The 54,362-nt window shown below is 68.0% G+C and carries 62 protein-coding genes (2 of these 62 cut by a window edge); 37 read left to right on the top strand and 25 right to left on the bottom strand.

Translation table 11 applies throughout. From position 1 onward, the window contains the following. Positions 1-68: the 3' end of an RNA-guided endonuclease TnpB family protein gene (locus EI73_RS04500; RefSeq protein WP_034384644.1), read on the top strand. The gene continues 1,081 nt to the left of window position 1, outside the view; the window shows 68 of its 1,149 coding nt (coding positions 1,082-1,149); its start codon lies beyond the left edge, outside the window; its stop codon occupies positions 66-68. Positions 69-127: 59 nt separating this feature from the next. On the opposite strand, the gene yidD is transcribed toward EI73_RS04500, so the two are convergent. The 4 genes from yidD to EI73_RS04485 all read right to left on the bottom strand — a co-directional run bounded on the left by yidD (position 128) and on the right by EI73_RS04485 (position 4,122). Continuing rightward, a complete protein-coding gene (gene yidD, locus EI73_RS15840) occupies positions 128-439 on the bottom strand; it encodes a membrane protein insertion efficiency factor YidD (protein WP_081908958.1) in 312 nt (103 codons plus the stop codon). Positions 440-527: 88 nt separating this feature from the next. Next, positions 528-2,744 (bottom strand): AAA family ATPase, encoded by a 2,217-nt coding sequence (locus EI73_RS04495; RefSeq protein WP_034384642.1) that lies wholly within the window; start codon positions 2,742-2,744, stop codon positions 528-530. Continuing rightward, positions 2,741-3,058, bottom strand: coding sequence for an ATP-dependent Clp protease adapter ClpS (gene clpS, locus EI73_RS04490; protein WP_034384640.1), 318 nt, complete (start codon positions 3,056-3,058; stop codon positions 2,741-2,743). Before clpS ends, EI73_RS04495 begins: the two co-directional genes overlap by 4 nt. 68 nt (positions 3,059-3,126) lie before the next feature. After that, on the bottom strand, positions 3,127-4,122 hold the full coding sequence (locus EI73_RS04485; RefSeq protein ID WP_034384638.1) for a DUF1517 domain-containing protein: 996 nt from the start codon (positions 4,120-4,122) through the stop codon (positions 3,127-3,129). 101 nt (positions 4,123-4,223) lie between these two features. Here EI73_RS04485 and EI73_RS04480 point away from each other — a divergent pair, with 101 nt between their 5' ends. The 3 genes from EI73_RS04480 to EI73_RS04470 are packed head-to-tail and all read left to right on the top strand — an operon-like array spanning position 4,224 to position 5,677. Further along, positions 4,224-4,598 (top strand): hypothetical protein, encoded by a 375-nt coding sequence (locus tag EI73_RS04480; RefSeq protein ID WP_034384636.1) that lies wholly within the window; start codon positions 4,224-4,226, stop codon positions 4,596-4,598. Between the two features lie 57 nt (positions 4,599-4,655). Further along, a complete protein-coding gene (locus EI73_RS04475) occupies positions 4,656-5,291 on the top strand; it encodes a hypothetical protein (RefSeq protein WP_034384634.1) in 636 nt (211 codons plus the stop codon). Between the two features lie 59 nt (positions 5,292-5,350). Continuing rightward, positions 5,351-5,677 (top strand): HNH endonuclease, encoded by a 327-nt coding sequence (locus EI73_RS04470; RefSeq protein WP_034384632.1) that lies wholly within the window; start codon positions 5,351-5,353, stop codon positions 5,675-5,677. Positions 5,678-5,684: 7 nt separating this feature from the next. Here EI73_RS04470 and EI73_RS04465 read toward each other — a convergent pair whose 3' ends face one another. Beyond that, entirely contained in the window at positions 5,685-6,377 is a 693-nt protein-coding gene (locus EI73_RS04465) for a cytochrome c (protein ID WP_034384630.1), read from the bottom strand. Between the two features lie 128 nt (positions 6,378-6,505). Beyond that, complete coding sequence (locus EI73_RS04460; RefSeq protein WP_034384628.1) at positions 6,506-6,781, bottom strand: hypothetical protein; 276 nt, start codon at positions 6,779-6,781, stop codon at positions 6,506-6,508. Between the two features lie 268 nt (positions 6,782-7,049). On the opposite strand from EI73_RS04460, the gene EI73_RS04455 reads away from it, so the two are divergent. Genes EI73_RS04455 through EI73_RS04445 form a run of 3 tightly spaced genes read left to right on the top strand, consistent with a single transcriptional unit; the run spans position 7,050 to position 10,788 of the window. Next, entirely contained in the window at positions 7,050-7,952 is a 903-nt protein-coding gene (locus tag EI73_RS04455; RefSeq protein ID WP_034384626.1) for a hypothetical protein, read from the top strand. Further along, entirely contained in the window at positions 7,945-9,012 is a 1,068-nt protein-coding gene (locus EI73_RS04450; protein WP_034384624.1) for a [LysW]-lysine hydrolase, read from the top strand. Before EI73_RS04455 ends, EI73_RS04450 begins: the two co-directional genes overlap by 8 nt. A gap of 33 nt (positions 9,013-9,045) precedes the next feature. Continuing rightward, positions 9,046-10,788, top strand: a complete 1,743-nt coding sequence (locus EI73_RS04445) for an SLC13 family permease (protein WP_034384622.1) — start codon at positions 9,046-9,048, stop codon at positions 10,786-10,788. 28 nt (positions 10,789-10,816) lie between these two features. On the opposite strand, the gene EI73_RS16495 is transcribed toward EI73_RS04445, so the two are convergent. Continuing rightward, a complete protein-coding gene (locus EI73_RS16495) occupies positions 10,817-10,966 on the bottom strand; it encodes a hypothetical protein (RefSeq protein WP_197050740.1) in 150 nt (49 codons plus the stop codon). 67 nt (positions 10,967-11,033) lie between these two features. Then, positions 11,034-12,329, bottom strand: coding sequence for an MFS transporter (locus EI73_RS04440; RefSeq protein WP_034384620.1), 1,296 nt, complete (start codon positions 12,327-12,329; stop codon positions 11,034-11,036). Between the two features lie 541 nt (positions 12,330-12,870). Here EI73_RS04440 and EI73_RS04435 point away from each other — a divergent pair. Further along, complete coding sequence (locus EI73_RS04435; RefSeq protein WP_231557283.1) at positions 12,871-13,629, top strand: C40 family peptidase; 759 nt, start codon at positions 12,871-12,873, stop codon at positions 13,627-13,629. A 47-nt stretch (positions 13,630-13,676) separates the two neighbouring features. Here the strand turns inward: EI73_RS04435 and EI73_RS04430 are convergent, their stop codons facing one another. Continuing rightward, a complete protein-coding gene (locus tag EI73_RS04430) occupies positions 13,677-13,904 on the bottom strand; it encodes a hypothetical protein (protein ID WP_034384616.1) in 228 nt (75 codons plus the stop codon). A gap of 285 nt (positions 13,905-14,189) precedes the next feature. On the opposite strand from EI73_RS04430, the gene murA reads away from it, so the two are divergent. Next, on the top strand, positions 14,190-15,473 hold the full coding sequence (gene murA, locus EI73_RS04425; protein WP_034384614.1) for a UDP-N-acetylglucosamine 1-carboxyvinyltransferase: 1,284 nt from the start codon (positions 14,190-14,192) through the stop codon (positions 15,471-15,473). Between the two features lie 62 nt (positions 15,474-15,535). Here the strand turns inward: murA and EI73_RS04420 are convergent, their stop codons facing one another. Beyond that, positions 15,536-17,296, bottom strand: coding sequence for an ABC transporter ATP-binding protein (locus tag EI73_RS04420; RefSeq protein ID WP_034384612.1), 1,761 nt, complete (start codon positions 17,294-17,296; stop codon positions 15,536-15,538). A 212-nt stretch (positions 17,297-17,508) separates the two neighbouring features. On the opposite strand from EI73_RS04420, the gene EI73_RS04415 reads away from it, so the two are divergent. Beyond that, entirely contained in the window at positions 17,509-18,402 is an 894-nt protein-coding gene (locus EI73_RS04415; RefSeq protein ID WP_231557282.1) for an alpha/beta fold hydrolase, read from the top strand. A 55-nt stretch (positions 18,403-18,457) separates the two neighbouring features. Here the strand turns inward: EI73_RS04415 and ald are convergent, their stop codons facing one another. Further along, on the bottom strand, positions 18,458-19,564 hold the full coding sequence (gene ald, locus EI73_RS04410) for an alanine dehydrogenase (RefSeq protein WP_034384610.1): 1,107 nt from the start codon (positions 19,562-19,564) through the stop codon (positions 18,458-18,460). Between the two features lie 160 nt (positions 19,565-19,724). Here ald and EI73_RS04405 point away from each other — a divergent pair, with 160 nt between their 5' ends. Continuing rightward, the gene (locus EI73_RS04405) at positions 19,725-20,195 is read left to right on the top strand and encodes an Lrp/AsnC family transcriptional regulator (protein WP_034384608.1); all 471 of its coding nucleotides are present in this window, start codon (positions 19,725-19,727) and stop codon (positions 20,193-20,195) included. 43 nt (positions 20,196-20,238) lie between these two features. Here the strand turns inward: EI73_RS04405 and EI73_RS04400 are convergent, their stop codons facing one another. The 3 genes from EI73_RS04400 to EI73_RS04390 are packed head-to-tail and all read right to left on the bottom strand — an operon-like array spanning position 20,239 to position 22,034. After that, entirely contained in the window at positions 20,239-20,895 is a 657-nt protein-coding gene (locus EI73_RS04400; protein ID WP_034384606.1) for an LrgB family protein, read from the bottom strand. 12 nt (positions 20,896-20,907) lie between these two features. Beyond that, positions 20,908-21,336 carry a CidA/LrgA family protein gene (locus EI73_RS04395; RefSeq protein WP_034384604.1) on the bottom strand — a complete coding sequence of 143 codons (429 nt, stop codon included), beginning with the start codon at positions 21,334-21,336 and terminating at the stop codon, positions 20,908-20,910. Continuing rightward, entirely contained in the window at positions 21,333-22,034 is a 702-nt protein-coding gene (locus EI73_RS04390; protein WP_034384602.1) for a 5'-methylthioadenosine/adenosylhomocysteine nucleosidase, read from the bottom strand. Before EI73_RS04390 ends, EI73_RS04395 begins: the two co-directional genes overlap by 4 nt. Positions 22,035-22,119: 85 nt before the next feature. Here EI73_RS04390 and EI73_RS04385 point away from each other — a divergent pair, with 85 nt between their 5' ends. The 5 genes from EI73_RS04385 to EI73_RS04365 all read left to right on the top strand — a co-directional run bounded on the left by EI73_RS04385 (position 22,120) and on the right by EI73_RS04365 (position 25,285). Next, entirely contained in the window at positions 22,120-22,356 is a 237-nt protein-coding gene (locus EI73_RS04385) for a ferredoxin (protein ID WP_034384600.1), read from the top strand. Then, entirely contained in the window at positions 22,353-22,754 is a 402-nt protein-coding gene (locus tag EI73_RS04380; RefSeq protein ID WP_034384598.1) for a hypothetical protein, read from the top strand. The genes EI73_RS04385 and EI73_RS04380 overlap by 4 nt, the downstream gene beginning before the upstream one ends. Continuing rightward, entirely contained in the window at positions 22,751-23,161 is a 411-nt protein-coding gene (locus tag EI73_RS04375) for a group III truncated hemoglobin (protein WP_034384596.1), read from the top strand. The genes EI73_RS04380 and EI73_RS04375 overlap by 4 nt, the downstream gene beginning before the upstream one ends. A 186-nt stretch (positions 23,162-23,347) precedes the next feature. Continuing rightward, complete coding sequence (locus EI73_RS04370) at positions 23,348-24,031, top strand: Crp/Fnr family transcriptional regulator (RefSeq protein ID WP_034384594.1); 684 nt, start codon at positions 23,348-23,350, stop codon at positions 24,029-24,031. Positions 24,032-24,058: 27 nt separating this feature from the next. Beyond that, positions 24,059-25,285 (top strand): MalY/PatB family protein, encoded by a 1,227-nt coding sequence (locus EI73_RS04365; protein ID WP_034384592.1) that lies wholly within the window; start codon positions 24,059-24,061, stop codon positions 25,283-25,285. A gap of 21 nt (positions 25,286-25,306) precedes the next feature. On the opposite strand, the gene hisG is transcribed toward EI73_RS04365, so the two are convergent. Together hisG and EI73_RS04355 are read right to left on the bottom strand one after the other, a co-directional pair. Beyond that, entirely contained in the window at positions 25,307-25,945 is a 639-nt protein-coding gene (gene hisG, locus EI73_RS04360) for an ATP phosphoribosyltransferase (protein WP_034384590.1), read from the bottom strand. Continuing rightward, a complete protein-coding gene (locus EI73_RS04355) occupies positions 25,942-27,084 on the bottom strand; it encodes an ATP phosphoribosyltransferase regulatory subunit (RefSeq protein WP_051935411.1) in 1,143 nt (380 codons plus the stop codon). The genes hisG and EI73_RS04355 overlap by 4 nt, the downstream gene beginning before the upstream one ends. A gap of 86 nt (positions 27,085-27,170) precedes the next feature. Between EI73_RS04355 and EI73_RS04350 the strand changes: the two genes are divergently transcribed. Both EI73_RS04350 and nth read left to right on the top strand, forming a co-directional pair. Then, the gene (locus EI73_RS04350) at positions 27,171-27,743 is read left to right on the top strand and encodes a hypothetical protein (protein WP_034384588.1); all 573 of its coding nucleotides are present in this window, start codon (positions 27,171-27,173) and stop codon (positions 27,741-27,743) included. A 1-nt stretch (position 27,744) separates the two neighbouring features. Next, positions 27,745-28,488, top strand: a complete 744-nt coding sequence (gene nth, locus EI73_RS04345) for an endonuclease III (RefSeq protein ID WP_051935410.1) — start codon at positions 27,745-27,747, stop codon at positions 28,486-28,488. 110 nt (positions 28,489-28,598) lie between these two features. Here the strand turns inward: nth and EI73_RS04340 are convergent, their stop codons facing one another. After that, a complete protein-coding gene (locus EI73_RS04340; protein ID WP_034384586.1) occupies positions 28,599-29,372 on the bottom strand; it encodes a TerC family protein in 774 nt (257 codons plus the stop codon). Positions 29,373-29,549: 177 nt separating this feature from the next. After that, positions 29,550-30,158, bottom strand: coding sequence for a TetR/AcrR family transcriptional regulator (locus EI73_RS04335; RefSeq protein WP_034384584.1), 609 nt, complete (start codon positions 30,156-30,158; stop codon positions 29,550-29,552). Positions 30,159-30,230: 72 nt separating this feature from the next. Here EI73_RS04335 and EI73_RS04330 point away from each other — a divergent pair, with 72 nt between their 5' ends. After that, positions 30,231-30,740 (top strand): phosphate-starvation-inducible PsiE family protein, encoded by a 510-nt coding sequence (locus EI73_RS04330; protein WP_051935409.1) that lies wholly within the window; start codon positions 30,231-30,233, stop codon positions 30,738-30,740. A gap of 10 nt (positions 30,741-30,750) precedes the next feature. Here the strand turns inward: EI73_RS04330 and lysA are convergent, their stop codons facing one another. After that, a complete protein-coding gene (gene lysA, locus EI73_RS04325) occupies positions 30,751-31,908 on the bottom strand; it encodes a diaminopimelate decarboxylase (RefSeq protein WP_034384582.1) in 1,158 nt (385 codons plus the stop codon). 80 nt (positions 31,909-31,988) lie between these two features. Here lysA and EI73_RS04320 point away from each other — a divergent pair, with 80 nt between their 5' ends. Continuing rightward, the gene (locus EI73_RS04320) at positions 31,989-32,738 is read left to right on the top strand and encodes a hypothetical protein (RefSeq protein ID WP_034384579.1); all 750 of its coding nucleotides are present in this window, start codon (positions 31,989-31,991) and stop codon (positions 32,736-32,738) included. Positions 32,739-32,802: 64 nt separating this feature from the next. After that, positions 32,803-33,924 (top strand): tRNA 2-thiouridine(34) synthase MnmA, encoded by a 1,122-nt coding sequence (gene mnmA, locus EI73_RS04315; protein ID WP_034384578.1) that lies wholly within the window; start codon positions 32,803-32,805, stop codon positions 33,922-33,924. Positions 33,925-33,926: 2 nt separating this feature from the next. Here the strand turns inward: mnmA and EI73_RS04310 are convergent, their stop codons facing one another. The 4 genes from EI73_RS04310 to EI73_RS04295 all read right to left on the bottom strand — a co-directional run bounded on the left by EI73_RS04310 (position 33,927) and on the right by EI73_RS04295 (position 37,038). Next, positions 33,927-34,817 (bottom strand): D-isomer specific 2-hydroxyacid dehydrogenase family protein, encoded by an 891-nt coding sequence (locus EI73_RS04310; protein WP_034384576.1) that lies wholly within the window; start codon positions 34,815-34,817, stop codon positions 33,927-33,929. After that, a complete protein-coding gene (locus EI73_RS04305; RefSeq protein ID WP_034384574.1) occupies positions 34,798-35,364 on the bottom strand; it encodes a GNAT family N-acetyltransferase in 567 nt (188 codons plus the stop codon). Before EI73_RS04305 ends, EI73_RS04310 begins: the two co-directional genes overlap by 20 nt. A 5-nt stretch (positions 35,365-35,369) precedes the next feature. Continuing rightward, positions 35,370-36,407: an inositol monophosphatase family protein gene (locus EI73_RS04300; protein WP_034384572.1), complete on the bottom strand. Its 1,038-nt coding sequence runs from the start codon at positions 36,405-36,407 to the stop codon at positions 35,370-35,372. Between the two features lie 97 nt (positions 36,408-36,504). Next, complete coding sequence (locus tag EI73_RS04295) at positions 36,505-37,038, bottom strand: hypothetical protein (RefSeq protein WP_034384570.1); 534 nt, start codon at positions 37,036-37,038, stop codon at positions 36,505-36,507. Between the two features lie 142 nt (positions 37,039-37,180). On the opposite strand from EI73_RS04295, the gene EI73_RS04290 reads away from it, so the two are divergent. From EI73_RS04290 to EI73_RS04220, 15 genes are all read left to right on the top strand, one after another. After that, positions 37,181-37,660 carry a GreA/GreB family elongation factor gene (locus EI73_RS04290; RefSeq protein ID WP_034384568.1) on the top strand — a complete coding sequence of 160 codons (480 nt, stop codon included), beginning with the start codon at positions 37,181-37,183 and terminating at the stop codon, positions 37,658-37,660. 161 nt (positions 37,661-37,821) lie between these two features. Further along, positions 37,822-39,141 (top strand): aspartate--tRNA(Asn) ligase, encoded by a 1,320-nt coding sequence (aspS, locus tag EI73_RS04285; RefSeq protein WP_034384566.1) that lies wholly within the window; start codon positions 37,822-37,824, stop codon positions 39,139-39,141. A 169-nt stretch (positions 39,142-39,310) separates the two neighbouring features. Then, positions 39,311-40,102: a 30S ribosomal protein S2 gene (gene rpsB / locus EI73_RS04280; protein WP_034384565.1), complete on the top strand. Its 792-nt coding sequence runs from the start codon at positions 39,311-39,313 to the stop codon at positions 40,100-40,102. A gap of 83 nt (positions 40,103-40,185) precedes the next feature. After that, on the top strand, positions 40,186-40,992 hold the full coding sequence (tsf, locus tag EI73_RS04275; protein ID WP_034387717.1) for a translation elongation factor Ts: 807 nt from the start codon (positions 40,186-40,188) through the stop codon (positions 40,990-40,992). Positions 40,993-41,109: 117 nt separating this feature from the next. Continuing rightward, the gene (gene pyrH / locus EI73_RS04270) at positions 41,110-41,817 is read left to right on the top strand and encodes a UMP kinase (RefSeq protein ID WP_034384563.1); all 708 of its coding nucleotides are present in this window, start codon (positions 41,110-41,112) and stop codon (positions 41,815-41,817) included. Between the two features lie 34 nt (positions 41,818-41,851). Next, positions 41,852-42,403, top strand: coding sequence for a ribosome recycling factor (gene frr, locus EI73_RS04265; protein WP_034384561.1), 552 nt, complete (start codon positions 41,852-41,854; stop codon positions 42,401-42,403). Positions 42,404-42,512: 109 nt separating this feature from the next. Continuing rightward, complete coding sequence (locus EI73_RS04260) at positions 42,513-43,343, top strand: phosphatidate cytidylyltransferase (protein ID WP_034384560.1); 831 nt, start codon at positions 42,513-42,515, stop codon at positions 43,341-43,343. Between the two features lie 68 nt (positions 43,344-43,411). Beyond that, positions 43,412-44,578 carry a 1-deoxy-D-xylulose-5-phosphate reductoisomerase gene (dxr, locus tag EI73_RS04255; protein ID WP_034384558.1) on the top strand — a complete coding sequence of 389 codons (1,167 nt, stop codon included), beginning with the start codon at positions 43,412-43,414 and terminating at the stop codon, positions 44,576-44,578. Continuing rightward, positions 44,575-45,702, top strand: a complete 1,128-nt coding sequence (locus EI73_RS04250; RefSeq protein WP_034387715.1) for an RIP metalloprotease — start codon at positions 44,575-44,577, stop codon at positions 45,700-45,702. Before dxr ends, EI73_RS04250 begins: the two co-directional genes overlap by 4 nt. A 35-nt stretch (positions 45,703-45,737) precedes the next feature. After that, positions 45,738-46,388, top strand: coding sequence for a glycosyltransferase family 2 protein (locus EI73_RS04245; RefSeq protein WP_369699454.1), 651 nt, complete (start codon positions 45,738-45,740; stop codon positions 46,386-46,388). 54 nt (positions 46,389-46,442) lie between these two features. Continuing rightward, positions 46,443-47,552, top strand: a complete 1,110-nt coding sequence (locus EI73_RS04240; RefSeq protein WP_034384554.1) for a prephenate dehydrogenase — start codon at positions 46,443-46,445, stop codon at positions 47,550-47,552. Between the two features lie 45 nt (positions 47,553-47,597). Further along, positions 47,598-48,677, top strand: a complete 1,080-nt coding sequence (locus EI73_RS04235) for an acyltransferase (RefSeq protein WP_034384553.1) — start codon at positions 47,598-47,600, stop codon at positions 48,675-48,677. A gap of 43 nt (positions 48,678-48,720) precedes the next feature. After that, positions 48,721-49,560 carry a S9 family peptidase gene (locus EI73_RS04230; RefSeq protein ID WP_034384551.1) on the top strand — a complete coding sequence of 280 codons (840 nt, stop codon included), beginning with the start codon at positions 48,721-48,723 and terminating at the stop codon, positions 49,558-49,560. A gap of 74 nt (positions 49,561-49,634) precedes the next feature. After that, a complete protein-coding gene (locus tag EI73_RS04225) occupies positions 49,635-50,795 on the top strand; it encodes an ABC transporter permease (protein WP_034387712.1) in 1,161 nt (386 codons plus the stop codon). Continuing rightward, complete coding sequence (locus EI73_RS04220) at positions 50,795-51,484, top strand: ABC transporter ATP-binding protein (protein WP_081908955.1); 690 nt, start codon at positions 50,795-50,797, stop codon at positions 51,482-51,484. The genes EI73_RS04225 and EI73_RS04220 overlap by 1 nt, the downstream gene beginning before the upstream one ends. Positions 51,485-51,507: 23 nt before the next feature. On the opposite strand, the gene EI73_RS04215 is transcribed toward EI73_RS04220, so the two are convergent. Then, complete coding sequence (locus EI73_RS04215; RefSeq protein WP_034384549.1) at positions 51,508-51,945, bottom strand: hypothetical protein; 438 nt, start codon at positions 51,943-51,945, stop codon at positions 51,508-51,510. A gap of 86 nt (positions 51,946-52,031) precedes the next feature. Next, positions 52,032-53,990, bottom strand: a complete 1,959-nt coding sequence (locus EI73_RS04210) for a hypothetical protein (protein WP_034384547.1) — start codon at positions 53,988-53,990, stop codon at positions 52,032-52,034. Between the two features lie 58 nt (positions 53,991-54,048). Between EI73_RS04210 and alr the strand changes: the two genes are divergently transcribed. Next, on the top strand, positions 54,049-54,362 hold the 5' end (the start) of the coding sequence (alr, locus tag EI73_RS04205; protein ID WP_034387707.1) for an alanine racemase. It continues 745 nt past the right edge of the window; 314 of the gene's 1,059 nt are visible here — the first part of the coding sequence; it begins with the start codon at positions 54,049-54,051; its stop codon lies beyond the right edge, outside the window.

The following is a 54,362-nucleotide window of genomic DNA, read 5'->3' as shown; positions in this document are numbered from 1 at the left end:
AGAACGTCTTGGGACGGGCAGTCCCTTCGGGCCTTAACGGTAGAGGACAACCTCATGCCGTGGCCTGAGAAGCCCCTGCGTTTACGCATGGGGCCTGTCACGTGACAAGGGGCTGCCGTTTTCCCGCTCAGCCGCACCGGAAGGGAATGGGAATCGGTCCGCAGCAGCACACGCCCCGCACGCGCGGCCCGTTCGTCCCGAATGCCAGGGGCGACCCCACGCGCAGGAGCTCATGCGCTGCGCGGCACTCGCGGAAGCGGGCAGCGATTCGCCTCCGACCTGGTCGCAGACCCTCTTCACGGATGATGCGGGCTATCGCCGCCGAGCACGTCTCGCCCCCGTAGAGGGCCGCGTGCGCACAGCGAAAGCCCTTGCGCCCTGAGAGGAAGCGCTGGTAGAAGCGAATACCGGAAAGGGCGAGGGGATCGAGGGAGGGCATAACGCACCCTAGCGGACGGGCGTGGTGAGGGTAAAGGGCCTTGAGCCCCGTCGCCGTGCGGCACCGGTGAGGGGAAGCGGAGGAGGGTTCAAAGGGTCAGTCGGAACTCTTCGCCCGCCGCGTCCACCGTCACCTCTCCGCCCTTCTGCAACCGGCCGAACAGCAGTTCGTCGGCCAGCGGGCGCCCAACTCGCTCCTCGATCACGCGGGCGAGGGGGCGGGCGCCCATCAGCGGGTCGTAGCCCAGTTGGGCCAGCAGGGCGCGGGCGGCGGGCGTGACGGTGAGCTGCACGCCACGTTCGGCCAGTTGCGCCGAGAGCCGCGTGAGGAATTTGTCCACCACGTTTTCCATCACCTCGCGCGAGAGCGGCCGGAAGTGAATCACCCCGTCCAGGCGGTTGCGGAATTCGGGCGTAAAGGTGCGCCTGACCGCTTCGGCCTCTTCGCCCGTGCGGCCTTCGCGCGAGAAGCCGAGGGCGGGGCGGCTCGCGGCCTCGGCTCCGGCATTGGTGGTAAAGATCAGGATCAGGCCGCGCCCGTCCACCTTCTTGCCGGTGTGGTCGGTCAGCGTGCCGTGGTCCATCAGTTGCAGGAAGAGGTTGTAGACGTCCGGGTGTGCCTTCTCAATCTCGTCGAGCAGCAGGACGGCGTGGGGGTTTTTCGCCACCGCGTCGGTCAGCAGGCCGCCCTGGTCAAAGCCCACGTAGCCGGGAGGGGCGCCGATCAGGCGGGCGACGGTATGCGCCTCCTGGTACTCGCTCATATCAAAGCGCAGCAGCTCTACGCCCAGGCAGTCAGCGAGCGCGCGGCTCAACTCGGTCTTGCCCACGCCGGTCGGCCCGGCAAAGAGGAAGGCGCCCTGCGGCTTCTGGGGATCGCGCAGGCCCGCGCGCGCAAGCTTCACCGCGCTGGCGACCGCCTTTACTGCCGCGTCCTGGCCGAAGACACGGGCCCTCAGGTCAGCCTCCAGGGTGGCGAGGGACCGGACCTCCTCGGCCTTGACCGCCCCGACCGGTACGCGGGCCATACGGGCCACCGTCGCCTCGATGTCCGTTTCCTTGATCTCGCCGCCCTTTCCAGCACTGCTGCGAGCGGCTCCAGCCTCGTCGAGCACGTCAATCGCCTTGTCGGGCAGGAAGCGGTCACGCAGGTGGCGGGCAGAGAGGCGCACCGCGGCGCCGAGCGCCCCCTCGGTGTAGGTGACGCCGTGATGCCGCGCATAGCTCGGTGCGAGGCCGCGCAGGATGGCGAGCGCGTCCTCCTCGGACGGCTCGGGCACGTCCACCGTCTGAAAGCGGCGCCACAGCGCTCGGTCCTTTTCCAGATGGCGCAGCTCAGCGGGCGTGGTGGCCCCCAGCACCCGCAGCCGCCCGCGGGCCAGTGCCGGTTTGAGGAGGTTCGCGGCGTCCACGCTGCCGCCCTCGGTGGCCCCGGCCCCGACCAGGGTGTGCAGCTCGTCGATAAAGAGCACCGCGTTCTGTTCGTCCAGCGCGGCCAGCACGGCCTTGAGCCTTTGCTCGAAGTCGCCCCGGTAACGCGTGCCCGCGAGCAGCGCGCCCAGGTCGAGGGCATAGACCGAAGCGCCGCGCAGGAAGCCGGGAGCCTTCCCGTCTGCCACCCGCTGGGCCAGGCCCTCCGCCAGAGCGGTCTTGCCCACGCCGGGCTCCCCGACAAGCACCGGGTTGTTCTTGGTTCGGCGCGCGAGGATATGGACCACCCGTTCTAGCTCGGCGTCCCGTCCGATCAGGGGGTCAAACTCGCCCGCGCGGGCCCGTGCGGTGAGATCGGTCGCGTAGGCGTCCAGCGGGTTCTGCTCGGCGGTGCCCGCTTCCGGCTCGCCGTCGACGCCCGCCACCCGCCGTTCGCGTTCACGGCCCGCCACCTTTGCCTGGCCGTGCGAGATGTAGTTCAGCACGTCCAGGCGGGTCACGCCTTGGGCTTCCAGCGCCGCACGCGCCGGAGAGTCCTCCTCCTCGAGCAGTTCCGCCAGCACGCGGGCGCCGTCGGCCTTCTCCTGCCCCTTGCCGCTGGCGTGCAGTTGCAGCACGGCACCCTGCACGACGCGGTGAACGCCCAAGGTGAAGTCAGGCTGGACCCCTTCCACCACCTCAAAGCCGGTGAGCAGCGCCTCTAGGTCGCTCCGCAGCCTCTCCACATCCGTGCCGACGGCGAGGAGCGCCTCGCGCGCCTCGGGGTCGTGGGTGAGGGCGAGGAGGAGGTGTTCGAGTGTGACGAACTCGTGTCCAGCCTCGCGCGCGTAGTCGGCGGCGCGGCCGATCGTCACCTGCAGGTGGTCCCCGATCATGTCTCTTCCTCCGGTTCCGCCACCACCCGCAGCGGGTGACCGGCCTGCCGGGCGTGGGCCGTGACCTGCGCGACCTTGGTTTCGGCGACGTCGCGGGTGTACACGCCCGCCACGCCCTGCCCCTTGTGGTGCACGGCCAGCATGATGAGCTGCGCTTCTGTCGCGGACTTGCGGAAGTAACGTTCCAAGACCATCACCACGAAGTCCATCGGTGTGTAGTCGTCGTTCAGCAGCACGACCCGGTAGAGCCGGGGACGCTGCGTGGCCGTGCGGTCGAGCGTTTGCGTGCGGCTCTCGCCGTCCCTGCGCGTCATGGCCGAAGTCTAATGGGGAAGAGGCGGGGTGCGCCGGGCCCACGTCACGAATCCTGCGTGGGGACGCTTCACAGTTTGGTGAGCTTCGGGTACTTCTGAATCGCCTCCTCCTCGCTGAGGAATTCGCCCTCCACATCGGGGCTCCAGACGACCTCGGCGCGAATCAGGTCACCGGGGTTCACGCTGCTGATGGCCATCAGGGCGGCGCGAACTTCCGGCAGGGTGGTGACTCCTGCGGGGGGCAGGTTGCCCAGCGCGTGCGCAGCGACGGCAATGGTGACCGCGAGGTACAGGTCACCCACGTCCTTTTGAAACGTATAGTCCTGCCGCTGGCTGAACCCGCTGTAGGGGTCGCGGTTCTGGTAGTTGCTCGTGGTCTGCTCGGTAAAGGCGGCGCGGGCCTCGGTGGCCCAGGCCCCGACCTGGCTGTCGGCGCTGCTCGCTGGGCCCTGGGCGCGTTCCACATTGCCGTAGACCCAGCGTTCCGGGTGGCGCAGCAGCACCAGCGCGGCCTCCTGAAGCATTCGCGCCAGGCCCTCGTTGGTGTCGGGGTCGCCGCTGCGCGCGATCTGCTGTAGGGCGCGCTTGACCTCGTCTCCTTCGGCGAGCAGGAGCTGAACGCTCACGGCCTGCGCGGTGCCACTGAGGCTTCCCATTCCCGCCAGTCCCCGTCCTCCGCCCCCGCTGCCCAGGCTGCGGCGCATAAAGCCGACCACCGTCAAGATCACCAGTCCAAAGACCAGCAGGCCGATCAGTCCGAAGCCGCCTCCGCCGGAGTATCCGTATCCGGGACCAAACCCGCCCCCGCCGACGATGATTGGCCCGGAGTAGCCACCGCTGTAGCCGCCGCCCGGAAAGCTGCCCCCGCCGCTGTAGCCGCCTCCAAAACTTCCTCCTCCGCTTCCCGAGCCGCCCCCGGTACTTCCCCCGAAGCCGCCGCCAGACTGCGCTGCCGCGTGCCCAAGCAGGGTCAGCACCGCAAAGGCGAGCACGAGGAACACCACAAAGCTCAGAACAGCCCGGAAGCTTCGCCGGGCAGAGGTTCGCTGGGTCAACGTCGGCATGATGCTCCAGTGTAGGGGGCGGAACGGGGTGCCGGGTTCCCAGCAGATAAAGGGAGGGCCAAGGCCGGACGGCACCGCCCTGCTCGCCCTACACTCACGCCATGAGCGGCACGACCATCCAGCTGACCCGTGACCAGTGGAACGCGTTTTTGGCCAGTCTGTACGAGCGAAGTGACCGGCTAGGCGTGCGCGAGCCGGGGGCTCTTTACGCCGCAGAGGAGGCTGTGGACGCCTACGTGCTCAGCGGCCATGCAGAGGCGCTGCGCAGCGCAGAGGTCGACGGCGACGTGTGGGGAACTCTAGAAGACATTGAGGAGCAGGCCGGAGATGAGGAGGAGGCTTGGGCCAAGATCAAAGCCTTTTACCTCGACCGCGGCTGCGTGCTGCTCCAGGTCACAGATACCGCCGAGCCGGAGGAATGGCTGCTGGCCGAGGAGCTGGCGCAGCGACTGGGGCTGCTGAGGGCAGGGGTGTGAATCCCCCCTGAACAGGGGCTCATCCAGACCGAAGGGGGCGGGCCTACGCTAACGATTATGTCGTATCGCGAAGAACATCACTTTCCGTTGAAACGTCTGCTGCTGCTGGGGGCCCTGGTTGGTGCGGCGGCCTACTACCTCAGCCGTGAGCAAAACCGCCGAGCCCTCGACCAGAAACTTTCCGAACTGGGTCTTAAGGACGCCGCCCAGAACGTCGGCGAGAGCGTGACCAAGAGCTGGGAGAAGACCAAGGACGCTGCGGCCAATGCGGGGCAGGTGCTCGCGGACAAGGCGAGCGAGGTCAAGGAGGCCGTGCAGCAGGGCGGTGTGCAGGCGGGGGTAGACAAGGCCAAAGACGTCGCGGGTGAGGCGAAAGTGGCCCTTCAGGGGGCAGCCGCCGAAGCGAAAGACGCCGCAGGGGACGTGGCGGACACCGCCAAGGACCAGGCCCAAGACGTGGGGCACAGGGTGCAAGGCGCCGCACAGGACGCCAAGCAGAACGTGCAGCAAGCAGTGAGCCAGGCCAAGGAGAAGGCCCAAGACGTGAAGCAGGACGCGCAGCGTGCGACCAGCGACGCCAAAAGCGACGCGCAGCGTATCGTGCAGGACGCGCTGCGCGCTGGGCAGGGAGCAGCCAGCGACGCGAAGGATGAGGTCCGCAGCGCGGTCAAGGACGCTGAACGGCGCATGTAGGCGGGGACGCCCAGGAATACGCCTGGTTTCTCGCTCCCGCCCGTGACAGCATCGCCCCGATGGCTCGCCGCCGCCCCACCTCCAACTGGCCTCCGCCGCCGCCTGAGCCGCTGCACTGCGCGCTGTGCGGCCGCGAGACTCCCGTGCTAACTGAGCATCACCTGGTGCCCCGGTCACAAGGGCGGCGGCAGGGGGTCAAGGTGCATGAGTTGCCCACCGTGCTCCTCTGCCCGGCCTGTCACAAGTTTCTGCACCGGACCTTCACCAACGCCGAACTGGCAGGCGAGTACAGCAGCCTGGAGGCGCTGCTGGCCCATGGCGACGTGCAGCGTTTTGTGACCTGGCTGCGGACCCAACCCGCCACCAAAAGCGTTCGAGTACGCTGAAAGGTGGTTACTGCATGCTGCTGATGTAGGCGGCCAGCGCTCTGAGATCGGCGTCCTGCAGGGGTTGCAGGGCGATCCGCATGGCTTCCGGGTGGGGAATGCCGCCAAAAGAGGGTGTCTCCTTGAACTCGTGCAGAACCTTAAGGGCGTAACCCGGTGACATATTGGTGACGCTGGCGATGCCCCGGCTGTCCTCACCGCGTCCATGGGCACCGTGGCAGATGGCGCAGGCGATGACGTTACGGGCCGCGTCACCCCGCTGGAAGAGGGCTTCGCCACGGGCACGCAGGGCGGGGTCGGTGGTCCAGGCCGGGCCCGGTGGGCGGGCAGCGAAGTAGGCGGCTAGGTCCGCGATGTCCTGGTCTTTCAGGTTGGCGGCGACGCGCTGCATCACGGGGCTAGGGCGCAGTTTGGCACGGAAGGCTGCCAGTTGCAGGCGGACATAGCTGGGGACCTGCCCGGCGAGGCGCGGCACAGTGGGATCCGTGCTGACGCCGCTCGGCCCGTGACAGCCCTGACAACTGCTCGCCGCGATCTGTGCTCCCCGGGCCGCGCTGGGCGTGTGGTACTTCAGCTCCAGTGGATTGCCGGCGGGAGACGGACCGGACGGTGAACCGGCCTGCGTAACGGCCGCTATCACCGGAGCGGCGAGGGCAAGAGGAGCGGCGAGCCACAACAGACGTCGGGCGGTGCGCTTCATGGCAACCTCCAGCAAGAGGCGAGCTTTTCTGGAGTGTACACCCTTTCACAGCCGGTGAGGTCGGGAAAGCCTGTGGCGCTTGACGGCGCAAAAAAAGAGGGCCGTTGGCCCTGGGGCGGGCGTTTCGCCTAGATGGTGCCCTCGCTGCTGTCGCGGGTGGTGCGTGGGGTCTCGCTGGCCGTGTCCTCCTGGTTCTCGGTGACGAGCGTGCCGTCGTGAACGGCGGGAATCATGGCGGTACCGGCGGGGCCGCTCAGGACAGGGGGCACGATGAGCGGAACACCGTCATCTCGCACCTGTTCGCCCGGCACCGGAGGATTCACGCGGTTGCCGCTCTCCTGTTCTAGTTCCTCGACGCTCTTGCCGAGCGGCTCGTCGCCATAACGATGGTCGCCGTTTGTCATGCCTCAGTGTGGGGCCTGGCGTGACCGCCTTGAGTGAGGCCAGGCTGGAAGGACCTTTATCCCCGTCTGCTGAACGGGGTGGGCGAAGAGGAAAGCAGCTCGCCCCGCCCAGCCCCTCTTCCATGCTCTTTCTTCGGTGCCCTTGCCCAGGCGTGCATGAGTGCGGCTTGGGCGGCCCTTCATGCCCGGGCCGACGCGGAGGGGAGAGGTAGGGTCCGGCGGACGCACCCGTTATCCTGCCCTCTAAGGTGAGGAGAGACCGAGAACCATGACTGACCGCGTGCAAAAGGCCCTGCGGGACCTGGGTATCGAAGCGCCGCCCATCGCCACCCTGGAGCGCGACGGCGCCTTTTTTGCCCTGCTGCCCGAGCTGCTGCTGTACCAGGACGGACAGGGCACCCGGCGCGTGACCCTGCGCGATTTGACTCGTATTCACAGTGACCAGCAGGGTGCGCTGCGGGTGGAGACGCCCGCTGGGACGGCGCTGACCGCCAGCCTGCTGGGGTTTGACCCAGGCCAGGTTCAGGCGTTTTTTGCGCAGGTGCGGGACGCGACGGCTCAGGCCAAGCACCTGCCCGCCGCACCCCTCCCCACGCCGGGCGGCCTCAAGACATTCGGCAGCGTGCCCAAGCCTGCCCCGGCTGCAACCTCCGTTCCCAGCGCCTCCCCTACGCCCCACGTGAAGGAGGTCCGTTCGGGGCCGCCCGCACAGACGGCGCCGAGCTCGGCGTCCCCTCCACGCGAGACGGTGCGGGAGGTGCGGGCGGCGGGGACGGAGTCGCCTCCCCCGGCCACCCTCGTCGCCACGCCAGCAACGACGCCTCCCGCCGTGCCAGCCACGGTGGCAGAACCGGCGGAGCGTGTGGCCGCTGCCGAAGCCGGTAGCGTCCTGGCTGCACTTGCTGCACGGGCCAACGCGGTCCAGAGCCTGGTCAGCCGCCTGCAACTGCTGGGGGTGGTGCTGGGCCTGGCAGCGGTGGGGCTGGCCGTCTTCCAGTTTCTGGATGGTGCCCTGCTCAGCGGGATGTGGACCCTCATGGCGGGCGGGGTGAGCTGCATCGCGCTGCTCGCCTTTGCGGATGTGACGCGCCTGATCGTCTCGCTGGCGCGCGCGGTGGCCGAGCGGGAACCGCAGCCGGCGCGCCCGGATGCCGGGAAGAGCGATGGCTGAGCCTGTGCTTACCGCCCGCGAACTCGTGACGCGCGCGGTCGCCATTCCCTCTGTCTCCGGGGAGGAGGCGGAGGTTGCGGCCTACCTGACGGCCTGGATGAGCGCCCACGGCTTTCGTGCCCATGTGGACGGGGCGGGGAATGCGGTCGGTGAGCGCGGTCACGGCGCCCTGACGGTGGTGCTGCTGGGCCACATCGACACGGTGCCCGGTGAGATTCCCGTGCGGGTCGAGGGGGGCGTGCTGTACGGCCGCGGCAGCGTGGACGCCAAGGGGAGTTTCTGTGCCTTTGTGGCGGCGGTCGCGGCCCTGCCCGAGGCAGCCCTGAAGGGCGCGCGTTTTGTGTGCGTCGGCGCGACCGAGGAGGAGGCCCCCAGCAGCCGTGGTGCGCGCTACGCCATGCAGCAGTACCGGCCCGATCTGGTTCTGATCGGCGAGCCCAGCGGCTGGGCGGGCCTGACGCTGGGCTACAAGGGCCGCCTGGTGGCGAAGGTGCAGGTCGAAAAGGACAACTTCCACACCGCGGGCGAGGGCACAAGCGCCGCCGACGATCTCGCCGAAGCCTGGTTCCGGGTGCGGGCTTGGGCTGCGGCACAGGGGGCAAACGGGGCCTTTGAGACGGTGCAGGCTACCATTCAGAGCCTTTCAGGTCGTACGGACGGCTTGAGTCAGGTGGCGGAAGCAACCTTCGGCCTACGCCTTCCCCCCCGCGTGCCTCCGGCCGCTGCGGAAGCCGCCCTGCGTGAGCGGCTGCGTGACCTTCCTGCACGCCTGACCTTTACCGGACACGAGACGGCGGTGCGCCACCCCAAGGACAACGTCCTGACGCGCGCGCTGCGGGTGGCCATCCGTGAGCAGGGGGGAACGCCCGTCTTTAAGGTCAAAACCGGCACCAGTGACATGAACGTGGTCGCCGAGCGCTGGCCTGTCCCCACGGTTGCCTACGGGCCGGGTGACAGCGCCCTTGACCACACGCCAGATGAGCACCTGGACCTCGCCGAGTACGACCGGGCCGTGGCTGTCCTCACCGCCGCCCTGACCCGCCTCGCCCTGGGTTCCTGAGGGCCGCCCTTTGTTCTTCCTCCACGGAGCCTTATGGACCCCGTCACCATCCTGCTGCTTCTGTTTGCCTTTGCGCTGCTGCTCTTTGCCACCGAGTGGTTGCCGGTGGACGTGACCGCACTGCTGCTCCTCTCCGCGCTGCTCGCGCTGGGCCTGCTGACTCCCAAGGAAGCCTTTGCCGGCTTCGGCAACGATACGGTGCTGACGCTTGCCAGCCTGTTTGTCCTAACGCAGGTGCTGCTGCGTGCGGGCGTGATCGAGTGGATTGGCGTCACGCTGGCTCGTCGCGCACGCCATGCGAGCGGCATGATCCGCGGCATGCTCAGTGCCGTCGCAGGGGTGAGCGCCTTGACCAGCAACACGGCCACCACAGCCGTTTTCCTGCCGGTCGTCACGGGCCTCGCTCGCCGTGCCGGAATCGCGCCCAGCCGGGTGCTTATGCCGCTGGCCTACGCCAGCATTCTGGGTGGCACCATCACCGTCATCGGCACCACCACCAATCTGGTGGTGTCGGGGGCGCTGTCGGCGGCAGGCCTCAAACCGCTGGGTTTTTTCGAGTTGGCATGGGTGGGCTTGCCCGTCGCGGTCGTCGGCCTGCTATACCTCTTTTTTGTCGCGCCGCGCCTGCTGCCTGTGCGGGAGGCCGCCCTGGAAGAGTCCCTGCGCGCCTACCTGGCCGACCTGACCGTCGCGCCCGGGAGCCCCCTGGCCGGTCAGACCCTGCGCGAGACGGGCCTGGGCCGCGATCATGGCCTTACCGTCGTCGCCGTGCGCCGGGGCGGCGATACCCTGTACGCCCCCGGCCCCGACTTCCGAATTCAGGAGGGCGACACGCTGGCGGTGGAGGGCCCTCCCGACCGCATTCTGATCGGCAAAAGCACCCTGGGCATCTTCAGCAAGAGCGAGCAGAAACTTCAGGCGGAGGGAGAGACGCCGGTGCGCTTGGTCGAGGTGGTGGTGCTGCCCGGCAGCCCGCTCACCGGCCGCACCCTGCGCGAGTCGCGCTTTCGCGAGCGCTACGGCGTGTCCGTCCTGGCCCTGCACCGCCGCGCCCGCACGGTCGAGCGCCTGGCGGGCCTGCGAGTGCAGGTCGGAGACGTTCTCCTCGTTCAGGGCAGTCCCGAGCGCATCGCGGGTCTGGGGGACTTTCTGACGGTGTTGGGCGACCTGACCGAGGCCCAACGCGACCTGCGCAAGGCACCTCTGGCGCTGCTGCTCTTCGGCGGCGCGGTGATCGCAGGCGGCCTGGGCCTCCTCCCCCTGAGCGTGGCGACGGTCATCGCCGTGGCGCTCGCCCTCGCGCTGCGCCTGGTGACCCCGGAGGAAGCCTACCGCTCAATCGAGTGGCCGGTGATTGTGCTTGTCGCCTGCATGCTGGCCTTTGGCACCGCTTTCGAGGACACCGGGGCGGCCCGAGTGCTGACCGGTGCCATCTCAGAGGTGCTTGAGCCCCTGGGCCCTTCTGGCCTGCTGGCCGCGCTGTTTGCCGTGACGGTGGCCCTCACCCAGCCCATGAGCAACCAGGCGGCCGCCCTGGTGATGCTGCCCCTGGCCATCGGCACGGCCAAGGCGCTGGGGCATGACCCCCGCCCCTTCATCATCGGCATCACCATCGCCGCCAGCAACTCCTTTATCACGCCCCTGGAACCCTCCTGCATGCTGGTCTACGGCCCCGGCCGTTACCGCTTCCTCGACTTTGTCCGGGTCGGCACCGGCCTGACCCTGGTCACCTTTGCGGTGGCCATGCTGGTGATTCCACGGGTGTGGCCGTTCTAGCGCGGTCGGCTGCCAGATGCCGCGAGATCTAGATAAAGAGCGGCGCGTCCGGATCGTCGGGAAGAGGGCGGTCTTTGCGGGCCAGCAGGGCCGCGGTCGTGCCGATGCCGACAAGCGCGCCGAGGGCCAGGACGACAAGAGCCCACGTCATCAGAAGGTGGCTGCGGTCCGAACTCATGGGTGCAGCATAACAGCCGCGCTCCCACGCCGCCCTTACTGGAGGGGAAGAAAAGGACGACGCCAGCTTAATCTGCGGGCACCGTCTGCCCCGTTGGCGTAGGAAGCTGCCGGGGGAGACGGTGCCACAGCGCGAGCAGGCAGAGCGCAGCCAGCAGGACGAGGGCCAGCAGGCCCCAGCGTGGTCCTAGGGGCCCGCTCTTGCTGATCAGGGTGCTGGCCAGCGCGGCTCCGGGCGGCCCCATACCGACCAGCACAAAGGAATACAGGCTCATCACGCGCCCGCGCAGACCATCGGGAATGCTGAGCTGTACGGTGCTGTTGGCACTGACCAGCAGGGACAGCATGCCGAAGCCGCAGGCGGCAAGCACCGGAGTCGCGAGCGCGGGCCCCGGCGTCCAGGCCAGCAGGACCGTGCTCGCCAGCAGGAGCAGTGCCCCCACCCGCAGGTTCCGCAGCGGATTGGGCTTGCTCGCCTGCCACAACGCCCCCGCCATCGCCCCCACGCCAAAGGCCGCCGAGAGCACCCCAAAGGCCGCCTCCCGCGCGCCGAACACCACTCGGGCGTAGTACGGGATGATGATGTTGAAGTTGATCACCGTGAGGCTCAGCGCACCCACCAGCAGCATTACGTTTCGTACGGCGGGCGTCCGGCGCACGTAGGCGAGCCCCTCGCGAATATCCGCCAGCACGCTGCTGTGCCCCCCGGCCTCGCGCACGGGAAAGGGCAGCGTGGCAATCACGAACAGCACCACGAAGAACGAAGCGACATTCAGATAAAAGGGCAGCGCCAGCCGTGAGAGGCTCTCGGGATTGCCCCCTGCCAGCAGGCTCACGCCCAGCGCGGCGACTACGCCAAAAAGGGCCTGACCGACGGTGCGCGAAACGTTAAAGGACAGGCTGTTGAGCGCGACCGCATTGGACACTTCAGAGCGCGGCACAAAATCCACCACCATGCTTTGCCGCGCGGGCATGTCAAAGGCGTTCGCGGTGCCGCTGAGAAAGGCGAGCAGCATCACCAGTGGCAGGGTCACGAGGCCGAGGTGCGTGGTGACGGCCAGGACGGTCGCGGTCGCCATCAGCGTCGTCTGCGTGGCGAGCAGCACCCGGCGGCGCGGCACTCGGTCGATGACCGCGCCGGCGAAGAGAGACAGCAGCAGACTGGGCAGAAACTGCGCGACCGTCACCGAGCCCAGGGCGGCACTGCTGCCCCCGGAGAGCTCCAGCACGAGGTACTGCTGAGCGGTGGTCTGCATCCATGAACCAATCAGGGAAAGCAGTTGAGAGAACCAGTAGCGGCGGTAAGGGGGATGGCGCAGCGCACGAAAGGTCTGGGTACGCCACGCAGAGGCACGCGCAAGCACCTGCCCAGGATAGGCCGCCGGGGATGAGGGCAACCCTATTGTCCCGCAGAACGGAACACAAGCAGAGGAGGGTGAGCGCTCGCTTCTCCCCGCCCAGCCAGCGCGGTCGCAGAAACGCGAAGGACCAGCGTACCGAGGAAGGTCTCTTCAACAAAGAAAGCTGGTTGAAACCCTCTTTCTTAAAAAGGCCCTCCTCTTTGCGAGCGACAGGGCGTGTTGTGAAGTTTCTCATGTGTGGGGGTGTTTGGGGGCTTGGCAAAGATGCAGGGCACGTGTTACGGTGCACCCGTTTCAGTGTTTATTCGTGCAACTCTCATGATGAGAGTTTGCCTCGTGCTGGCCTCATCCTGGCCCTGTCCGTTCGAGTGTTCCCGCGCCCTGAGAGTCCTTCCGCATGTCTGTGTTCTCACGTTTTCCCCTGCTGTTGGCTCTGCTGACCTTGCCTGGAGGCGTGTCCTCCGCTCAGGCTGCCTCTCTTTCCTCTGGCCCAGGTGGTGACTCGCCGCCTGGGCTTTCGTCTGCTTCAGCAGGTGCGGGCACCGTGGTGGTGCAGCCGGGTGATACGGCATATAGCCTCGCGCGCGCGCACGGTCTGACCGTCGAGGCGCTCCTGACCCTGAACGGCCTAGCCTCACCCAACCTGCGGGCCGGGCAGGTCCTGCGGGTACAGGTGCAGCCGCCCTATACGGTGCAGCGTGGTGATACGGCCTACTCGCTGGCCCGCCGCTTCGGCGTCAGCGTGGACGCCCTGCTGGCCCTGAATGGTCTGCCGAGAGACGCTCTCCTTGAAGTCGGGCAGGTACTGCGCATTCCCCCTCCCGGCCCCGGCGCGCCCGCACCGCTGGCCCGCCCGGTTGCGCCGGCTCCAGCAGTCACGGCGCTTTCCTCTCAGCCCTCTGGGGGCCTGCCCGGCAACTGGCGTGACGCCGCGATGGCGCTGCTGGGCGTGCCCTACGTGTATGGCGGTACCAGTCCCAGCGGCCTGGATTGCAGCGGCTTTGTGCTGCAGGTGTTTGCACCCCTGGGTATATCCTTGCCGCGCCGCAGCGCCGATCAGGCTCAGGTTGGGCTGCCCGTCACTCCTCAGGAACTGCAACCGGGCGACCTGGTGTTCTTTGACACCGTAGGCCGCGGCGAGGTCACGCACGTCGGCATCTACCTGGGTGACGACCAGTTCGTGAATGCCAACTCGTACCGGGGCCAAGTCACCGTAGACCGCCTCTTGGGAGACACCTACTGGGCCCCACGCCTGTTGGGCGCCCGGCGGGTGCTTCCCCCCGTGACGTACGCCGCTCGCTAAGCCGGTCGAGCCTCAGGCGCGGCCCTCAGGTCCTAGGGCAGCGCACTTCAGCCCTGCTCGTCCGCCACGTCCTCGCTCTCCAGCAGGGAACGGTACTCGTCGAGGTGCTCGCCCTCACCGAGCTCGCGGGCAATCTTTTCGATGGCCAGCCGCACCACCTCGCTTTTGCTGATCAGGCGTTCGGGGCTGGAGAGTTCATAGGCGGTGCGTGTCAGCAGCGCGTCCTGCTCCTCGCTGATGACGACCTGGAGGCGTTTGCGTTCCTTCTTCGGCATCCTCTCCCTCTTCTGGCGCGGCGGCCACCCGCCCCGGGCTTGCGGTCTGACCTGCGGCGCAGCCTAGCACGCACGGTGAGTCCCCTCAACATCATCCGCTTCTGAGCCGCGCACCACCGCCCTGAAGTTGAGCGGCCTTGATTTCTTCCCCATCCAACTGCCCTCCAGCATAGACGTAGGGTGAGTACAGTGTGTAAGATGCACTCGGTTTTGCCGGGCTGCCCGGTTGTACTTTCTCACCTCACTTCCCTCCGCGCCCCTTGCGGCGCGCCCGAAAGGACCACCATGCAACTGACGCCGCTGCACATCCAGGGAGGCCGGGAACTGTCCGGCGAGATCGCCATTCAGCCCAGCAAGAATGCGGCGTTGCCGATTATCGTCGCCAGCCTCCTGAGCAGCGAACCCGTCACCCTGCATGGGGTTCCGCGTCTCAGTGACGTCTACACCATCCTCGACCTCGCGCACCACATCGGTACCCGTCATGCCTGGGTCGGCCCCAACAGCCTCACCCTGCACACCCCCGAGATTCTCAACACCGACGCCCCCTATGCCCTGGTGAGCAAGATGCGCGCCAGCTTCATCATGATGGGGGCGCTGCTGGCCCGCGCCGGACAAGCCACCGTTTCTATGCCCGGCGGCTGTGCCTTCGGGTACCGACCGGTTGACCAACACGTCAAGGCGTTTCGGGCGCTCGGCGTGCACGTCGAGGAGGAGGGCGGCAACTTCGATGCTCGGCGAGAGCGCAGCCTGGACGGCACCTTTATCTTCGAGCTGCTGACTGTAGGCGGCACGCAGAACGCGGTTCTTGCGGCGGTGCTGGGTGACGGTGTGGTGACGCTGGAAAACGCCAGCATCGACACGGACGTCGTGGACATGATCGAGTTCCTGAACTCGCTCGGGGCCGACATTCGGGGAGCGGGCACCAACACCCTCACCATCCGCGGCGTCCAGGCTCTGCGTGGGGGCGAATACCGCATTATTCCCGACCGGATCGAGGCCGGAACCTTTATGATCGCCGCTGCCGCGACCCGCAGCCGCCTGACCCTCACGAATGTGCGCCCCGACCACCTGCGCGCGGTCAGCAGCAAGCTGATGGAGATGGGCGCCGATATCCTCGAAACAGAAGGCCGCCTGATCGTGGACGCCCGCCACCGCGAGCTGAAGCCGGTGAACGTCACCACCCAGAGCTTCCCCGGCTTTCCTACCGATCTGCAGCCTCAAATGAGCGCCCTGCTCGCCACTGTTCCCGGGACCAGCGTCGTGCAGGACCCGGTGTACCCCGACCGCCTCACGCACGTCGCAGAACTGCACCGCATGGGCGCCAACATCACGGTCAGCGGGTACACCCAGGTGATTCAGGGTGGCCACCTGCATGCGGCTCCCGTCAAGGCGGCCGACCTGCGCGCGGGGGCAGCCCTCTTTATCGCTGCGCTGACCACGGAGGGAGAAACCGTGATCGACGGCGTGCAGTACCTCAACCGGGGGTACGAGCGCCTCGCCGAGCGCCTGCGCTCCATCGGTGCGAACGCCTGGCAACCCCAGCCTGTGCTCGCGAGCGCGATGGACTGAGATGGACTGAAGAGAAAAAGTGGAGGTGAGCGCGCCGCTCCTGGATGGGGGGCGCGCTTTGGCTAGACCAGCTCTTCCCGCGACTCCTGCCGGAACTGGAGGTCGTAGAGGTCGCGGTACAGTCCTCCCGCCGCGAGCAGTTCCGTATGGGTGCCGTCGCCTACGACCTCCCCGGCGTTCAGCACCAGAATTCGGTCCGCGCTGCGAATGGTGGAGAGGCGGTGCGCAATCACGAAGGTGGTGCGGCCCTGCATCAGCCGCTCGAGGGCGGCCTGTACGAGCGCCTCGGACTCGTTGTCGAGGGCACTGGTGGCCTCATCGAGAATCAGGATGCGGGGGTCCTTGAGCAGCGCGCGGGCGATCGCGACCCGCTGCCGCTGCCCGCCGCTGAGTTTCACGCCGCGTTCGCCGACGACGGTCGCGTAGCCCGCCGGAAGCGCGGTGATAAAGGCGTGGGCGTTCGCGGCGCGGGCCGCAGCTTCAACCTCGGCGGGGGTCGCGTCTGGCCGCCCGTAGCGGATGTTCTCCGCGATCGTCCCGGAAAAAAGGAGGGTCTCCTGCGGGACCAGCCCAATCTGCGCCCGCAGGTCCCGCAGGGCATAGGCGCGCACGTCGTGGCCATCCACCCGCAGGCTGCCGCCCGTCACGTCCCAGAAGCGCGGGATCAGGTTGACGAGCGTGGTTTTGCCCGCCCCGCTCGGGCCGACCAGGGCGACCACCTGTCCGGCGGGCACATCGAAACTCACGTCCCGGAGCGTGAGGACGTCACCGTACCGAAAGGACACGTGGTCAAAGGTGACACGCCCCTGCGCACGCCCGAGGGGGACAGGTGAAGCCGCCGCGGGGAGGTCACTGCGCTCGTCGAGCAGCTCGAAGATGCGGCCCGACGCCCCCAATGCCTCCTGAACCTGCCCGAAGAGGCTCGTGATCGCGGCGACCGTCGCGCCGACCTGAAGAGCATAGATCAGAAATGTGACCAGGTTGCCGGGGGTGAGTTCCCCCGCCATGACGAGCCGCCCGCCGTACCACAGCACCACCGCGAGCGAGCCGAAAGACAAGAAGCCCAGCGCGCCACTCATGAGGGCCTGGAGCCGGGCGCGTTTGAGCGCGGCGAGAAAGCTCGCCTGTACGCCCCGCCCGTACCGGGCCTGCTCCAGCGCCTCCGCCGTGAAGCCCTGCACCACCCGCATCCCGCTGATGGCCTCCTCGGCGCTCGCGTTCGCGTCGGCCACACGGTCTTGGACCTCGCGGCTGACCCGGCGGATGCGCCGCCCGATCACGATCGCCGTGAAGGTCACCAGCGGAATGACCGCCAGCGTGAGCAGACTCAGGCGGGCGCTGGTGAGCACCAGCAGCGTCGTCGAACCCACGATGTTAAAAAGAAGCGCGGCGGCCTGCGCGAGCGCTGTGCTCGTCACCGCCTGCACAGTGCCTACATCCGCGGTGAGGCGGCTGGTCAGCTCTCCCGTCTTGTGCTCCGCAAAAAAGCGTGGCGAGAGCGTGAGCAGGTGCCCGAAGAGAGCGCGGCGCAGATCGGCCACGACGCTTGCCCCCACGCGCGCCAGCAGGTAGGTCTGCGCCACCCCAAACAGCGCCGAGAGGGCAAAAACTCCCAGCAGCAGCCCTACCGTTCGGTCAAGGGGCCCGGTGTCTGTGTTGCCCACCTTCAGAAAGGAAGCGTCGATCAGGCGCCCGAACAGCAGCGGAAAGACGAGGTTCAGGCCGCTTGACAGCAGTGTGGCGAGCAGGCCGAGCACAAACATGACGCGGTAGGGACGCGCATAGGCCAGCAGGCGCGTGAGCTGGCGGGGGCGGGATGCCATAGCGTAAGCGTACGCCCGGTGGGGGAGACACCCCCGCTGAAGCCGGACCCGGTCTCCACCCAAGTTCTGCTCAAGGGACGTCGCATGTTCATGAGAGGCGTGCTTCCTACACTGGGTCAGAACGCTGGCCTTGCCCCTCTTGGCCCGTTCGTGACGGTTCGCCCTGAATCCTCCTCTTCCTGAAAGCAGGTTTGATGATGTCCACAACGGTCTTGAATGGGCGTTCCGCCTTTCTTCTCGCTGGCCTGACGGCGGCCCTTCTCGGCACGGCCCTCGCGGGAGGCACCGACACCGCCCGACAGCAGGAAGGCTTCTTGGACGTGAATGGCGCGCGCATCCACTACGTGAGTGTGGGACAGGGCACCCCAATGCTGCTGCTGCACGGCTACCCCCTCAGCGGTGAGCTGTTTGCCCGCAACCGCGCGGCCCTCGCGGCGGCCGGGTACCGCGTGATCACCATTGACCACCGCGGCTACGGCCAGAGCACCGCGCCTGCCGGTGACCCGGGCAGCCTGCAAACCTACGCGAAGGACGCCCTGGCCGTCCTGGACCAGCTGGGCGTGCCCAGGGCCATCGTCGGTGGAATGAGCATGGGTGGCCCCATCGCCTTTGAGATGTACCGTCAAGCCCCGCAGCGTTTCATAGGCCTGATCCTGATGGGCACGGTCGCCAACCCCGCCAGTCTGGTGGAGCAGAGCCTCTGGAAGGGGATGGCGCAAAAGGCCGTCACCTTTGGTCCACAGTCTCTGGCCCCCGAACTCCTCAAGGACATGCTGACCGGCGAGACACGCCTGAACCGTCCCGCTGACGCCGCCTTCCTGACGAACATCATCAAGCAGGCGTCCGTTGCCGCGAATGTGGCGGGGGCTCAGGTCCTCGCGACCCGCCCAGACGCCCTGCCAACGCTTAAGACCATCACGGTCCCGACCCTCATTCTCGAGGGCCTGGAAGACACCGTCTATCCGACCGAGTTCAGCCTGAAGATGCAGCAGAATATTCCCGGCAGCACCCTGGTGATCATTCCTGGAGCCGCCCACGCAGCGATTTTTGAAAAGGCCGCCGCGGCCAACCGGGCAATTATCACCTGGGCCAAGAACCTGCGCTGAAGCCCCAAAGAAGAGCGGCGGGCCTGCCTCCGCCCGCCGCTTCTGGCTTTTTCGCTTATGCCAGGGCCGTTTCAGCCTCCACGGAGGGCATCCCGAAGGCGTCCGCCACCCCCTGATACGTCAGCTTGCCCCGGTAGGTGTTCAGACCCCGCATCAGAGCCGGGTTGCGGAACAGCGCCCCGATGCCCTGATCGGCGAGCAGGAGCACGTAGGGGAAGGTGGCGTTCGTGAGGGCAAAGGTGCTCGTGCGCGGCACCGCGCCCGGCATGTTGGCGACGCCGTAGTGAATGACGCCGTCCATCACGTAGATGGGGTCATCGTGGGTGGTGGGGTGAATGGTTTCCACGCAGCCACCCTGGTCGACAGCCACGTCCACGATGACGCTGCCTTCCTGCATCAGCGCGAGCATGTCGCGCGTGACGAGGTGCGGAGCCTTGGCTCCGGGAATCAGCACCGCGCCGATCAGGAGATCCGTTTCGGGCAGCAGCGCCCGGATGTTCGCCTCACTGCTCATCATGGTGGTGAGGCGGCCAAAGAACACGTCATCGAGGTAGGTGAGGCGGCGGTGTGACACGTCGAGCACCGTCACCTTGGCCCCCAGCCCCATCGCCATCTTCGCGGCGTTCGTCCCCACCACGCCGCCGCCGATGATCAGCACGTGTCCCGGCTGCACGCCCGGCACGCCGCCGAGCAGCACGCCCCGCCCGCCCACCGGCTTCTGAAGGTGAAAGGCCCCGGCCTGCACGCTGAGGCGTCCCGCCACCTCGGACATGGGGGTCAGCAGCGGCAGGCTACCGTCTTCGAGCTGCACGGTCTCGTAGGCGACGCCCGTCGTGCCTGCGGCCAGGAGCGCGTCCGTAAGGGGGCGGTCGGCAGCGAGGTGCAGGTAGGTAAAGAGCAGCAGATCAGGCCGCAGGTACGAGTACTCCGAAGCGACGGGCTCCTTGACCTTGACGACCATCTCCGCAGCCCAGGCGTCGGCGGCAGAGCCCAGAACAGCCCCGGCCGCCTCATACTCGCTGTCTGCGATGCCGCTGCCCAAGCCTGCGCCGCGCTCAACGGTGACGGTGTGGCCCCGGCGCACCAGCGTGGCGACGCCACCGGGCGTGAGGGCCACCCGGTTTTCCTTGACCTTGATTTCCTTGGGAAGTCCAATCTTCATGCAGTACCCCTAGCGGCAGCCAGCACGAGCCTGCTGCCTAGACCTCACTGGTATGACGCAATGCTAGCAGGAGTTGGACTCGGCGCGATTGCCCAAACGGAGTTGCTGGAAGGCAGCCGCGCAATAACGTTGCGCCCATCCTGCTATTCTGCGGGCATCCATGTCACAGGCCGAACTAGACGCCACCGACCGCCGCATCCTCACGATTCTCCAGGAGGACGCCCGCATTCCCAACACCGAGCTCGCGGACGAGATTGGGCTGACGCCGGCACCCACGCTGCGCCGCGTCCGGCGGCTGGAGGAAGAGGGGGTGATTCGCCGCTACGTCGCGCTGCTTGACCCCAAGCGCGTGGGTCGGGACCTGATGGTGCTTGTGCGCGTGACGCTCGACAAGCAGACCAAGCAGGGCTTCGAGACCTTTGCTGAACACATGCGGAACCGTCCCGAGGTGTTGGAATGCTACCTGTGTCTGGGGGACACCGACTACCTCCTCAAGGTCTGCGTGCCTGACCTCGATGCCTACCAGCGCTTCTTGGTAGACGTGCTGGCCGCGATTCCCGGGGTGCGGAACACCGCGAGCACCATCATCGTGAAGCAGGAGAAGTACACGACGAGTCTGGCGCTGGAGTGAGGCCGGGTGCGTGAGGCTGCTCGTTTCGCCCCGAGCGGACGGCCTATCCTAGGGCCGCCACCACCAGCGTCACCACGAGTGCGGCCAGGCCCATGCCGATGCTGCTGGCGGCGCCCGTCGTCTCGCTCTCCTCGCGGGCGCGGGCGGTGCCGATGCCGTGGGACACGCTGCCCAGGGCGATGCCGCGCGCCAGCGGGTGACGAACCCCCAGCCGGGTGAGCGCCGGCGGCAGCACCAGCGCCCCCAGCAGCCCCGACAGCACGGCCAGTGTGGCGGCGAGCGCCGGAGGGGCCTGGGTGAAGTCGGCGAGTTGCAGCGCGACCGGGCTGGTGGCCGGAGCGGTGATGAGGGCGCGCCGCGCCTCTACGTCCAGCCCCAGCAGGTGGGGTAGCAGGCTGTCTACCGCCACGCCGACCAGGGTACCGGCCACGCCCCCTAGCCCCAGCGCCCGCCACTCGCGCGCGAGCAGGGCCCGCAGCCGGTACAGCGGCACGGCGAGCGCCACCACCGCCGGACCCAGCAAAAAGGACACGGGCCGGACCTCGTTCAGGTAGCCCTTATACGGGGTGCGCGTCAGCAGCAGTGCCGCGGCCACAAGGACGGTGGCGATCAGCGTCGGGTTCACCAGCGGATGCCGCACCCGCGCCTGTGCCACCACGCCCAGCGCGAAACTCAGGAGGGTAAGGGCGACCCAGAGCATGGGGGAACGCTATCAGCTTTGGGTGGTGTCTTTGCTGGTGACCTGTGACCCCTCACGAGGGGTCTGCACCAGCCGCGCCGCCAGCAGCCCCGCTGCCCCCGCGCCCAGCAGCAGCCCGGCGAGCATCACGAGCAGCCATAGCGCCCAAGCGGCGCCCGCCGAGAGATACTCGATCACGCCGACAGTGGCGGGCACAAACAGCAGGCCCAGGACCGCGAGGAGGCCGTCTGCAGCCTCCTCGATCCAGTGGAGCCGCACGGCGCCAAGGGACAGCGCGGCCCACAGCAGCCCCATGCCAAGCACCGAGCCCGGCAGCGGGAGGTGCAGCAGGGTGGCCAGGCCGGTGCCCAGCGCGGCAAACGCCACCAGCACGCCCATCCCCAGCACGAGGCGCACCGGACCGGGGAGGCTTCCAGCGGGGGCGGGAGGGGGGCCGCTCATGCCCCCGCTGGAACCTTGAGGCGAGCCAGCATGCCGCGCACGACCTGCTTGGCGTGCCGGGCCACCAGCGGCATAAAGGTCCGGTAGTCTACCTGCGCGTCGTGGTCGGCGGTGTCACTGACCGAGCGGATCACCACAAAGGGCACGCCCGCCTTGGCACACACCTGCGCGACCGCTGCCCCCTCCATCTCCGCGCAGGCGGCCCCAAACTGCGTCCAGAGCCGCTGCACGCCCTCCCGTGAGGCGATGAACTGGTCCCCGCTCGCCACCCGGCCTTCCCGGACGCGCACACCTTCCACCTCGTGCGCGGCCGCCAGGGCCACGGCCCGCAGATGCTCGTCGGCGGTCCAACTCGGGGCCTCGCCGGGAAGGGTGCCGAGCGGGTAGTCCAGGGCAGTGACGTCCACGTCGTGCTGTACCAGGTCGGTGCTCACCACGATGTCCCCGACCCGCAGCTCGGGGTGAACGCCGCCCGCCACGCCGGTAAAGATGACGCGCGTAGCCCCCGCAGTCAGCAGGGATGTCGCTGTCATCGCAGCGTTCACCTTGCCGATCCCGCCCTTGGTCAGCAGCACGGGCACGCCGTCCAGCACACCCCGGTAGAGCACGCCGCCGGGCCGCGCGAGCTCTTCGCGTTCCTGCAGGTCCGCCAACAGCAACTCGATCTCTTCGTCCATCGCGCCCATCATCGCCAGCATGAGGGGCAGTCTACGGCGAGAAGGGCTGAACTCCACCTTGACCCAGGTCATGGCCCTTGGTGGCGCGGCGGCGCAAGGTGGAGCTATGCCTCATGTCATCACCAGCCCCTGCATCGGTGTCAAGGATCAGGCCTGTACCGAAGTCTGTCCGGTCGAGTGTATCTACGACGGCGGCGACCAGTTCGTGATTCACCCCGACGAGTGCATCGACTGCGGCGCCTGCGTGCCCGCCTGCCCGGTGAGCGCGATTTTTCCCGAGGAGGACGTGCCCGCGGGCGAGGAAGAATTCATCGTCAAGAACCGCGCCTTTTTCGGCCTATGACCCTGCTCACGGTCCTCTCCGCCCTGAACGTGCTTCTCGTGGGGATCTGGGTCGGCATGTACCTGTTCACCACCTTGGTGGTCAGCCCGGCCTTTATGGAGCTGTTTCCGGACGCAGCCACCCGCACGGCGCATCGCCGCACGGTCGGGCGGTATTACGCGCGGATCAACGGTCTCCAGACGGGCCTGCTGCTCATTACGGTGCTCGCCCTGGGCGCGGCCCGGGGCTTCAGCGCGGCGCTGCTCGCCGAGCTCGCGCTGCTGCTCCTGATCGGCGGGCTGGTGGCCCTGCATGTTCGCCGGGGGCAGGCGCAGGGGCGGCCGCCCGTCTGGATCACCAACCTCACGTTGGCGGCCACAGCCCTGCTGTGTGCCCTCTCCGTGGCGGTGCACCCATGACGCTGACCCACGCGGACGCGCTTTTTGCTCGCCTCGGCGACGAGCCGCTACGGCGCGTGCTGTGGGCCTTTTATGCCAAGGCGACCCGTGACGAACTGTTGGGCCCGGTGTTTACCCGCAGGATCGGGCCGTTTCCGCACGGCGGCTGGCCGCTGCACATCGCCCGCCTAGAAGGCTTTTGGCGTGCGGTCACCGGCGGCCCCAGCGCCTACCGGGGTCAGCCCGGCCCCGCTCACGCGAAGTTGGGGCTGGGTCCCGCCCACTTCGACCGCTGGTTGGCCCTTTGGGAGGAGACGCTGCGCGAACACCTCGACTCGTCGGAGGCGGAGGCACTCCTGACCCTCGCGCGGCGGATGCGCGTCAGCCTGGAGCGTCACGCGCGGTTGGGCGAGCAGGAAACCCCATGAACCGTGCTCGGCTGCCGCAGGTGCTTGCCGCCACGCGGGGGAGGTCAGCACACAGGGAGGCCCTCTGCTGGTCGCCCTGGAGGCCACCCACCCCCTCCGGAACACGGGGGCTGGTCACGCTCCTCTAGGAGCGCTGAAGGCGGGGACGTCTCCTTGGGCAGCTGGACCGTGGCAGCATCAGGGGACGTGACGAGCCGTGCCCAACTCCTCCTCAGCCACGCCCCGGTGTTTCAGGGGGCCAGTTCGGCCGACCTGCGTCCCCTCGCTGCCCTGGGCGTTTTCCGCGTTCTGCGCCGCGGCGAACACCTCTTTCGCATGGGTGACCCCCTCGAGACCCTGTTTGTGGTGAGTTCTGGCAGCGTGCGCGTCTACCGCCTGGCGCGGGGCGGCACCCGCGAACTCACGCTGCATGTGGAGGGTCCCCGGCAACTCGTCGCGGGCCTTGCGGCCTTCCAGAGCCAGGCGATGGCGCCAGCAAGCGCCGTCGCGCTGCAAACGCCCACAGAAGTTCTGTGCCTGCCCGCAGCAGCCGTTCGTGAGCGGGTCTTCGGGACGCCCGCCCTCGCGGGGGCCGTGATCGCGTACTTCGCCCGCCGCCAAGCCGAACTCCTCGCCCGGATGGAGGGGCTGGTCTTTAGTGAGCTTGGCGAGCGGCTGGCTGCCTACCTGCTTGAGCACGCGGCGACGGGCCCCTATGCCCTTCCCACCAACAGCGAGCTTGCGGCGCTGCTGGGCACCGTTCCAGAACTCATCAGCCGCAAGCTGGGCGAGTTCTACCGCCTGAACCTCATTCACCTCGAGCGCCGCACCGTGCGTCTGAGCGATCCGGCCGAGCTGGCCCGGCTGGCTGGGAGGAACCGCGAGGGGTAGCTTCTCCTCCCGGCGTATCCTCCCCCCATGACCCACGCGGAGCTGCCTGAACTGACGCCCCTGGCTTCCGGCACGGACCCCTACGGGGCGCTTGACCCCGCCGCGCTGCGCCACCCGGACAGCCTGAAATGGACCCTGTACGAGGAGGGGGTCATTCCCCTGTGGATCGCGGACATGGATTTTCCGATTGCGCCGCCCATCCTTGCGGCGTTGCAAGAACGCCTCACCCGTGGCCTGGGATACCACACCCAGGGGGGCGCGGCGCTGCGGGATGCGCTGCGGGAGCGCTTCGCCGCCCAGGGCCTCACCGACTTGCCGGAAGACGGCCTCCGCCTTCTGCCGGGGGTCGTACCGGGGCTCTATGCCGCCGTGCACGCCCTGAGCGAACCGGGTGACCCGGTGCTTACCATGACGCCCATCTACCACCCTTTTCATCTCAGCATCACCGAGCAGGGCCGCCGGGTGGCCGCTGCGCCGCTGCGTGAAGGCCAGAACGGGAAAGGGCAGCCGGGCTGGGAGATCGACTGGGACGCGCTGGAGACCGCCGCTCGGAGTACCCGGCTGCTGCTGCTGTGCCACCCCCACAACCCCACGGGGCGCGTGTGGAACGCCGCTGAACTCGCTCGGCTGCGTGACTTTGTGCTGGAGCGAGACCTGTACGTGGTGTCTGACGAGCTCCACGCGGACCTGCGCCTCACAGACGCGCCCTTTGAGTCCTTCGGCGCTGATCCGCGCGTGCGCGGCCGCACCCTGACGCTCACGGGTCCTGCCAAGGCGTACAACACGGCGGGCCTGGGAATCGGTGTGCTGGCGGGCCATGACCCGGAGCTGGTCCAACGGGTCAGGGCAGCGGCTGGGGGCTTGATGGGGCACCCCTCGGCGCTCGGTGTGACCGCCTGGCAGGCCGCGCTGAGGGCGGGGGGGCCGTGGCTACGGGACACCCTCGCCTATCTGCGCGGCAACCGCGACGTGCTTGCCGCCTTCCTCGAAGCGCACCTGCCCTGGGTTCGCTTTGCCCCGCCCGAGGCGACGTACCTCGCCTGGCTGGACCTGCGCGCCCACCCCCGTGCGGGGGAGATCCAGCCGTTCCTGCTGCAAGAGGCGCGCGTTGCCGTGCATGACGGTCCTACCTTTGCCCCCGCCGAACTCAAAGCCCACTACCAGGGCTTTATCCGCCTGAATTTCGCCACCAGCCGCGCCCTCCTGATCGAGGCGCTGGAACGCATGGCGCGCGCTTTGGAACGGCGCCGCTGACGGCACGCGGCTCCCCAGCCTCTAACTGCTCCCCGCCAGTTCTCGCAGCCGCTCGATCAGGGGCCGCAGCCGAGCTCGGCGCAGTTTGAGGGCCGCGCGGTTCACGATCAGGCGGGCCGAAGAGTGGTACAGCACGTCGATCTCTTCCAGGTTGTTGGCGCGCAGGGTGCTCCCGGTCTGGACAAGGTCGACCACGGCGTCGGCGAGGCCCGTCAGGGCGGCCAGCTCGATGTTGCCCGACAGCTTCACGATCTCGGCGGGGATGCCGCGCCCCGCGAGGTAGGCGCGGGTCGAGCGGGGGTACTTGGTGGCCACGCGCCCGATGGGCCCGGTGGCACCCACCTCCCGGATCAGCGCGAGGTGGCAGGCGGCAAAGCGCAGGTCGACCGGCTCGTACACGGTGCGCCCCGACTCGATCAGCACGTCCTTGCCCACGATCCCTGCGTCGGCGACGCCCAGGTCCACATAGACGGGCACGTCTTGGTTGCGCAGCTCCAGCACCGTCACCCCGGGAAACTCATGCCGCAGGGCGCGGGACTTCTGCGGGAGCGTGAGGGGCAGACCCGCGCGCGCAAGCAGCGCCACAGCGTCTTCCAGGATGCGGCCCTTGGGCAGCGCGAGGGTGAGGTGGTCAGGGCCGCGGGGTGGGGCCGGGGTCATGCGGTCACCTCCTGCAGGGTGTTGCCGTAGGCCCAGCGGCGGATGCCCCGTTGCCGGGAGTAGGCGAGCAGCTCGGCCTGGTCTTCGGTCCAGGCGAGTTCGGCCACCAAGCCGGCGGCACGAGCGGCCTCTGCCCCGGCTCGGTCGAGGGCAAGCACGACCTCTGGTTCGGGCGGCAGGTTCGGCGCGGCGACCTCGGTCAGCCGTTCAAGCCCGATGGCAAAGCCCGCGCCCGGCAGACCCCCCAGGTCATAGCGTCCGCCGCCCAGCAGCGGCTGGTTGAGGCCTTCGGCATAGGCACGAAAGGTGATCCCGGTGTAGTAGCCGTAGCGGCGGCTGGCGCCCAGATCAAACAGCAGTTCTCCGCTGCACAGGGCTGAAACGGCCTCCAGGTGTGCGACCGCCGTGCGGGCCCGCTCACCGCGTGCCAATTCGCGGGCCTGCCCAAGCACCTCCGGTCCCCCGTACAGGTCGGTGAGGGTGTGCAGGACGCGCGTGACGTCGCGGCTCAGGCCGTGCGCGGCGGCGAGCAGGTCCACGTCTGCACCGCTCTTGCGGTCGATGGCGTCATGCAGGGCATTGCGCGCCTCTGGCGACAAGCCAGCGTCCTCGAGCACAGCGTCCACGAAGCCGGGGTAGCCCACCTCCATCACCGCCTGCACGCCCACGGTTTGGAGGGCCCGCGTGCCCAGTTGCAGCAGCTCGGCATCGGCCTGGGGGGTCGCGACCCCGATCAGCTCCACACCCACCTGACCGAATTCGCGCAGCCGACCCAGCTCGCTGGTCAGGGTCCGAAGCCACAGGCGACCCCCGTACTGCAGGCGCAGCGGAAATGGTCCCTGGGGAAAGCGGGCGCGCACCAGACGGCCGATGGCCGTGGTGAACTCGCTGCGCAGGGCGAGCACCTGTCCGCCCGCGTCGATCAGCTTAAAGGCGCGCGCGTTTTGCGGGTGCCCCTCGGAGGCGAACTCCAGCGCGGGCACCTCGACGCCCCGGTAGCCCCAGGCGGCGAACTCGGCCACCAACCGGGTGCGCAGATGCTCGCGCCAGGCCCATTCGGGCGGCAGCACGTCACGGGTGCCCTCGGGCACGGCCCGGGTCACAGCAGGGGGGCGGGCAGGCAGACTCACGGGGGGCATTAAAGCACTCCGGGAGCGTCCAGACACCGGCAGGAGGAAAGGGGCACGGGCGTGCCCGCGTGTGGCTGACCGCTATACTTCCCCCCATGCGCCGCCTGCCCCTCGCCCTCCTGCTGCTGGTGCCCTTGCTGGGCGGCTGTGCCCGTACGACCGACACCTTTAAGCCGCGCATCGTGATCACCAGCCCGGATGGAAGCGGCGTGGAGCGAGCACGGACCTTTACGGTCAAGGGGTACGTGCTCGACGATCAGGGGGTCAAGCGGATCACGGTGGATGGAAAGAGCATAGCCCTTCAGCCGGGGAGCCGCAAAATCGCCCATTTCTCCTTTGAGGCCCAGGCGACGGGAACACGGAGGCAGTACACCATTGGAGCAGTGGACTTCGCGGGCAACAAAAGCACCTTGGTGCTGCCCATCGCGGTAGACAGTACGCCGCCCACCGTGAGGGTCACGCGCTTTGAACGGGACGGCAACCTGATTCGCGTGACGGGCGTCGCCACCGACAACCAGCGCGTTGCCCAGGTGGTCGTGGACGGCAACCGCCTCAACATCACGCCCGGCACCCAGGTGGACTTCTATGCCGAGACCACCGGTGTCTATGCTGACCTTCAGGTGACGGACGGGGCTGGAAACGTCACCCGCCTTCGGGCCGAGCGGTGAAGTGCGCCGAGTGCTCCGGCCCACGCCCGCCCAGGAGGTTCCTCCCCCCGCACAGCTCCCGGAGATCATCCGGCGCCTGGCACAGACCTATCTGCCCGCACGGCCCGCACCGCGTGTGAGCCCCGAGCCGCTCGACGACCTTATTCAAATCATCCTGGCGCAGCAAAATACGGCGGCCCACGCCCGGCGGCAGTTCGCGGCCCTGCAAGCCGCCTACCCGGTGTGGGAGGCAGCCCTCGCCGACGGCCCAGACGGGGTTGAGGCCGTGCTTCGTGCGGCAGGCGGTGGCCTGACGCGGACCAAGGCCGACTACATCTGGAATATGCTCTTCCGCCTGGAAGAGACGCGCGGCCACCTCAGTCTGCGCGACCTGCGGCAGATGGATGATGCCGCGGCCCGCGCCCTGCTGGAAGCGCTGCCCGGTGTAGGCATGAAAACCGCCTCGCTGCTGCTCCTTTTTGCGTTGGCTCGCCCCGCCATCCCGGTCGAGAACAACATTCACCGGGTCGCTGAACGGCTCGACCTCATTCCCGCGCGTTGGAATGTGTTGAAGGCAGAACGCTGGTTTGACGAGGTGCTGCCGCGCGACTGGGCAACGCGGTACACCTTCCACGTCTCGGCTATCCGGCACGGGCGGCAAACGTGCCTGACCCGCCGTCCCCATTGTGGGGCTTGCGTCCTGCAAGACCTTTGTCCCACGTCGGCCCTGTTTCTGAACGCTTCTTCCCTCGGTCGCCTCCCCTGAAGGCGCCTTGGCAGGGGAAAGGGGTCAGACCTGTTCGGGTCTGCCCCCTTGTTGTCCGGTGTGGCCCGCGCAGCTCATCCGGATTCTGGCCTGTTCAACCGGAATCCGGATCAGGCCTTGTCCGGATGGCGTTGTGACTCGTGCAGGTTCACCGGCTGGCCGCGGCGAACGCGCAGATTGAGCAGTTCCACCATGATGGCAAAGCCCATGGCGAAGTAGGTGTAGCCCTTGGGGATCTTGAAGCCGAAGCCGTCCGCGACCAGGTTCACGCCGATCAGCAGCAAAAAGGCCAGCGCCAACATCTTGACCGTGGGGTGCGCCTGCACGAACTCTCCGATGGGACGGGCCGCCACCAGCATGATGGCGACCGTCAGGACCACGGCGCTCACCATCACGCCGATGTCTTCGGCCATCCCGACCGCCGTGATGACCGAGTCAAGACTAAAGACGATGTCCAGCAGCATAATCTGGCCGATGATGCCCGCGAAGTTCACCGCGCCCTGTCTCACCACGTCGCTGCCGTGATGCACGCTGGGTCCCTCCAGCTGCTCATGCATCTCCTTGACGGCCTTGTACAGCAGAAAGAGACCGCCTCCGATCAGGATCAGGTCCCGCCCTGAGAAGCCCCGGCCAAACAGGACAAACAGGTCATCTTGGAGGCGGTAGATCCAGGTGATCGAAAACAGCAGCGCGAGCCGCATCAGCATGGCAGCCAGCAGGCCCAGCGTTCGGGCGCGCTGCCGCTGCTCGGGGGGCAGCTTGCCCGCCAGGATACTGATAAAAATCACGTTGTCGATGCCCAGCACCACCTCCAGCAGCAACAACGTTCCAAAGGCCAGCCACGCTTCAGGCTGACTGACCCAACCGAAAAGGGTTTCTATCACGCAGCACTCCAGGTCAAGGAAACGGAGTGGGACGCGAGACCCGGCGTCCCACCGCAACACGAGGCGGCACAGTCGACGGCAAACACGGAGGATTCCCCGCAGCGCACCCGGCGGGCGCGTTACGGTGTATGCTCCGGGAGAAGTTGTGCACGAATCTTAAGTAAAAGATGAAGGGCGTTAATCTTCGGGTGAGCGCGGTGTGGCGCCGTCCAGGTACACGCTGAGCAGGGCCTGCGCCGTTTCCTGCGGGTCGCGGGTGGGCGCGCCCGTCACCAGCGGGTACAGCAGGGCGAGCAGGGCCCGCGTGAGTACGGCGGGGGGCAGATCGGCTCGGAGTTCGCCGCGCCGCGCGGCCTCCTCGATCAGTCGGGTCAGGCCGCCCATCCATACCCGGCGGTACTCCTCCTCAAAGGCTCGGCGGCGCTCGGGGGAGACGTGCCGCAGCTCACCGGCCAGTTGCAGGCCTAATCGCTGCTCGGGAGCGCTGGCCAGCAGGTCGCCCACCAGTGTTTCAAGCTGTGCGCGTACGCCTGTTTGGGCCCCGGCATGGGCCACCAGACGAGCGAGCCCGGCCAGGGTGCCCTCCAGCATCGCCAGGAAGAGGGCTTCTTTGTCGGCGTAGTGGTGGTAGAGCGCAGGCTTGGTCACGCCCACCGCCGCGGCCACCTCACGCATGCTGACCCCGTGATAGCCGCTCGCCACAAAAAGCCGCGCGGCCTCGGTCAGGATGCGGGCGCGAGTGGTATCGGGAGTGGGCGAGGCCGGTAGGGAGGGCGGAACAGTCACACCCGCATGATAGCCCGAACGGGGCAGAAGTCCCGTCTCCGCTGTGGGGGAAGAGCTGCGTACACTCTCGTCATGACCCGCCGCTCGCAGGAGCACACCGCAGAACGCCGCGGCCTGGCCCGGCTCCGGCCCTTTCAGGCGGACCTCACCGCCCTGTTTCGCCTCGCCGTTCAGCTGATCTTTAACCTGCTGATCGTCATCATCCTGATCGCCCTGTTTATCGGCGTGGGACGGGTCTTTCTTAATCTTACCTTTACGCTCTCGCAGAGCACGGTGCCCAACGCCTTTAACGTCATCGTGTCCGACGTTCTCGCGCTGCTGGTGGTCATCGAACTTTTCCGCTCGTTCGTCGAGTACTTTGACCACCGCCGGGTTCGCATTCACGTGCTGGTGGACGTCGCGCTGATTTTTGTGCTGCGCGAGCTGATCATCGGCCTGTACAGCGGCGACCTGCACGAACCGGCGCTGCTGCTGGCCTATGGGGCGGTGCTGCTCGCCCTCGGCTTGACCCGCACCCTGGTGCTGCGCTTCTCGTATGCGCGTGATCCGCTCGCCACGGCCCGCGAGAACGAGACGGACTGAGTGGGAGCACTCAGCTCGGCACTTCTGCCGCCCATACCTCCTGCGGGGTCTCGCGGCGGCGGATGAGCGTCCAGCCCGTTCCGTCCCACAGCGCCTCGGCGGGTCGGGAGCGGGTGAGGTAGCTGCTGCTCATGCTCGCGCCGTAGGCCCCAGCCTCACCGACGGCGAGCAGGTCGCCGGGGCGGGGGGAGGGGAGGCTCACATCCCGCGCGAGCAGGTCGCCGCTCTCGCAGGCGGGTCCGGCCACGTCCCACCGCTCTCGCGCCGCGGCTGGCTGCGGGTCGTCCCAGAGGGCCGTGATGGGGTGCTGCGCCCCGTACAGCATGGGCCGCAGCAGTTCGGTCATCCCCGCGTCGGTCAGCAGAAAGTTGCGCCCGGTGCGCTTGGTGCCCACCACGCGGGTCAGAAGGGTTCCGGCGCGGGCCACCAGGTACCGCCCCGGTTCCACCCAGAGCTGCGCCCCGAAGACCGTCGCCGCCCCCCACGCAGCCTGCGCGATCCCGAGCAGGTCGGCGTCCACCCCCCAGCCACCGCCCACGTCGAGCACCTCGAGCTCGCCCGTCTGTGGGCGCAGCTCCGCCAGGCGCGCGAAGGCTGCGCTGAAGTCGGAGGCATCCCGAATCGCGCTGCCGATGTGCACATGCAGGCCCCGCGCGTCGTGCCCGGCCGCGCGCAGGGCCCGCAGCACGCCGGGCGCCTGTTCCGGCGTCACGCCGAACTTGCTGCTCGCCGCCCCGGTGGCGAGGTGGTCGTGCGTGCTCACGGCCAGGGCCGGATTCACGCGCACCAGCGCCTTGGAGCGGGGTGGGAGGAGCGCCGCCTCCTCCGCGCGGTCCACGATGAAGGTCGCGCCCAGGCGCGCTCCCGCTGCGTATTCCTCCGCCGACTTGGCCGGGCCGTTGACAAGCAGCGCGTCCCCGCTCGCGCCCACGTGCTCGGCCCGCGCGATCTCGCCCGCGCTCACACACTCAAAGCCCACGCCCGCCGCCCGCAGTCGGCGCAGCAGCGTGAGGTTAGGGTTTGCCTTCATCGCGTAGTACACCCGCCCCTTGCCAAAGGCCGAGCGCACCCGCGCCAGGGCCGCGTCGAGTTCGGCGGCGTCGTAGACGTACAGAGGGGTTCCGAAGCGGTCGGCGGCGGTCAGAAGTTGGGCACGCGGAAGGGTCACGGGGGAAGTGTAGGGCAGACCCGCGCCGGTCAGGTCATCCGGCGGATGTCTTTTGGGCGGCTTTGCGCCACACTGGGCCCATGCGCCTCCTGCTGCGTCCCGTCCTGCGCGAGCTGCGCGCCCTGTACGACGTGGCCGGTGTGATGCCGCGCTTTCAGGCCTACACCGACCTGATGACCGCCGGGCCGGAATTCCTTCCGCTGGGGGCCTTTAGCCCGATGGGACAGCGGCAGCCCGCCTTCCTTGACGCGCTCCTGGCGCTGGACGCGGAGGGCGAGGCCGAGCGCGAGTGCCAGCGGATAGAGGCCGAAGGGGCGGAGTGGCCGCACAGCTTTCGCCTGCTCCTCGTCGTGCTGGACGAGCCGCGCAACGGGTGGACGCAGCGCTGGCTGACGGACGCCGAATGGCGCTTTCAGGGGAAGTATGACCGCTTGCCCCAGGGTTCCCCCGCCGCCGGGTTTGACCGCTGGGTGACCGTGCAGCTCTGGACGGACGCCCCTCCCGCCCTGGAGACCGTGCGCGGTGAGGTGCGCGCGGCCGTTTGGCGAGCGGCCTGGCAGGCCCGGCACGGCCTTCCCGTCACCCTGCGGCAGATGCTCGTACAGGAGGGCGGGGCGGCGCGGTTTGCTGGAGAGAAGCCGTTCCTCGATCCGGAGGAGCTCGCCTATACCCGCGCCGTTTTGATGCCCCTGCTGGACTCTGACCACTGGCCCACCTGCTTTGCGGCCCTGTACGGTGACGACGCGGCGCGGACAGTGGGGTTTTCGGCCTTGGGGCTATGCCACCGAGCCGGGTTTGGGCTGGCGCTTGCCCAGGGCACCGAGCTGTAGCGCGGCGCGAACGGCCTCACCCTCACGGTCTCCCTGCGCGCCACCTGCTAAGCTCCCCGGCGGTATGACGGGCGAACGGGTTCTGTGTGCGATGTCGGGCGGGGTGGATTCCAGCGTGACGGCGGCGCTGCTCAAAGACGCGGGGTATCAGGTGATCGGCGCGATGATGCGTTTCTGGCCTGATGACAAGCGCGCCGATACCTTTGACACCTGCTGCTCGCCCGACGCCGCCTACGAGGCCCGCCGGGTGGCAGAACAGGTGGGCGTGCCCTTTTATCTGCTTGACTACCGCGAACAGTTCCAGCGACACATCGTCGGCCCCTTCCTCGCCGAGTACGCCCGGGGCCGCACGCCCAACCCCTGCGTGAACTGCAACACGAGGGTGAAGTTTGACGAACTGGTGAAAAAGGCGAAGATGCTGGGCTGCCGTTACGTGGCGACCGGGCATTACGTGAAGCGGGTGGAACGCGAGGACGGTACCGTCGAGTTCCACCGGGGCGACGATCCCCGCAAGGACCAGACCTATTTTCTGTGGGGGACGCCGCGTGAGGCGCTGCCCTTCATCCTCTTTCCGGTGGGCGAGCTGGAAAAGCCCCGCGTCCGCGAGATTGCCGCAGAAAAGGGCCTCCTGACCGCTCGCAAGCCGGAAAGCCAGAACATCTGCTTCGTGCCCGGCAAGGTGCAGGACTTCGTGGCCGAACACCTCCCACAGAGTCAGGGCTTCATCCGCGAGGTTCGCACGGGCGAGATCGTCGGTGAGCACCTGGGCACCCAGTTCTACACCCTGGGCCAGAAAAAGGGCCTGGGCCTGTACCGGTCGCACCGCGTCCGCCACGTCGTCCACCTCGACCCCGAGACGAACACCGTCTGGGTGGGTGACTACGAGGACTGCCTGTGGACCGGCTTGAAGGCGGAAGGGGCCAATTACCTCCTCGACCTTGCCGAGCTGCCGCAGGAGGTGGAGGTGCAGGTGCGCTACCGCACAAAGCCGGTCAAAGCCACCCTCGTGCGCGCCGACGAGCACGGCTTTGAGCTGGAGTTCGAGGAACCGCAGTTCGCCGTTGCGCCGGGGCAGAGCGCGGTGCTGTACGCCGGAACGCGGCTGCTGGGTGGGGGGCTGATCGCGGATCACGCGCGGACGTTGCCCATGGCCAAAGACGCGCGGCCTGCTGTTGTCTCCCCTTGAGTCTAATACTTCTGCCCGGGTTCTACTCGCCCTGCGGGTTCCCTTCCCGCCGCCATCGCCTCCACAAAGGCCCGGGTGTATTCGGCGCCCCGGGCGATGAGGTCCCGGGTGGAACTGGCGATATGAGGCGTGATGAGCACGTTGGGTTGCTGCCAGAGGGGATGATCCTCAGGAAGCGGCTCCGGGTCTGTGACGTCGAGCACGGCTCCTCCTAGGTGTCCGGAGTCGAGCGCGGCGAGCAGGGCCCCGGTGTCTATCAGGCTGCCCCGCCCCTGGTTGGACAGCCACGCGCCGGGCTTGAGTCGGGCGAGGACGTCGGCGTTGACGATGCCCTGCGTCTCGGGGGTGCTGGGCAGCAGCAGCACCACCCAGTCCGCTTCTGCAAGCGCCGCGTCCCGTTCGGCTGCGGGAGTACGGGACCGAAGGCCCGTCACCCTCGCGTGAAAGGGCCGCAGGAGGTCTTCCAGAATCTTTCCGATGTGCCCGTATCCCCAGATCACCACGTCCGCGCCGTCCAGCGTGCCTAGGTTGAGGGTGCGCTGCCAACGGCCCTGCTGCTGGGCGTCGCGGAAGCGGTGGAGGCCCCGTTCGGCAGCGAGCATTCCGGCGAGGGTATGGACGGCCACCGCGCGGTCATGGAGACGGTGCGCGTTGTAGAGGGTGACGCCCTGCGGCAGCCGCCCGGCCACATGGTCGATCCCCGCTGTCAGGGTGAGCACCCACTTCACGCCGGGCCAGGTCAGCAACCGGTCACGCAGCGGGGCTGGGGCGAGCCACAGCACTGCACCCTCGGCTTCGCCCTCCGGTAACTGGCTCTCGCTGTAGAACGCGAACTCCACCCCTTCCACCCGCAGGGTGCGGAATTCTTTCAGGTCAGGCACCAGCACGCGCACTTTCCCACTCTCCTCTCGTGATCTCCATATGAATGTCGGTGCGGCCTGGCCGCTCGGTGCGGCCCACCTCGCGGAAGCCACACGCCAAAAAGGCCCGCTGGGCACGGCGGTTGTGCCCGAAGGTGGTGAGGCGCACGCGGGAAAGCGGAGTGTCCCGTTGCTGAAATGCCCACGCCAGCAGCGCCATCACGGCCTCGCGCCCATAGCCCTGCCCCCACAGGGCGCGCACGCCGATCATCACGCCCAGGGTGCCGACGGTGGGCGTGAGCGGGGGAGGGGGCCGCAGGTCGTACAGCTCGGCGCTTCCAATCAGGTGGCCGCGCTCGTCCAGCACGCCGAAGCCCGCGCGCTCGCCCGTGCCTTCCTCCTCCAGCATCACGCGGCGAAAGAGCCATTCGGGGAGCCGGATGGGCTTGGCGTCATTCCAGTCGGCGAGCTCGCGGTCGCGGAAGAAGCGGTAGAGGGTGTGCCACTCGGCGGGCGTGAATTCCGGGACGGGCTTGAGGGTGACGCGGCCCCACGAAACGCCTGTGCCTTCTGCCGCCATGCGCGTCAGTCTAGCCCCCCAGCTTCTAGAGCCTGGCGGCGCAGGGGCCCCAGCGCCCGCGTCACGTCCCGCGTGAGCCGTTCGAGGTGAAAGGCATCTCCCGAAGCCCGCTGCACCGTGCCGTCCTCATCCACGACGAGGAGGGCCAGCACCTGCCCTCCGGCGTGGCGCACAAAGATGCCGGGGTGGCCAGCGAGAGCGGCCTGATCTTCGGCGGAAAGGACGGCCCAAGCCTGATCGTCACGTGTCAGGCCGAGGTGCGCCGTAGGAAGGGTCCGAGCGCTCAGCTCACCCTCCAGCCATTCCAGCGCCCCGGGACGTCCCCCAATGATTCCCTGCTCGATGTGGGGCCGGGCCAGGTTGTAGCGGATCCTGCGCCCATCGCGCCGCCGCAGGTCGCCCCCTGCGGCCCGCACAAGCGCGTGTCCCGCCGCGATGTCCCACTCGCTGCGCGGGCTCATCGTGAAGGTCACGTCCGCCTCGCCCGCCGCAATGCGCGCGAGCTTGAGGGCGACGCTTCCACTGGGCACCATGCCGGGAAGGTCGTGGCGGTGCAGTTCTCGCTGGAACTCAGTGTCCGACACGCTGACCACGTATTCCGCGCGGTCGCTGAAGCCCGCCGGCGCGCCGTTCTTTGTGACTCCCTCGCCGACCACGCCCACGAACAGCTCGTCCGTCGCGGGCGCATAGACCACTCCGAGGACTGGCTCCCCCCCCACCGCCAGGCCGATGGAGACGGCGTAGTCAGGGCTACCGCTCGCGTACTCTTTGGTGCCGTCAATGGGGTCGACGATCCACACCCGCTCCACGTCGAGCCGCCCAGCGTCGTCGGCCGCCTCCTCGCTGAGCAGGCCATCCCCCGGAAAAGCTGCCCTGAGCCCCGCCAGAATCAGGTCAGACGCCTCGCGGTCGGCGGCGGTTACGGGATCGTCCGCGGACGTCTTGTGTTCGACGGTCAGGCCGCGCGTCAGATGCAAGCGCAGCAACTCACCCGCCTCCAGGGCGAGGCGGGTGGCCACATTCCGTTCGGGCTCCAGCGTCATGCTTCCGAGGATACTCGCGTCCTGCTGCGCCCTATGCCATGTTCTTCCAGAGGCGCAAGCGCCGCGGGGCCAAAAAACCCGCTGAGCGGGCGGCGCCTCAATCCTGCTCTTCGGTGCCCGGCAGCGGCGTGGTGCGGGGAGGGCCGCCGTCGATGCCGCCCGAGCCGCCGATGCGGGGACCCTTGACCTCGCCGCCCGCGTCGTGGCTGGGGTCGGCCAGCCGGGCGGCGCCGCCGGGGGTGTCGGGGGTGATCACGCTGAAGTCCGAGAAACTGCCGGGCACGCCGTCATCAAAGCTGGGCTCATCGTTGACGTTGTTGGGAACAAAGTCGTCGCCGTAGGCCATCGCGTTATCCAGCATCTCTACCCGCAGGGACGGGTCGATGCCGTCATCGTAGGCGAGGCCTGTGCCCGCCAGAGCGTCACTGCCGACCCGGTCTGCCCCTCCGCTGACGTCGCCGGACACCGGGAGGTCATCCGCGTCGAGTTCCGCTGCATAGATCTCGTGGGCGCTAGACTGGGTGTCTTGCTGCTCCGGATGGTCGTCGCGCGGCCGCGAGTAGTCGACCGTCTGGGGTGTATCCGGCGTATCGGCGCGGTCTTTGGCGTCGTCGTTGGGCATCTTCGTCATGGGACTCCTCTCGGGGGCACGCCCCTCTCTGTGCCCGGATTAGACGGGGTCGCGGCGCAACACCGATGAAAGCTTCGTTGGTGTCTCCCTTATGCATCTGCCCAGGCCGCTCCTCATCATGACCCCAGCAGGAGGAACACCGATGGCAGATGAAATTCAGGTGACGGCAGAGGGCTACCAGCGGCTTCAGGAGACGCTGCAAAAGGAACGGCAACGCCTGGAGGACGCGGTGGCGAGTATGGCGGCCACCCTCGACGACGCGCGTGATTTGGAAGATCGCAGCCTGGAAGCGGCGCAGATCGACCTTCCCAGCATGGAAGCCCGCATTGTGGAGCTGGAAGACGTGCTTGCCCGCGCCGTGATCGTGGACACGCCGCAGAACCAGGATGAAGTGAGGCTGGGGTCCGTTGTGGTGTTGCAGGACGAGCAGCATCACCGGGAACTGCGGGTCCAACTGGTCAGCGCCGTGGAGGTAGACGCGCTGGCGGAGGGGGCCACGCAGGTCAGCGAGGACAGCCCGGTGGGGCAAGCTCTCCTTGGTCGGCGCGTGGGGGACACGTTCGAGGTGGAGGTCGGTGCGGGCCGCGCCCGCTACACCGTGAAGGGGATTGCTCCTGCCTAGTTCCCCACGTTGACCGCGTTCCTGTGGTCCCGGTACACTGGCCTTTATGAAAGCAGCCCACGTGAACAACGTGAATGACGATCCCAGCTAGGGGACGTCTCGCTGCCTGCTGCGCCCCCGACCCCCAGGAGTCGGGGGTTTTCTCGTCAAAGGAGCCTACTGTGACCACTCAACCCCTCCCGCACCTGAAACGTACCCTGACCCGTGAGCTGCCCGAGGCCGAAGGGCAGACCGTGAAACTCCTCGGCTTTCTGCACGCCCGCCGCGACCTGGGGGGCGTGCAGTTTTTGGTGCTGCGTGACCGCAGTGGGATCGCGCAGGCGGTGGGCGCGGGCCTGGACCTCCCCCTGCCCGAGAGCAGCATCGAGGTTATCGGCAAGGTCAAAGCTCACCCCAAGGCCCCCGGCGGCTATGAGGTGCAGGTTGAGCGCCTGCGCGTGCTCACGCCCGCCACCGAGCCGCCGCCCGTCGAGCTTCCCAAGATGGAATGGAACGTGAACCCGGAAACGCTGCTCGACTACCGGGTGGTGACGGTGCGCGGCCTCAAGGAACGGGCGGTGCTCCGGGTACAGGCCGAACTCGTGGCGGCCTTTCGCGACCACCTGCGTGCGGAGGGCTTTACCGAAATCAGCACGCCCAAGATCGTCTCGGCGGGCGCGGAGGGCGGCGCCAACCTCTTTCCGCTCGACTACTTCGGCCAGCCCGCCTACCTCGCCCAGAGCCCGCAGCTCTACAAGCAGATTCTGGTGGGTGCCTTTGAGCGCGTCTTTGAGGTGGCGCCGGTCTACCGTGCCGAGGAGCACGCCACCAGCCGCCACCTCAACGAGTACCTGTCCCTGGACGTGGAAATGGGGTTCATCGAGTCCGAAGAGGACGTCATGGACCTGGAAAACCGCCTGCTCGCTGCGATCATGGCCCGGCTAAAAGAGCGGGTGCGGCCCGAACTCACCCTCTTGGGGGCGACCCTGCCCGAGGTTCCGGACCGTATTCCCCGCATCACGCTGCTGGAAGCCCGGCGGCTCGTCAGCGAGAAGTACGGCCACACGGTGGGCGGCAAGGACCTCGACCCCGAAGCGGAGCGCCTCCTCAGTCAGCACTACGCCGAGACGGAGGGGAGCGAGTTCGTCTTTGTCACCAAGTACCCGCGCGCCGCTCGGCCCTTCTACACCCACCCCGAGGTCAACCCGGACGGCAGCCTGAACCCCGACCTCACGCGCGGCTTCGACCTCCTCTTTCGCGGCATCGAGATCACCTCGGGCGGCCAGCGCATCCACGAGTACTCCATGCTGATGGATTCCATCGCCCAGTACCGCCTGAACCCCGAGTCGCTTGCCGGCTACACCGAAGTCTTTAAGTACGGAATGCCTCCACACGGCGGCTTTGCCATCGGGGCCGAGCGCCTGACGGCCAAGCTGCTGGGCATCGCCAACGTGCGCTACGCACGTGCCTTTCCGCGCGACCGGCACCGCTTGACGCCGTAAGCAGCTGGGCGCCCCGGCTTTCTGCTATACTCCGCTTTTGGGTGCCCCCGTGAGCCCTGCCCGCGTGCGCTCGAGCGTCGCGCGCGGGTCTGGCCGAAAGAAGCGTCAACCGACGAGCGGCTGGCACGTGGACGGCAAACTTTTCCCGAACAACGCTCAGGAGCCTGACATGTCGTACATCTCCATGAAGCAACTGCTCGAAGCGGGCGTGCACTTCGGGCACGAGACCAAGCGCTGGAACCCCAAGTTCAAGCGCTTCATCTTTGCTGAGCGCAACGGCATCTTCATCATCGACCTGCAAAAGACCCTCAAGCAGATCGACCGCTCCTTTGACTACATCAAGGACCTGGCTGAGCGCGGCGGCGTCATTCTCTTCGTGGGCACCAAGAAGCAGGCGCAGGAGATCGTGGAGCTGGAAGCCCGCCGCACCGGGATGCCCTATGTGACCAGCCGCTGGCTGGGCGGGATGCTGACCAACTTCCGCACCATCCGCACCCGCATCGACCGCCTCAACGAGCTTGACGACATGTTTGAGTCGGGCCGCATCAATGACCGGCCCAAGGCCGAGCGCATCGCGCTGGGCGCCGAGCGTGAGCGGCTGCTGCGCTTTGTGGGCGGCATCCGCAAGATGACCCGTCTTCCGGACGCGATCTTTGTGGTGGACCCCACCAAGGAGGTCATCGCGGTGCAGGAGGCCAACAAGTTGGGCATCCCGGTGATCGCCCTGGCCGATACGGACTCCGACCCGGACGTGATCGACTACATCGTGCCTGGCAACGACGACGCCATCCGCTCCATTCAGCTCATCACGCACCGCATCGGTGACCTGATTGTCGAGGCGCGCGGCGGCGGCGAGGACGTGAGCAGCGACCGCGCCGAGGAGGGGGGCGCCGAGATCGACGCGGCCGAGCAGGGTGAGGAGGACGTCGCCCAGCTCACCAGCAGCCAGGGCCGCAGCTAAGCTCCCAGCTCGACCTTTCGGGGGCGTCCGGCGGAGTTCGGTCCGCCCCTTTCATTCAAGATCCAGCCTTGGAGGTACTCAACATGATGGAATCGATCAAGAAGCTGCGCGAACTGACCGGCGCGGGCATGATGGACGTGAAAAAGGCCCTCAGCGACGCTGGAAACGATGAGGAAAAGGCCATTGCGCTGCTGCGCGAGCGCGGCATCGTCAAGGCGGCCAAAAAGGCCGACCGCGAGGCGAAAGAGGGCCTGGTGCGCTTCGTCGTGGACGGCAAGCGGGCGGCGATGGTCGAGGTGAACAGCGAGACCGACTTTGTGGCGCGCAACTCTGACTTCCAGGCGCTGGTCGAGCAGGTCGCGCAGGCGGCGCTGCGCGCGGGCAGCAACGACGTGGAGGCGCTGCGCAACTTCACCCTGGAAAACGGCGAGACGGTGGCCAACACGGTGGCGGCCGCTGCGGGCAAGATCGGCGAGAACCTTGTTCTGAACCGCGTCGCCTACATCGAGGCGGGCGAAGGCGAGCAGGTGGCCGGGTACGTTCACTCCAACGGCAAGATCGGCGTGCTCGTTCAGCTTGCGGGCGGCACCGAGGCCCAGGCCAAGGACGTGGCCCTGCACGTGGCTGCCGAGCGTCCGCAGTACCTCAGCCGGGAGGAAGTGGACGCGAGCGACCTCGACAAGGAACGCGAGATTCTGACCAACAAGGCGCTCAACGAGGGCAAGCCCCAGCAGATCGTAGAAAAGATCGTCGCGGGCCAGCTTGGCAAGTTCTACGAGGAGCGCGTTTTGCCCGAGCAGCGCTTTGTCAAGGACAACAGCGTGACGGTGGGCCAGTACCTTGGAAACGCCACGGTGCGGCGCTTCGTGCGCTTCGAGGTTGGCGCCTAAGACCCGTGGGGGCGGCCATGCGCCGCCTCTTTTTCGGGCCGCCTTCCTCTCCGTCTACAGCCCAGCGGCCCCGGTCCGCTGGGTTTTTTGTGGCCCTTCCTTCCCCTGAGGTGATGCATGTACAAACGCGTTTTGCTCAAGCTTTCCGGTGAATTTCTGGCAGGGGACTCCGGTTTCGGCATCAACCCCGACACGACGGCGGACCTGGCCCGCCTGATTACCGAGGCCCATGCGGGCACAGGCGTAGAACTCGCCATCGTGATCGGCGGTGGCAACCTCTGGCGCGGCGCGCGCAACGGGCAGGGCATGGACCCTGCCACCGCCGACTACATCGGAATGCTGGGCACCGTGATGAACGCGATGGCTCTTCAGGATGCGATGGAAGCGGCGGGCCAGCCCACGCGCGTGATGACGGCCATCCAGATGGCGGCGGTGGCCGAGCCCTACATCCGCCGCCGGGCGATCCGGCACCTGGAAAAAGGCCGGGTGGTGATTTTCGGCGGAGGAAACGGCGCGCCCTTTTTTACGACCGACACGACCGCGACCCTGCGCGCGCTGGAGATCGGCGCAGATGTGGTGCTTATGGCGAAAAACAAGGTGGACGGCGTGTACGACAGCGATCCGCGCAAGAACCCAGACGCCCGTTGGATCGATACGGCCACCCACCGCGAGGTTGTGGAGCGCCGCTTGGAAGTGATGGACACCACGGCCCTCACCCTCTGCATGGACAAAAACCTTCCCATCGTGGTGTTCGATCTCTTTGAGCCGGGGAATCTGCGCCGCCTCTTTGCCGGCGAGCGGGTCGGCACGCTGATCGCGAGCTGAACGGGCTAGAATCCCACCCAAAGGAGACTTCCTCATGCCAGATATGAAAGCGATTCAGGCGGACGCGCGCGAGCGCATGGGCAAAGCCATCGAGGCGCTGGAGAATAACCTCAGCGTGCTGCGGACCGGGCGCGCGAATCCCGGCATCCTCAGAAAGGTCATGGTCGAGTACTACGGCTCCACCATGCCGATCGATCAGGTGGCGAGCATCACCACGCCGGACGCGCGCACGCTGGTGATCACGCCCTGGGACCGCGGAGCGCTGAACCCGATTGAAAAGGCGATCCGCGACAGCGACCTGGGCCTGAACCCCAACAACAAGGGTGACACCATCTTTATCAGCCTGCCGATGCTGACCGAGGAGCGCCGCCGCGACCTGGTGAAAAACGCCAAGAACTACGCCGAGGAGGCCCGCGTCGCCATTCGCAGCATCCGCAAGCAGGCGCTCGACGAGGTGAAGAAGCTCGAGGGCGTTGGCGACGACGAGATCAAGCGTGCCGAGACCGAGGTGCAGAAAATCACCGACGAGTACATCCGGCGTGTTGACGATACCCTCCACAAGAAGGAGCAGGAAATTCTCGGGTGAGGCGGCTGGCCTCCAGACAAAGTGACCGCCGGGGCCTCCGGCGGCACGTTCTTATGGGTACGGGGCTGGGCGCCGGTCGCCCGCGGCCAGTCCTTTGCAGGAGCTGCCCGTGGAGTCTCTGAGCACGCGTGTCCTCACTTCGGTGGTGGGCTTTGGCATCATCAGCGTGGTCGTGTGGCTGGGGTGGATGGCGATGCTGCCCCTGCTCGTGCTTGTCGCGGTGATGGGCCTCTTTGAGTACATTCGTATGCTGGACCGCAACGACATCGACGTGCGGCGCATCTCGCTGGGGGTGTTCGGGGCGGCGATCATCGTGGCGAGCCTGCCCATGATTCCCGCAGCGCCCTGGCCGGGCGGCTCATGGCGGGAGGTGGTGCTCACGGTCGCGCTGGGGTACCTGCTGGTGATCGAGGTGATTCGCCCCGGTGAGCGGCCGCTGGAACGGGTCGTGTACTCGCTCTTTGGGCTGCTGTACATTCCTTGGCTCTTGGGCTACTTCCTGATGCTGCGCTACACGCCGGACGCGACGCAGGGCCTGCTGTATTTCGCGCTGCCGCTGCTCGCCACCTTTGCGGCGGACATCGGTGGGTACTTCGGCGGCCACTTTTTCGGCCGGCGGAAGCTCGCGCCGGAGATCAGCCCCGGCAAGACGGTGGAAGGGGCTATCGGCGGCTTTGCCTTCAGCTTCCTGACGGTGCTTGTCCTCTCGCAGCTCACCCACATCTGGTCTCCGCTGGAGGCCCTGCTGTACTCCATTCTGGTGGCCAGCGCCTCACAGCTTGGTGACCTGGCCGAAAGCCTGCTGAAACGTGCCCTGAGGACCAAGGACAGCGGCACGAGTCTCCCGGGCCACGGCGGCTTTCTCGACCGACTTGACAGCCTGCTCTTTGCGGTACCGGCGACGTACCTGTTTTTGAACATCAGCGTGTTTACGCGCTAGCGCTGTTTCTCCAGGCCCTCACCGCGGGCCACTGACAGGGCCCTTCCCCATGCGCCATCCTGTCTTTTGTGAGACTGACGGTTCTGGGCAGTACGGGCAGCATCGGCACGCAGGCGCTTGACGTGGCGCGCGAGCGGAGCTGGGAGGTCGGGGCACTGGCGGCAGGACGGAACCTCGACGTGCTGGAGGCGCAGGTGCGCGAGTTCCGGCCCGAGGTGGTGAGCGTGGCGCCGGAAGTGTTCGCACAGGCGCGGGACCGGCTGGCAGGCGTGCGTGTGATTGCCGACCCGCTGGAAGTCGCGGTCCTGCCTGCGGACGTGGTGGTGAATGCCATGAGCGGTCTGCCGGGGCTTCTCCCAACGCGGGCGGCCCTGGAGGCGGGGCGGGCGGTGGCCCTCGCGACAAAGGAGGCGATGGTCACGGCGGCGGATCTCATCTGGGGGGCAGCGGCGCGGGGTGGTGGCCGCCTGGTGCCGGTGGACTCCGAGCATACCGGCGTGTACCAGTGCCTGACCGGAGAGCACCTGGGGGACGTGGCTGAACTCATCCTCACGGCGAGCGGTGGGCCGTTTCGGGATGGCCCGGCGGACTTGAGTGGCGTCACACCCGAGCAGGCGCTGAAGCATCCCTCCTGGAGCATGGGGCCCAAGATTACCGTCGACTCGGCCACGCTGCTCAATAAGGGCCTGGAGGTGATGGAATGCGCCGCGCTCTACGGCCTGCCCCTCTCGCAGGTCGGCGTGGTGATTCACCCGCAGAGCGTGGTGCACGCGGCGGTGCGTTTCCGGGACGGCAGCCTCAAGGGGCAGTTCGGTCCAACCGACATGCGGCTGGCGATCGCGTATGCCATCGATGCCGCCCCCACCGGCATGCGCCACCCCGGCGACGTGCGCGGCGCGCGGCGGGGGCCAGAAGTCGCCGGGCACCTGGGCTGGCTTCTGCGGGGCCGTTGGGAGTTCCGCGAGCCGGACACCGCCCGTTTCCCCTGCCTCGGCCTGGCCTACCGAGCGGGCGAGGCGGGGGGGCTGCTGCCCACGGCGCTGAACGCCGCGGATGAGGTGGCCGTGCCTGCCTTTCTGGCCGGAAGAATCGGTTTTCTGGATATTCCCCGGCTGATCGAGCGCGTGCTTGACGAGACGCCGCCTGGGCCCCTGACCTGGGACACCCTCGCGCAGACAGCGGCTTGGGCAACGGCACGAGCACGGGAACTCGTCGCGGCGGGGGTGCGGGCGTGAATCTCTTCCAGAGCATCGCGGCGGCCCTGACTCCGGCGGGCCTTTTGTGGACGCTCCTTATCATCGGAGTGGCGACCTTCCTGCACGAGCTGGCGCACTACGCCCTCGCGCGGTGGCAGGGTGTGGCGGTGAAGTCCTTTAGCGTGGGGATGGGGCCGGTGCTTCTGAAAAGGTCGTGGCGCGGGACCGAGTGGCGGCTTTCCCTGCTGCCCATCGGCGGTTACGTGGAGATCGACGGGATGGCCCCCGAGGAGGGACCGGGGGGCGTGCTGCGGCAGCCCACCCGCGGTTTTGCGGCGCTGTCCGCCCCCGGCAAGATCGCCGTGCTGCTCGCCGGGCCGCTGACCAACCTGCTGCTCGCCCTGGGGCTGATGACCGTCAACTTCGCGGCACAGGGCATTCCGGCTCCCGACCGCGCCCGCATCGAGGCCGTGCTGCCCCATTCGCGGGCGCAGGCGCTCGGGCTGCAAGCAGGGGACGTGATCACCGCGCTGAACGGCCGGGACATTCCCGACACGTACACGGTGAACGGGCAGACCCGGGCGGGCTGGGAGAGCGTACGAGACGTGCTCGCAACAGACGGCCGCAAGACGCTGACGGTGGAGCGAAACGGCGTGGTCCGCACCGTCACTTTTGACTGGCAAGCCCGCGTCAACGGCATTGGGCAGCGGCTGGGGATCCAGTATGGCCCGGACGTTCAGCCTGCTCGCCTTCCCACGGCCTTCCTCACCTCCCTGCAGACGACCGCCGAGGCTGTGCCGCAACTCCTGCGGGCGTTCGGAGGGCTCTTCGCCCGCTTTTTGACACTGGACCTCTCGCCGGACCAGAACGTGAGTGGTCCCATCGGCACCGCGGAGATCGTGAGCCGCGCCGCTGCCCTGAGTCCCTGGGCGCTCGTGCAGGTCGCTCTCCTGCTCAACCTCTCCCTGGCCTTTTTCAACCTGCTTCCGATTCCCGGCCTCGACGGTGGCCGCATCCTGCTCGTCCTCGTGGGGGCGCTGCGCGGCCGTCCCCTGACGCTCGCGCAGGAACAGGCCATCAACCTGGCGGGCTTCGCGTTCGTGCTGCTGCTGATGGTGTTCGTGGTGGTGCGTGACGTGAGCCGGTTTTTGGAGCGGGGCTAGTGCCGCCTGCCTCCCCCTGAAGTACCATGGGCCCGATGCAGCAGGCACAGGCACGCGTGGCGGTCGTGATTCCCGCGTTCAACGAGGAGGAGACGGTCGGGGACGTGGTGCGGGTGGCGCGCGGGGTGACGCCCGACGTGGTGGTCACGAGTGACGGAAGCCAGGACCGCACCGCCGAGGTGGCGCGGGAGGCCGGGGCGCGCGTCGTCGAACTGCGAGAGAACGTGGGCAAGGGACCGGCCCTCAAGGCCGCGCTGGAGGCCACCGCTGCCGAGTTTGTGGTCATGCTGGACGCAGACCTGGTGGGCCTGACGCATGAGCACCTTGAGCGGCTGCTGCGGCCGGTGCTGACCGGAGAGCTGGATATGGCGATCGGCGTGTTTGAGGGCGGGGGCTTTGCGAGCGACTGGGGCAACAAGCTCACGCCACACCTTAGCGGGCAGCGGGCCTGTCGCCGCGACTGGCTGCTCTCGGTGCCCCGGCTGGACCGGGAGCGCTGGCCCGAGCTGCCCATCACAGACCACCTGCGCGAGACCGGCGCGCGCTGGGGCTACGTGGAGCTTGGTCAGCTTCGGCAGGTGCTCAAGGAGACCAAGCGCGGTTTCTGGAAGGGGGCGCGCGCCCGCACCCGCATGTACGCGGACCTGCTCACGTACTGGCGGCGCAAACGGCGTGGGAAAGAGTGACCTGACCGGACAGCCCGGCAGGAACGGTGGGAAGGGCGTGCTACGGTGGGCCGCATGACTGGTCAGTCCGCCCCCGTGACGCCCGCCCCCCTCTTTGAACAGGCCGCCATCGCCGGCGTCGGATTGATCGGGGGAAGCGTGGCGCTGGGGCTGCGGCAACGGTTCCTGGCGCGGCGGGTGATCGGGTATGACGCCAGCATCGAGGTGCTGCGTGAGGCCGAGGCCCTCGGGGTGGTGGACGAGGTGCGGGCTACTCCGGGCGAGTGGCTGCGGGCGTGTGACCTGGTGGTGCTGGCCGCGCCGATGCGGGCGCTTGCGCCCCTGGCCCGCGCGCTGGCTCCCTATCTCTCTCCAGCCGCTCTGGTGACGGACGTGGGCAGCGTCAAAGCCGGGATCGCCGCCGAACTGGAGGCGCTGGGGGTGCGCAACTTCGTTCCGGGGCATCCGATGGCGGGCAGCGAGCGGGGCGGAGTGGCGCATGCCCGCGCCGCCCTGCTGGAGAATGCGGTTTGGGTGCTGACGCCCACCGAACACACCCCCCTGACGGCCCTGAGCCGGGCACGCACCCTGGTCGAGCAGCTTGGCGCGGCCCCGGTGGTCATGCCGCCCGACGCCCATGACAGCCTGGTTGCGACGGTGAGTCATCTGCCCTACCTGGCCAGCCTGGCCCTCACGCATCTGGTGGCCCGCGACGAGCGTCTCAGTCTGCTCGCCGCCGGGGGCTTTCGCGATCTGACGCGTGTGGCAAGCGGTGATCCCCGGATGAGCTGCGATATGGTGATGGAAAACCGGCAGGCGCTTCGCGACGCGCTCGCCCGTTTTCGGCGACAGCTGGAGCGGCTGGAAGCGGACCTGGACTGCCCGGAGGAGCTGTTGGCCGCCGCTCAGGAGGGCAAACGCACCCGCGATAGCCTGCCGGTCGTCAAGCGCAGCCTGCTGCCCCCGAGACACGACCTGGTGGTTGCTGTGCCGGACAAGCCCAACCAGATTGGGGCGGTCACCCAGGCGCTGGGCGAGGCGGGCGTGAACATCAAGGACATCGAGGTGCTGGCCATCCGCGAGGAGGGCGGCGCGATTCGCCTGGGCCTGGAAAGCCCCGAGGACGTGCGCCGCGCGAGCGGAATTCTGTCCGCAGCGGGCTTTGAGGTACGGGGGCGGGGTTGAGGGCAGGACCAACCTCATGCCCGGCGCGGGTAGAGTAGGCCCCGCATGTCCGAAGCGTCCGCTCCTCCCGCCGGTTCCTCCCGCCTGACGGCCATCGACACCTTTCGGGGCCTCACGATCCTGGAGGTTGTGGGGCACCACGCCACCGGGATGGGCCTGCGGCACGCGGAGGTGGGGTCAGCCACGCATGACGTCCTGCTGCTTCTCAACCGAACGCTGCACTTTGCCGTGCCCGCTTTTGTCTTCCTGTCGGCCCTTGTCCTCACCCGCAGCCTGCTCAAAAGGTTTAGACCCGGACGCTACTTCTGGCGGCGGCTCACCCGTGGGGGGTGGCCCTACCTCCTGTGGAGTGCCCTGTACGCGCTGTGGTACGTGTGGACCGGGCAACGCGCTCCGGAGACGCTGACGGATCCGGAACGCTGGCGCGACTGGCTCCTGTACGGCAAGGCCAGCTACCACCTGTATTTTCTGTTGGTCGCGCTGGAAGTGTACCTGTTGTTGCCGTTCCTGCTGCCGCTGGCCCGGCGCAGGCCCAGCATCACGGCCGCGCTGCTCGGGGGGCTTCTGGTCCAGCTCGGTCTGTACTCCCTGAACCGAGAGGTGCTGCGCCTGCCCTTTCCGGCCAGCACCGTGCTGTGGTACGCGCTGCCGATCAGCCTGGGGCTGGCGGTCGGGGCGCGGCTGGACGAATTTACGGGGTGGTGGCGCAAGCGGCGCTGGGTTCTTCTCCCACTGTTGGCGCTGGTCTACGCGGCCTATCTGCCCGTTGCGGTCGCGTACGTGCGCGGTACGCCGGTCACGCCGGTCGTGTATAGCGGCCTGAGCTGGACCTTTACGGCGCTGGTCGCCCTGGCGCTGCTGGGCCTGGCGTACCGGCTGGAACGGGGGGCAAGGGCGGGGACCGTGAAGCGCATCATCGCGACGCTGGGTACCGTCAGCCTGCCCATCTATCTGCTGCACCCGGCCTTTCTCCAGGCCCTGGAACGTTTTCGGGCACCCAGCGGGCAGCCGCTCGAACTCGGGCTGACGGTGGCCCTCTACGCGCTCATCGCGCTGGTGCTTCCCGCCCTGATCGGACGACGGCTGCTGGGCCGGCGCCTAGGCCTGCTGCTGTTTGGCCGCTAGTCAGGTCGCTGTCAACCTTGAGGCGCTAGAGTACGGGCCGTTCATGCGCGGCGTCCTTTTTCTCCTGGTGTTCACGCTGCTCGCGGCCCTGCCGGTCCCGGCCCGCGCCGCCGATGTTCCCTTTCCCTTGCCCAAAGAGCCCGATACGGTCCGGCTGGACCGCGTGAGTGGGCCGTCGTTCCTGCGGGTGCCGCCGGCCTGCTACCGCCAGGAGTGCGCGCTGGTGATCGTCTCACACCCCCGCGGACAGACGGCGGAGCGCCTGCACAGCAGCCCGCAGATCGCCGAGCTCGTTCGTGCGCTGCTGGACGTGCCGCTTGCCGTGTTGCTGAGCGATGACGGGGGACCGAACACCTGGGGCAGCCCTGCCGCCCTGGATCAGGTGGCGAGCCTGCGGGATGAGGCGGTCACACACTTCGCCTTTAATGGCCGCACCTACGCCCTGGGCCTGAGCATGGGTGGCCTGCTGGCCCTGCGCAGCGCCCTGCCCGGCAGTCCCTACCCAGTGTCGGGGGTGGCCCTGATCGACGCCTGGGTCGACCTGCGCGCTGCCTGGGGGACCAGCGGCCAACGCCGCGCCGAGATCGGCGCCGCGTACGGCCTGACGGGGGAACCCGACCCGAGCCTCAATCCCCTCGCTGGGGCGGAGGCGGCTCCCCCGCTTCCCCTCCTCGTGCTCGCCAGCCCGGAAGACACCACGGTGCCCGCGCGCAGCAACGCCGAACGTCTGTTCGTGCGGGCCGAACCCCACGTCAGCGAGTTTGTGAAGATGAGTGGGCCGCACCTGGGCGGGAACCGGTTCTCGCCGGCCACGGCCCAGCACCTCGCGAGCTTCTTTCGGCGTTTAGAAGCCCGGGCGGCAGAGCAGGCCCGCCGGCGGTAGGAGGATGGTCCCCGTTCGCCAAACCGCAATCCTTCCCGCCGTCTCTCTTCGCGAAGCGGCGTAGCGTGTGGGGCGTGAAGGGAGCTGATCTGTGGGCACTGGCGTGGCGCGGCCTGTTGCGGCGGCCGGTGCGAACGCTGCTGACTGCGCTCGGCATCACGGTGGCGGTCGCCAGCATGGTGGTGTTTTTGTCGTTGGGCGAGGGCATCCGCAAGGTGTTTACCTCTGAGCTCGGTGGCCTCGGGCCGGACGTGCAGGTGAGCCTCAACGGTCTCACGCAGGGCTTTACCCCGCAGCCCAACCTGCCGGAATCGACGGCGAAAGACATTCAGGCTCTGGCCCAGGAACTGGGGATTCAGTCGGTGACGCCGGTGGTGATGAGCGTGCGGGGAAGCCTGGACGTCACGCAGAGCGTGATTCTGTATGGCCTTCCCGCCGCTCAGGGTGTCGCGGCCATCTTTCCGCAGGTGCGCCCCGAAGTGGGACGGCTGCTCACGGCCGAGGACGAGGGCCGGGAGGTGGCGCTGGTCGGAGCCAAAGCCGCCCAAAACCTGCATCTCAAGGTGGGCTCGGTCCTGAACCTGAACCGGCGCTCCCGAGTGAAGGTGGTGGGTGTGCTTGCGCCGGAATCGGGGTTGGTGGATAACTTCATCTTCCTGCCAATTCGTACCCTGCAGGTGGCCGAGGGCGCTCAGGGACGGGTATCGCTCATCGCTGTGAAGCTCGCCGACCCGCGAAATGCCGCGCGGGCGGCCGATGTGCTCTCGCAACGGTTGAATGTGGAGGCGCAGACGCAGTCGGAACTGCTCGCCTTTATCGACCGGGCGCTGAGGATCAGTGACGCTGTGCGCTTCGGCATCAGCCTGATCGCGCTGATCGTGGGGGGGTTGGCGGTGGCGAACACGGTGATGATGGGCGTCTTCGAGCGCACCCGCGAATTCGGAACGCTGCGGGCCATGGGAGCGCGGCCCGCGTTGGTGCGTCGGCTGGTGCTGACCGAATCGCTGCTGCTGGCGCTGGCAGGCGGAATGGGGGGGCTTTTGCTGGGGCTGCTGGGTATCTGGGGTGTCAACGCGTACACGCAGCGCCTCGCGGGGATCGACGCCGCTGCCCTGACGCCCCGACTGACGCTGCTGGCTCTGGGCATCAGCCTGCTCTTGGGCCTCTTGTCGGGGTTGCTCCCCGCGCGCAGTGCGAGCCGCCTCCAGATCACCGAGGCACTGGGACGGATCTGATGCCGCGCACTTCCATTCTGCACGTGGAGAACCTCTCACGCGTCTACCCCAGCGGGGAGGGCACGGTCACGGCCCTGTCTGCCTTCACCCACGCCTTTGCGCCCGGTCTGACGGCGGTGGTTGGCCCCTCGGGCAGCGGCAAGAGCACGCTGCTCAATCTGCTGGCCGGCTTTGACCGGCCCACGACGGGGCGCGTCGTCGTGGACGGCACAGACCTGCACGCGCTGCCCGAGGCGGTGCGGGCGGACTTCCGGCTGGCCCACTACGGCTTTGTGTTCCAAAACCACAACCTGATGCCTATTTTGACGGCTCAGGAGAATGTCGAATTGCCCCTGATGCTGGCCGGGCGGCCCCGGCGCGAGCGGCGTGAGCGGGCCCGAGCACTGCTCAACAGCGTGGGGCTTGCTGGCCGCGCCTCACACCTGCCCTCGCAACTCTCGGGCGGGGAGGCCCAGCGGGTCGCCATCGCCCGCGCCCTGGCGCATGACCCGCGGGTACTGCTCGCCGACGAACCCACCGGAAACCTCGATACACACACCGGCAGGCGGGTCCTCGACCTGCTGACCAGGCCAGCCCGGGAGGGCCGCACCGTCATTCTCATCACCCATGACCGGGACGTAGCGGCGCTTGCTGACCACACCTTGCAGGTCCGGGACGGAGTGGTGACCGGCGCCGTCCACCAGGAATGAGGCCCTCTCCTGCTTTCCGGAGCTTAGCGAATGCTGGCTTGTGGGTCACGCAGCCACATGGTTCGCCCCCGAGCATCCTTGAGGCTCACCACGACCTGCACGCCTTCGCCGGAGCGCAGGCCACGGGCCGCGCCGCTGCCCAGGCTCTGCAGGCAGGTCGGCCCGCCGCAGCTGAGGGCGCGGGTGGACGCTGCCCGCCAAACGCCGTCTTCGGTCACCACGTAGACGCCCGTCACGCTGAGGGACGGCACCGGCGCACGGCTGGCCTGGACCCGCACCCGCACCTGAAAGCGGTCCCCCTCCAGCACGGGTGCCGCATCGGCCTTGAGGCTGCGGCCCTCCACCTGAAGGGCGGTGGGCGCACCCAGCAGGTCTCCGGCCAAAGGGGTGGGTGGCGCGGCCATGTTGCCGCAGGCGCTCAGCAGGGCCGCGGCAAGCGGCAGGAACCACGCACGTCTCATGAGGACAGGGTAACCCAAAAACACCCGGGCAGAAGCGGTCCGACTGACAATGCGGTGTGAGACGGGGCTCGGCAAGACCGGCGGCCTCACCAGGACAGGTCGGGCACCGTCACCACCCGGTCGGCTGGCAGGTCCGTCAGCAGCGTGTAGGTGATGGTGTAGGTGCCAGGGATGACGCGCGTGAGGACGATGGTGTCCCCGTCGACCCGCGGCGAGACGCCCGCCAGACTGGGACCCTGGACGTTCAGAGGGCCGCGCACGGCAGGAGTGCCGCCCCCCACAGGCAGGGGATCAAACAGGCGGACATGTTCCAGGGTGCTGTCTACCGTGAGGGCCAGGGTGACGGTATAGCCCTGTGGCGCGGGGTCCGCGTTTTTGCTCAGGGTCGCGCGCGCGCCGCTCTGCACAGTGCGGGTCACCGTCGCGCCGCCGGGCTGACGCACGCGGACCTGTCCCGTGGCGTGCAGGTCGAGGGGATCAAGAATCGCCTCGGCGGTGTCTGTGCGGCAGACCCGGACGGGCACTTTCAGGCGCAGGGGCAGGCTGCTGCTGAATTCACCCGGCACGTCGAGGGGATAGTCGCTGGTCCAGCCGGTGGGCAGGTTCAGCCTCAGCCGGGCGGGCAGGCGGTACGGGAACTCGGTCTTGGCGGTGGCCGTGAGTTGCGTGACGTCGCAGGCATTCACCGTGTCTGGCGCTGTGACCAGGGTGAGATCCGTACGCACGCGGTATTCCAACGTCACCTTGCCGGTTCCGGCGTCGGGCACGCGGCCGGGCGGGGGGGGCACCACGCTGCTGCCCGGCAGAGCAGAAGGCGTCACCGGGTAGTCACCGGGAGCGAGGGCCACCGTCGCCGGGGTCGTGAGGGTACGGCCCGCGACCTCGAAGGAAACTCCGTGAAGGGGCATCCGCTGATCGCCGTACAGGGCCACGGCCTCTACCGTGAGCTGTCCCTCCGCCGGGCGAGCCACAAAACGGATCTTGTTAAAGCCGGGCTGGTAACGCACCTCGGTGGGCGAGACGACGTTGCCTGTCCCCATGACGATGCTGCTGCCGACCGGCACGTACCCGGCGGGCAGCGTGGGCCGCACCACGCTGTCTCCCACCAGCGTGTAGCTCGCTCCGGGAATGGGCTGGCCCTGGGGATCAACCACCTCCACCAGCAGTTGGTTGGCCAGCTTGAGCTGGGGGGGCGGACTGAAGCCACCCACACGCGCCGTGATCGCCTGCTCTCCCAGCCGAAAGGCGTAGCGAACGGCGTTACTGTACTGCCGGGTGGTGGGGAGCACGCGGAGAAAGACCTGCCACTCCCCGACCAGCTCGGGCGTGACTGTGAAGCGGTCGGTGGCCGCCTGGCCGTCCTCACTGGGCGTGAGGGCGACGCGTGTTCCGTTCGGGAACACCACCCAGGTTTCGGCCTCCCGCGGGCCATCGAGGTCGTAATTCAACAGCGTGACCGTCTGACCGACCCACTCGGCGGGGACATTCAGCCGCGCGGCCAGCAGGGGCGTCTGCTCGGTGTCGCGGGCATTGACGGAAAAGTCACTGGTCTCCAGGCCAAAGGGGGCAGCGGTCCGCAGCGCAAAGGCGTTTTTGCCGTCGCCCCGGCTGGTGACCTTGAGGGTATAGGTGCCCGCCGGCAGCCCCCCCGCGTAGAGGCTTTCCCAGGTGTGCTCGCGGTTGGCGGCGTAGCGCCGCTCGAACACGGTCCCCGCGGGACCAGTTAGGGTAAAGGTCGTTTCAAAGGGCTCGTTTTTCCGGTACAGCTCATCCCCGAAGTACCCCTCTCCCCGGCGACCGTCCACATAGTCCGCGAGGTTAAAGGTGGGGCTATACACCTCTAACCCCAGGGGCTTCCCCGCGTCCTGGGGAGCGACACGGATGGTGTACGTCTCCTGCGCCTGCGGCCACTTCTCGCCCACCGAGACCAGCGGCAGCACGCCACCCGTCTGGGCGAGGGCCGAGCCGAAGAGAGCGGAAGTGCCGAGCAGGGCGGCAAGGAGTCGCGCGGTGCGGGACAGTGCGGGGGAGAGGACGGGTCGCATGGTCACTGCCTGCCAGCATACTGCCCTCCGGCGCGGCCTGCCCGCTACCATGCGGGCGATGCTGGCACGAGCGCAGGCCCTGATCTCCGAATCCGCCCTTTGGGGTAACCTCACGGCCTTGGCTCGGCGGGCCGGGGTCAGGCTGTTGCTGCCCGTCAAGGCCGAAGCCTATGGCCACGGCCTGGAGACCGTGGTTCGTCTCGCAGCGGGCCACCCGGACGTGTGGGGCTTTGCGGTCGCGGTGCCGCGTGAAGCGGCGACCCTGGCCGCCCTGCTTCCGGGCAAACCGGTTCTGCTGCTGACCCCGCCCGCGCCGGAGGAGGTGGGGCCGCTCGCGGACTTGGGGGTGCGCCTTCCCGTCGCGTCGCTGGC

Origin of the sequence: Deinococcus sp. YIM 77859 (genome assembly GCF_000745175.1) — a bacterium.
Classification (GTDB): Bacteria; Deinococcota; Deinococci; order Deinococcales; family Deinococcaceae; genus Deinococcus.
Note: the sequence above shows the minus strand (reverse complement) of the source record. Positions and strands in the feature narration are given on the sequence as shown.

Coding starts and splice junctions, on each gene's coding strand:
- yidD (WP_081908958.1), bottom strand. CDS start 439: ATGCCCTCCCTCGATCCCCTCGCCCTTTCCGGTATTCGCTTCTACCAG.
- EI73_RS04495 (WP_034384642.1), bottom strand. CDS start 2,744: ATGATCGGGGACCACCTGCAGGTGACGATCGGCCGCGCCGCCGACTAC.
- clpS (WP_034384640.1), bottom strand. CDS start 3,058: ATGACGCGCAGGGACGGCGAGAGCCGCACGCAAACGCTCGACCGCACG.
- EI73_RS04485 (WP_034384638.1), bottom strand. CDS start 4,122: ATGCCGACGTTGACCCAGCGAACCTCTGCCCGGCGAAGCTTCCGGGCT.
- EI73_RS04480 (WP_034384636.1), top strand. CDS start 4,224: ATGAGCGGCACGACCATCCAGCTGACCCGTGACCAGTGGAACGCGTTT.
- EI73_RS04475 (WP_034384634.1), top strand. CDS start 4,656: ATGTCGTATCGCGAAGAACATCACTTTCCGTTGAAACGTCTGCTGCTG.
- EI73_RS04470 (WP_034384632.1), top strand. CDS start 5,351: ATGGCTCGCCGCCGCCCCACCTCCAACTGGCCTCCGCCGCCGCCTGAG.
- EI73_RS04465 (WP_034384630.1), bottom strand. CDS start 6,377: ATGAAGCGCACCGCCCGACGTCTGTTGTGGCTCGCCGCTCCTCTTGCC.
- EI73_RS04460 (WP_034384628.1), bottom strand. CDS start 6,781: ATGACAAACGGCGACCATCGTTATGGCGACGAGCCGCTCGGCAAGAGC.
- EI73_RS04455 (WP_034384626.1), top strand. CDS start 7,050: ATGACTGACCGCGTGCAAAAGGCCCTGCGGGACCTGGGTATCGAAGCG.
- EI73_RS04450 (WP_034384624.1), top strand. CDS start 7,945: ATGGCTGAGCCTGTGCTTACCGCCCGCGAACTCGTGACGCGCGCGGTC.
- EI73_RS04445 (WP_034384622.1), top strand. CDS start 9,046: ATGGACCCCGTCACCATCCTGCTGCTTCTGTTTGCCTTTGCGCTGCTG.
- EI73_RS16495 (WP_197050740.1), bottom strand. CDS start 10,966: ATGAGTTCGGACCGCAGCCACCTTCTGATGACGTGGGCTCTTGTCGTC.
- EI73_RS04430 (WP_034384616.1), bottom strand. CDS start 13,904: ATGCCGAAGAAGGAACGCAAACGCCTCCAGGTCGTCATCAGCGAGGAG.
- murA (WP_034384614.1), top strand. CDS start 14,190: ATGCAACTGACGCCGCTGCACATCCAGGGAGGCCGGGAACTGTCCGGC.
- EI73_RS04420 (WP_034384612.1), bottom strand. CDS start 17,296: ATGGCATCCCGCCCCCGCCAGCTCACGCGCCTGCTGGCCTATGCGCGT.
- ald (WP_034384610.1), bottom strand. CDS start 19,564: ATGAAGATTGGACTTCCCAAGGAAATCAAGGTCAAGGAAAACCGGGTG.
- EI73_RS04405 (WP_034384608.1), top strand. CDS start 19,725: ATGTCACAGGCCGAACTAGACGCCACCGACCGCCGCATCCTCACGATT.
- EI73_RS04400 (WP_034384606.1), bottom strand. CDS start 20,895: ATGCTCTGGGTCGCCCTTACCCTCCTGAGTTTCGCGCTGGGCGTGGTG.
- EI73_RS04395 (WP_034384604.1), bottom strand. CDS start 21,336: ATGAGCGGCCCCCCTCCCGCCCCCGCTGGAAGCCTCCCCGGTCCGGTG.
- EI73_RS04390 (WP_034384602.1), bottom strand. CDS start 22,034: ATGCTGGCGATGATGGGCGCGATGGACGAAGAGATCGAGTTGCTGTTG.
- EI73_RS04385 (WP_034384600.1), top strand. CDS start 22,120: ATGCCTCATGTCATCACCAGCCCCTGCATCGGTGTCAAGGATCAGGCC.
- EI73_RS04380 (WP_034384598.1), top strand. CDS start 22,353: ATGACCCTGCTCACGGTCCTCTCCGCCCTGAACGTGCTTCTCGTGGGG.
- EI73_RS04375 (WP_034384596.1), top strand. CDS start 22,751: ATGACGCTGACCCACGCGGACGCGCTTTTTGCTCGCCTCGGCGACGAG.
- EI73_RS04365 (WP_034384592.1), top strand. CDS start 24,059: ATGACCCACGCGGAGCTGCCTGAACTGACGCCCCTGGCTTCCGGCACG.
- hisG (WP_034384590.1), bottom strand. CDS start 25,945: ATGACCCCGGCCCCACCCCGCGGCCCTGACCACCTCACCCTCGCGCTG.
- EI73_RS04355 (WP_051935411.1), bottom strand. CDS start 27,084: ATGCCCCCCGTGAGTCTGCCTGCCCGCCCCCCTGCTGTGACCCGGGCC.
- EI73_RS04350 (WP_034384588.1), top strand. CDS start 27,171: ATGCGCCGCCTGCCCCTCGCCCTCCTGCTGCTGGTGCCCTTGCTGGGC.
- EI73_RS04330 (WP_051935409.1), top strand. CDS start 30,231: ATGACCCGCCGCTCGCAGGAGCACACCGCAGAACGCCGCGGCCTGGCC.
- EI73_RS04320 (WP_034384579.1), top strand. CDS start 31,989: ATGCGCCTCCTGCTGCGTCCCGTCCTGCGCGAGCTGCGCGCCCTGTAC.
- mnmA (WP_034384578.1), top strand. CDS start 32,803: ATGACGGGCGAACGGGTTCTGTGTGCGATGTCGGGCGGGGTGGATTCC.
- EI73_RS04305 (WP_034384574.1), bottom strand. CDS start 35,364: ATGGCGGCAGAAGGCACAGGCGTTTCGTGGGGCCGCGTCACCCTCAAG.
- EI73_RS04300 (WP_034384572.1), bottom strand. CDS start 36,407: ATGACGCTGGAGCCCGAACGGAATGTGGCCACCCGCCTCGCCCTGGAG.
- EI73_RS04295 (WP_034384570.1), bottom strand. CDS start 37,038: ATGACGAAGATGCCCAACGACGACGCCAAAGACCGCGCCGATACGCCG.
- EI73_RS04290 (WP_034384568.1), top strand. CDS start 37,181: ATGGCAGATGAAATTCAGGTGACGGCAGAGGGCTACCAGCGGCTTCAG.
- rpsB (WP_034384565.1), top strand. CDS start 39,311: ATGTCGTACATCTCCATGAAGCAACTGCTCGAAGCGGGCGTGCACTTC.
- tsf (WP_034387717.1), top strand. CDS start 40,186: ATGATGGAATCGATCAAGAAGCTGCGCGAACTGACCGGCGCGGGCATG.
- pyrH (WP_034384563.1), top strand. CDS start 41,110: ATGTACAAACGCGTTTTGCTCAAGCTTTCCGGTGAATTTCTGGCAGGG.
- frr (WP_034384561.1), top strand. CDS start 41,852: ATGCCAGATATGAAAGCGATTCAGGCGGACGCGCGCGAGCGCATGGGC.
- EI73_RS04245 (WP_369699454.1), top strand. CDS start 45,738: ATGCAGCAGGCACAGGCACGCGTGGCGGTCGTGATTCCCGCGTTCAAC.
- EI73_RS04240 (WP_034384554.1), top strand. CDS start 46,443: ATGACTGGTCAGTCCGCCCCCGTGACGCCCGCCCCCCTCTTTGAACAG.
- EI73_RS04235 (WP_034384553.1), top strand. CDS start 47,598: ATGTCCGAAGCGTCCGCTCCTCCCGCCGGTTCCTCCCGCCTGACGGCC.
- EI73_RS04230 (WP_034384551.1), top strand. CDS start 48,721: ATGCGCGGCGTCCTTTTTCTCCTGGTGTTCACGCTGCTCGCGGCCCTG.
- EI73_RS04220 (WP_081908955.1), top strand. CDS start 50,795: ATGCCGCGCACTTCCATTCTGCACGTGGAGAACCTCTCACGCGTCTAC.
- EI73_RS04215 (WP_034384549.1), bottom strand. CDS start 51,945: ATGAGACGTGCGTGGTTCCTGCCGCTTGCCGCGGCCCTGCTGAGCGCC.
- EI73_RS04210 (WP_034384547.1), bottom strand. CDS start 53,990: ATGCGACCCGTCCTCTCCCCCGCACTGTCCCGCACCGCGCGACTCCTT.